Origin of the sequence: Rhodococcus sp. NCIMB 12038 (assembly GCF_002165735.1) — a bacterium.
Classification (GTDB): Bacteria; Actinomycetota; Actinomycetes; order Mycobacteriales; family Mycobacteriaceae; genus Rhodococcus_F.
The window spans coordinates 56,969-114,349 of record NZ_NHML01000011.1; the positions used below are offsets into that span (position 1 = coordinate 56,969).

Genomic DNA, 57,381 nt, shown 5'->3' on the forward strand with positions numbered 1-57,381 from the left:
TTTCGACCCCGGTCATCCGACCCGGGTGACCAAGCTGTCGTGGTTCGTGGCGATGGATCGCAGTGTCGCGATGGCGGTTCGGACTCTGGCGAGCCGTTGTAGTTCTCGCGGCACGATCAGCCAGTACTTGCGCAGTACGGTGACCTCCTCGGGCAGGATCCGCACCAGCGTCGGGTCCGGGTCGCCGATGTACAGGGGGAGGGCGGAGACGCCGAGGCCGGCGGCGGTGGCGGTCCACTGGCCGGTGATGTTGTTGGTCTGGATGCGCGTGCGGTGCCCGGGCAGGACCTCGTCGAGGATGCGCAGCGCCGGGACGTCGAGAAGGGAGTCGACGTACCCGATCAGCGGATGGTCGTGCAGGTCGAGGACGTGGGAGATCCGTGGATGTGACTCGAGGTATCCCGCGCTCGCGTACAGACCCAGTCGGTAGTCGGCGAGTTCGCTGATGTCCACCGCCCGCGGTGACGGCCGCTCGAGGGTCACGGCGACGTCGAACTCCCGGGTCGCGAGAACGTCATGCCTTGTGGCGGTGACGATTTCGATGTCGAGGTCGGGGTTCTGTGAGCACAACTCGTCGAGGTGGGGGGCGAGGATGAATGCCCCGAACCCGTCCGGGGTGGCGACTCGCACGGTTCCCGACAGTCGCCCGCCGCCCGAGGCGGCTCCTTCCATCGCCGCGAGCAACGCGGATTCGATCGACTCCGCGTGTACCACCAACTCGTGTCCGGCGTCGGTAAGCACCCACCCGGTCGGTGCTCGGTCGAACAGCCGGTTCCCCAGTGCCCGCTCGAGGGCGGTGATCCGCCGGCCCACGGTCGAGTGGTTGACACCGAGTCCTTTGCCCGCCGCCACCAGGCGACCGGTCCGGGCCACTTCGAGGAAATAACGCAGGTCGTCGGCATCGATCACACCTCACACTAACCGGACGCTGTGCAAATATGCACAGGTGTGTGCCCAATTCGGTGTTGTGATCTGCACCGAACGCAGTGAGACTTGGTTCACACCCCGATGCGGCCGACCCGAATCGACCCGGCTTGGCCGCGCAGAGATCCTTCGACTCGAGTGGTGCCCAGCGGGAGCGAGCCGCCGCCGGGACTCGGGTTCCGCTCCGTATCCCCTGCAATGAGGAGAAACACGTGCAAGACATCGACACCCACGGAGGGCTGCACACTCCGTTGAAGCAGAAGCACCTGACGATGATCGCGTTGGGTGGAACGATGGGGGCGGGGCTGTTCATCGGTTCGGGGGCGATCATCAGCGCGGTCGGACCGGCCGCCATCGTCACCTACGCCCTGACCGGGGTGCTGATCCTGCTGGTGATGCGGATGCTCGGTGAGATGGCCGTCGCAAACCCGCGGACCGGATCGTTCACCGATTACGCCCGCGACGCCATGGGGAACTGGGCAGGCTTCTCCACGGCCTGGCTGTACTGGTATTACCAGATGGTCGTCGTCGGATTCGAGGCCGTCGTCGGAGCGCAACTGCTGCAACGCTGGATCCACGGTGTGCCCGCCTGGCTCCTATCGGTCATGCTGCTGCTGGCACTGACCCTGGTGAATCTGGTGTCGGTCGGCAACTTCGGCAGATTCGAGTACTGGTTCGCCGGCATCAAGGTCGCCGCCGTCGTCGCGTTCGTCGGGGTCGGCGTGCTGTTCGTCCTCGGACTGTGGCCGAACGCGACCATCGACTTCTCCAACCTCACCGCACACGGTGGGCTCGCCCCCAACGGTGTGCTGCCGATGCTCTCCGGTGTCGTCGTCGTCATCTTCTCCATGGTCGGCGCCGAGGTGGTCACCGTGGCCGCCGCCGAGTCGAAGGAGCCGGGCCTGGCGATCAAGCGCGCCGTCAACGCCGTGATCTACCGCGTGCTGTTCTTCTTCGTCACGTCCTCGCTGATCATCGTCACCATCGTCCCGTGGGATTCGATCCCGACCGGGGACTCCCCGTTCCTGCACGTGCTGCAGGTGCTCAACATTCCCGGTGTCGCCGACATCCTCAACGTCGTCATCCTGATCGCGGTGCTCTCCTGCCTGAACATCGGCCTGTACTCGACCTCGCGGATGCTGTTCACCCTCGGCTCGAACGGTGAATGCCCCAAGTGGATGACCTCGGTGAACAAGCGTGGTGTCCCGGTCTGGGGTGTGCTCTCGTGCACCACGATCGGCTACGGGTGCATCGCTGTCGCCTATTTCTACCCCGACAGTGTCTTCCTGTTCCTGATCAACGCCTCCGGCGCGATGATCCTGTTCGTCTATCTGATGATCTGCATCTCGCAGATCATTCTCCGCAAGAAGAACGAGCGGGAGCACGGTGGGAAGCTCGAGTTCAAGATGTGGCTGTTCCCGTTCCTGTCGATCGCGGTGACCGCTGTCATCGTGTTCATCCTGGCAACTATGCTGTGGGACAGCACCTCCCGAATCTCACTGCTGCAAGGTTTGGCAGTGTGGGCGGTCATCCTCATCGCCTTCGGTATCAAGACCGTCCGCGAGCGATCACGGTCCGCTCTCACGCCCGGTTCAAGCACCGACCTGAACGAATCCCCGATCTCCGAAACACGAGACCCCGAAAAGGTCTGATCGTTTCGACTACTCCCGCCTGTACCCCGCGCACCCTGCCGGGGTACAGGTGTCGTCGAGGATCGACCCTCGACTGAAATACGAAAGGTTCCACCATGCTTGCCGCCTACGCCAATGCCATCGATCCCGACGACCCCGTTTCCGGCCTCGTCGTCGGTGAGCGTCCCGACCCGCAACCTCGTGAGGGGTGGACGACGGTGACGGTGAAAGCGGCGGCACTGAACCACCACGACCTGTGGACTCTGCGCGGGGTGGGTATCCGCCCGGATCAGCTGCCGATGATCCTCGGTGGCGATGCTGCCGGGATCGACGAGGACGGCAACGAGGTCGTCGTGCACTCGGTGATCACCTCGCCCGGGTGGACCGGGGACGACACCCTCGACCCCAAGCGCTCACTGCTCTCGGAGGTCTACGACGGCACCCTGGCCGAGAAGGTGCTGGTCCCGCGCCGCAACCTGGTGGCCAAGCCGGCGTCGTTGACGTTCGAGCAGGCCGCGTGCCTGCCGACCGCGTGGCTGACCGCGTACCGAATGTTGTTCGTCAAGGCGAACCTGGCGCCGGGCTCGACAGTGCTGATCCAGGGAGCCGGGGGCGGGGTGTCGACGGCGTCGATCGCCCTCGGTAAGGCCGCGGGTCTGCGGGTGTGGGTCACCGGCCGCAGCGAGGCCAAGCGCGATGCCGCACTTGCGCTGGGCGCCGATCAGGTCTTCGAGTCCGGGGCACGGCTGCCCGAGCGGGTCGACGCGGTGATCGACAACGTCGGCCAGGCCACCTGGGCGCACTCGCTGAAATCGCTCAAGCCGGGTGGGGCGATCGTGACCTGCGGGGCCACCTCCGGCCCCAACCCCCCGTCGGATCTGAACCGGGTGTTCTTCCTCCAATTGCAGGTGCTCGGTTCGACGATGGGCACCCGCGAGGAACTGCAGCAACTCCTCGCCCTGCTCGACACCACCGGTCTGCGCCCGCAGGTCGACTCGGTGCTGCCGCTGGCGGACGCCGAGTCCGCGCTCAAGAAGCTCGCCAACGGCGATGTCCAGGGAAAGATCGTGTTGGTTCCCTAAGAGGTAAACCGGGTGGGTGGAGACGGCTTCGGGCCGCCTCCGCCCACCTGCCCGGGGTGGATGGGAAGTCCCAGAAGGGGGCAGTATGTCGACGCTCAACCGGTTCGAACTCTCCCGATCGATCGGACGATTCCGGGCGGTCAAGCTGCCCCTCGACGGCCGCCGGGCCGCCGCGGTCTGTATCGCGGTCCTGACCACCGACGGTGAACCGGCGATCTGGCTGACCGAACGATCGTCGTCGTTGCGGGCCCATCCCGGCCAGTTCGCCTTACCCGGTGGGCGTATCGACCCCAACGAGACCGCCGCCGAAGCGGCCCTGCGGGAGCTGGAGGAAGAACTCGGGGTCCACGCCCATCACGGCCAGATCATCGGCGAACTCGACGACTTCGCCACCAAATCCGGTTTCGTCATCACCCCGTTCGTGGTGTGGATCGGTGACTTCACCGGCACCCTGCACCCGAACCCCGCCGAGGTCGCCCACGTGCACACCGTCACCATGGACGAGGTGGACGCCGACCCCCGATTCGTCACCGACCCCCGAGTCGACGCGCCGATCCTGCAATGGCCCTTCCGCGACGTCGACGTCCACGCCCCGACTGCGGCCATCCTCTACCAGTTCCGCGAAGTGGTGCTGCGCCGGCGCCATACCCGCGTCGCCCATGTCGGTCAGCCGGTATTCGCCTGGCAGTGATCAGCCGTCGCGGCCGGTCCAGCCCTATGAAGCATCACTTGTCGCCCTCGGCTTCGAACCTGGTTCCCAGCAGCAGCCCGGTGACGTGCCGCAGCATCCGGGTGTTGCGCTCGGGGGTGTAGTCGGTCAGCGCGATGGCCACTGCGGTCATCAAACCGTCTATGGCGCAAATGATTCCGTCCGCCACCTCATCGGCGGACGCGGTCGGGTGGAAGACCCCGTCGCGCCGACCGGCGTCGATCACCTCGACAAGCTTCGCGCGCCACGCCGCGTAGATCCGCGCCACGTCCGGAATGAACTGCTCGTTGCGGCTGGCCACCGACGTCGTCGCCAACCACACCGTGCACCGCTCCCGGTCGGTGATGGCGTGCTCGAGCAACGAGACCATTTTCGTGGCGGGATCGTCGATGTCGTTGGCGAACGTCGCCCATTCCTCGACACGCCGCATACTCGCCGCGCCGAGCATCGCCTCGATCACCTGGTCACGGTTGTCGAAGTAGTGCTGAATCTTCCCGATGGAGACTCCCGCCTCCCGCGCGATGTCGCGAAGGCGCACCTTCTCGATACCGTGCACGCCGATCAGCCGCTCGGCAGCCTCGAGGATGCGCCGCCGGCTCGCGGTGACGAGCGGATCCTCGCTCACCTGTGTCACATCCGCTGCAGTCATCAGTTCGTTCACAACCCCTCTACCTGCATCTCTCCGCATTCTTCGAACGCGCAGGTCGCCTCCCGATCGTAACGTCCGGCACGTAACGCCCCAGAGGTGCCGTGTCGAGACCGGGTCTCGGGCAGTCCTGCCGCCGTAGGTCGGGAACCATCCCTCTTGACCTCACAATAATTCCATATTATTTTGGGATCCACATCACATACTTCCGCAGCATTTCCACTCGTTCCGCTGCCACCACCACCCCACCCGCTTCCGAAGACGGAGATCTCTCGATGACCTCACTCGCCCTCGCGCCGCCTCTCACCAGGCGGGACCTGACCGCCCTGTTCGACCCGTCCTCCATCGCGATCGTCGGAGCGAGCAACGATCCCGCCAAGTACGGCAACTGGCTCGCCGTGCGCGCGTTGCGAGATCAGATCCGGCGACCGGCGTACCTGATCAACAAGACCCGGCCGACGATCCTCGACCACCCCGCGGTACCGAGCCTGACCGCCCTGGACGCTGCCGTCGATCTCGCGGTCATCGCCGTACCGGCAGCCGGATTCGACGAGGCCGTCGACGACGCCATCGCCGCCAACGTCAGGGCGATCGTCGCGATCACCGCAGGACTGGGGGAGTCCGGCGCCGAGGGCCTCGCCCGGCAGAACGCCCTCGTCGCACGTCTGCGGGACGCCGGAATTCCGATGCTCGGACCGAACTGCCTCGGCGTGCTCGACAACACCACCGGCCTCGACGCCACGGTCAACGAATTCCGGCCCGGATCGGTGTCGATCATCTCCCAGAGCGGCAACGTCGCCATCGACCTGGCCGAGCACTTCACCGAGCAGGGCCTCGGCGTCGCCCGGTTCGCCAGCCTGGGCAACTGCGCCGACCTCGATGTCGCCGACCTGATCGACAGTTGCGTCGACCACGAGGGCACCGCGGCGATCGCGGTGTACTGCGAGGGCTTCAAGGACGGCCGCAAGTTCGCCCGCGCCGCCGCCCGCGCCGCCGATGCCGGCAAGCCCGTCGTGCTGCTGTCGGTGGGCCGCGGCGCCGCCTCCACCCGCGGCGCCGCCTCGCACACCGGTTCGCTGGTGACCTCCAGCGTCGTCCTCGAGGCCGTGTGTGAAGCGACCGGAACCGAACTGGTCTCGAGCCCGTTCGAGATGGCCAACCTGCTCCAAGCCCTCGTCCGCACCCGCCCGCCGGCCGGGTCGCGGGTCGCCGTGCTCGCCGACGGCGGCGGCCACGCCTCCCTGGCCAGCGACAGCCTCGAGGACGCCGGGCTGCACGTCGAGGAGTTCTCGGCCGAACTCTCCGCCCGGGTGGCCGGTGAACTGCCCCCGACCGCGGCAACATCGAACCCGATCGACCTCGCCGGCGGCGGAGAGCAGGACATCACCTGCTTCGCCCGCGTCGCCCAACGGCTCATCGACGCCCCCGAGACCGACGCGGTCCTGATGACCGGCTTCTTCGGCGGCTACGGCGACTACGACCCCGCGGTCGCGCCCGGCGAGATTCAGGCCGGCCACGACATCGGTGCCCTCGTCGCCGAGTCCGAGGCCAGCTTCATCGCCCAGACCATGTTCGCCGACTCCAAGCCCGCGCAGGCGCTGCGAGAGAGCGGAATCGCCGTCTACCGCAACGTCGAACACGCCACCTGGGCTCTGAGCCGGCTGACCCGACGCGCCCAGGCCGGTGCGCACCCGCTGCCGGTACTGCCCGAGCCGACCGCGCCGCTGACCGAGACCGGGTACTGGCCGGCCCGCCGCGCCCTGACCGCCGCCGGGATCCCCTTCGTTCCCGCCGCCGAGGTGTCGACCCTCGCCGAACTCGAGACCGCGGTCGCCGGATTGCAGTTCCCGCTCGTCCTCAAGGCCCTCGGCGACGAGCACAAGTCCGACAACGGCGGCGTCATCCTCAACATCGCCGACCACACCGCCCTGGTCGAAGCCTGGGACGACGTCCACGCGCGGCTGGCACCCCCGGTCTGCTCCATCGAGGAGATGGCCGACCTCTCCGGCGCGGTCGAATTGATCATCGGCGTGCGCCGCGACCCGACATTCGGACCGATCGTCCTCGTCGGCATCGGCGGCGTCTACACCGAACTCCTCGAGGACACCCGCTGCGCCCTCGGCCCGATCACCGCCGCCCAGGCCCGTGAGCTGCTGCTGTCGCTGCGAGGGTCCGCGCTGCTCACCGGTTTCCGCGGCAAGCCCGCCGTCGACGTCGACGCCGCCGCCAACCTCGTCGCGACCCTCTCGGCCTACGCCGCCGAGCACCCGGAGATCGGCGAAATCGAATGCAACCCGATCGCGGTCACCCCCACCGCCGCCGTGGCCCTCGACGCCCGCATCATTCTCGACCACTGACAACCCCAGTCCACCAATGATTCCCACAAGGAGTGACAGATCGATGACCGATATCGCCGAACTCAGCGCACCGTCCACCGACACCGTGAGCACCTACAATTTCCTGATCGTCGAACGCCGGGGCCCGGTCGCGGTGATCACCCTCAACCGGCCGAAGGCCCTCAACGCCCTGTGCAACGAGCTCACCGAGGAACTCACCGCGGCCCTGGACGTCACCGAGGCCGACGACAGCATCGGCGCGGTCGTCCTCACCGGCAGCGCGAAGGCGTTCGCCGCGGGCGCGGACATCAAGGAGATGCAGCCGAAGTCGTTCACCGACGTCTATCTCGAGGATTTCATCACCGCCAGTTGGGAACGCGCCTCCACCACCCGTAAGCCGATCATCGCCGCGGTCGCCGGCTACGCCCTCGGCGGCGGCGCGGAACTGGCCATGAGCTGCGACATGATCATCGCCGCCGACACCGCGAAGTTCGGTCAGCCCGAGATCACCATCGGCATCCTGCCCGGCGCCGGCGGCACCCAGCGCCTGACCCGGGCGGTCGGCAAGTCCAAGGCCATGGACATGGTGCTGACCGGCCGCACCATTGACGCCGAGGAAGCCGAGAAGATCGGTCTCGTCGCCCGCATCGTGCCTGCCGACGACTTGATCGAGGAGGCGGTCGCGATCGCGCAGAAGATCGCCGGGTTCTCCCGCCCGTCGGTGCTGATGGCGAAGGAGGCCGTGAACTCCGCGTTCGAGACCACCCTCGCGGAGGGAATGCGGTTCGAGCGGCGCCTGTTCCACGCCGCGTTCGCCACCGACGGCCAGACCGAGGGCATGGCCGCGTTCCTCGACAAGCGCAAGCCCACCTTCAACCACCGCTGACAGGAGACCCGATTATGGCTGCACCCATTGCACTCCCGCGGATCATGCGGATCGGCGGCGGCGCCGTCGCCGAGATCGGCGAGGTCGTCTCGGGCCTCGGGCTCACCCGCCCACTGGTGGTCACCGACTCCTTCCTCGTCTCCACCGGCGCCGCCGAACAGATGATCAAGACCCTCGAAGCGGCCGGTCTGACGCCGCGGTTGTTCGACGGCACCGTCCCCGACCCCACCACCGACTCCCTCGACGCCGGCGTCGCCGCCATCGCCGAGCACGACGCCGACTCGGTCATCGGATTCGGTGGCGGCAGCCCGATGGACACCGCCAAGGCCCTCGGGATCCTCGGCAGCCAGGGCGGGCAGATGCGCGACTACAAGGCCCCCCGCAACAACACCGGACCCGCCCTGCCGGTCATCGCCGTCCCGACCACCGCCGGCAGCGGGTCGGAGGCCACCCAGTTCACGGTCATCACCGACAGCGCCTCCGACGAGAAGATGCTCTGCCCGGGCCTGGCGTTCCTGCCGGTCGCCGCGGTGATCGACTACGAGCTGACGGTGTCGATGCCGCCGCGGCTGACCGCGGACACCGGCGTCGACGCCCTCACCCACGCGATCGAGGCATACGTCAGTAAGAAGGCGAACCCGTTCGCGGACAGCCTCGCCCTGACCGCGATCGCGACGATCGGCCGGGTGCTGCGCCGCGCCTACACCGACGGCACCGACGCCGAGGCACGCGAGCAGATGATGCTCGCCGCCACCCAGGCCGGCATCGCGTTCTCCAACTCCTCCGTCGCCCTGGTGCACGGGATGAGCCGGCCGATCGGCGCGCACTTCCACGTCGCACACGGCCTGTCCAACGCCATGCTCTTCCCCGCGGTCACCGCGTTCTCGGTGACCGCCGCCGAATCCCGCTACGCCGACTGCGCCCGCGCCCTCGGCGTCGCGACCACCGGCGACACCGACACCGTCGCCGCGAACAACCTCGTCGCCGCGCTGCGGGAGCTGTGCCGGGACGTGGCCGTGCCCACCCCCAAGGCCTACGGCATCGACAAGGGCCGGTGGGACGAGCTGATCCCGCTGATGGCCGCGCAGGCCCTGGCCTCCGGGTCACCGAACAACAACCCGCTCGTCCCGACCGACGCGGAGATCCGCGACCTCTACGCCCAGATCTACGGCTGACCGTCCACGTCGTCACGCGACACCTGTAGCTGAACCACTTCGAGGAGAATTCTTCATGACTGCCACCATCCCCGCCCAGGCGCCGGGTACCACCGCATCCGGTGCGCCGGTCGACATCGACCACTACATCGCCGGCCGCGTCGACGCCCGCGGGGCCGAGTCCCGCGCCGACGTCTACAACCCGGCCACCGGGCAGGTCACCGGCCGGGTGGCGATGGCCACCACCGCCGACGTCGACGCCGCCGTGGCGGACGCCGCCGCCGCGTTTCCGGCCTGGTCGGCCACCCCCGCCCACATCCGGGCACGGGTACTGTTCCGGTTCCGCGACCTGGTCGATCAGCACGCCGACCGGCTCGCCGCGATCATCACCGCCGAGCACGGCAAGGTCCTCTCCGACGCCAAGGGCGAGGTGATCCGCGGCCTCGAGGTCGTCGAATTCGCCTGCGGCATCCCACAGCAGCTCAAGGGTGAGTTCTCCGAGAACGTCGGCCGCGCCGTCGACGGGGTCACCTTCCGCCAGCCGCTCGGCGTCGTCGCCGGGATCTCCCCGTTCAACTTCCCCGCCATGGTCCCGATGTGGATGTTCCCCGTCGCCCTGGCCTGCGGGAACACCTTCGTGATGAAGCCGTCCGAGAAGGACCCCACCCTCAGCGTCGAACTCGCCAAGCTGCTCACCGAGGCCGGCCTGCCGGACGGGGTGTTCAACGTCGTGCACGGCGACAAGATCGCCGTCGACGCCCTGCTCACCCACCAGCAGGTCGAGGCGATCAGCTTCGTCGGTTCCACCCCGATCGCCGAGTACATCCACACCACCGCCGCCGCGCAGGGCAAACGCGTTCAGGCCCTCGGCGGGGCGAAGAACCACATGGTGATCATGCCGGACGCCGACCTCGACCAGGCTGTGTCCGCCCTGATGGGCGCCGCCTACGGTTCCGCCGGGGAGCGGTGCATGGCGATCTCCATCGCCGTCCCGGTCGGCGAGGACACCGCGAACGCCCTGCGCGAGCGGGTGATCGCCGCCCTGGCCGATCTGAAGGTCGGGCCCGGCACCGAACCCGATGTGGAGATGGGCCCGCTGGTGACCGGGGTGCACCGCGACAAGGTCGCCTCCTACATCGACATCGGTGTCGACGAGGGCGCCGAACTCGTCGTCGACGGCCGGCAGAGCATTCCGGCAGCCGGTGGGGAGGGGTTCTTCCTCGGCGGCACCCTGTTCGACCACGTCACCCCGACCATGCGGATCTACCTCGAGGAAATCTTCGGACCGGTCCTGTCCATCGTCCGCGCCGCATCCTTCGAGGAAGCACTGCAGTTGGTCAACGACCACGAATTCGGCAACGGCACCGCCATCTTCACCGCCGACGGCAACACCGCCCGCACCTACCTCGCGCAGGTCAAGGCCGGCATGGTCGGCGTCAACGTCCCGATCCCGGTGCCGATGGCGTTCCACTCCTTCGGCGGCTGGAAGCGGTCGCTGTTCGGTGATCACCACATCCACGGACCCGAAGGCGTCCGGTTCTACACCCGCAACAAGACCGCCACCACCCGCTGGCCCAACGACTCCCAGGTCCGCGCCGACTTCTCCATGCCCACCCATGAGTGACGCAGCGACCGTGACCACCGCCGCGCTCGCCGACACCGTCCGCGCCGAACGGCGCGGCGACATCGGGGTCGTCACCCTCGACCGGGTCAAGGCCCTCAACGCCCTGACCACCGAGATGGTGGACTCCCTCGACACGGTGCTGGCCGGGTGGGAGACCGCCGGCCTTCGGGCCGTGGTGCTCGACAGCGCCAGCCCGAAGGCGTTCTGCGCGGGCGGCGACATCCGCGCCGTCCAGGAGAACAGCCTGGCCGGCGACCCGGAAGCGAGCGAGCGGTTCTTCGCCACCGAGTACCGCCTCAACGCCCGCATCGCCGAGTACCCGGTCCCGTTCATCTCGCTCATCGACGGCATCTGCATGGGCGGCGGGATGGGCCTGTCGATTCACGGGACCTTCCGGGTGGTCACCGACAACGCCACCCTCTCGATGCCCGAGACCGGGATCGGGTTCTTCCCCGACGTCGGCGCCAGCTACTTCCTCTCCCGGCTGCCGGGAGCACTAGGGGTCTACCTCGGACTGACCGGGGCTCGGGTCTCGGCGGCCGACGCCCTCTACACCGGGCTGGCCACCCACTACGTCGATACCGCCGCGATCGCACTGGTCCCGGCAGCGCTCGCCGATCACCCCCATCAGCCGATCGACGAGATTCTCCGTACCCTCTCGACCGGCCCGGCGCCGGTTACCGAGAGCACCCTGGCCGAACACCGCGCTCTGATCGACTGGTGCTTCAGCGCGGACTCCCTCGCCGAGATCGACGGGCGGCTCGCCGCCGCGGGCGGGGACTGGGCGGCCGGCACCCGCGCCGTGCTGGCCCGGCTGTCGCCGCAAAGCCTGCAGTTGACCCTCGAACTGCTGGCCTGGGGCAAGCAACGCACCCTCCGCGAGTGCCTCGATGCCGAACTCGCCCTCACCCGGGACGTCATCCGCACCCCGGACTTCATCGAGGGCATCCGCGCCGCCCTGGTCGACAAGGACCGCAACCCCCAGTGGGCGGCCTCGCGTTTCCTCGGCCTCGACGGCGACGGCCGACCCCGATGGCTGCACTAACCCATTTCGACGAAGGAACGAGTGACATGTCCGATGTAGTGCTCTACGAAACCGACGGCCCGATCGCCACGATCACCCTCAACCGCCCCGACAAACTCAACGCCATCAGCACCGAGGTCGTCCTCGAACTCGACAAGCGCATCGCCCAGGCCGGCGCCGACGACTCGATCAAGGTCGTCCTCATCGCCGCGAACGGCCGCGCGTTCTCCGCCGGATTCGACATCAACGACGAAATCGAAGACAAAACCGAAACTCCGCTCGAATGGCTGCCGGTGCTGCGCCGCGACGCCGACGTCACCATGCGCGTGTGGTCCTGCCCGAAGCCGACCATCGCCGTCGTGCAGGGCTACTGCCTGGCCGGTGCCTGCGAGATCGCGATGGCCTGCGACATCATCGTCGCCGCCGAGGACGCGAAGTTCGGCGAACCCGAAATCCAGTACGGCTCAGGGCCTGTCACCTTGCTGATGCCGTTCATCCTCGGGCAGAAGAAGACCAACGAACTGCTCTTCACCGGCGACAAGATCGGCGCCGAGGAAGCACTCTCGCTCGGGCTGATCAACAAGGTCGTCCCGCGCGACGAACTCGAATCCGCCGCCCGCGAACTGGCCCTGCGAATCGCCCCCACCCCGCTGCCGATCCTGCAGCTGACCAAGCAGGCCCTCAACCGCGCCTACGAAGCCAAGGGCCTGCGCACCGCCGTCAATGCCAACATCGACATCTCGGCGATCCTCAACGGCGCCAACACACCCGAGCAGCAGGAATTCGAAAAGGTCGCCTCCGAGAAGGGCCTCAAGGCCGCGCTCGCCTGGCGCGACGAACGCTACAGCGCCGTCAAGGCCTGACCAGCGACGCAATCGTCGGGGCCGCCACCGCGGCGGCCCCGACACGCGTCAGCACCCGGCGGTGGCGTCAGCACAGCACCATCGAGGAAGGAGTCGAGCATGATCGAACGAGCAGGGGCGGTGACCGTCGACCATGCACTGCACGAGGGCAGCGCGCCCACCCGCATTCAGTGGCACTTCATGAAGGATTCCTCGCTTCCGGTGGCCGTGCACACCTGGGATCTGCCCGTCGGCGCCTCCGAAGGTCTCCACGTCCATCCTGCGCCTCGAGGAGCTCTACATCCTCGTCAGTGGCAGCGCCTCCATGAGCATGGACGGTGTCGACTACCAGTTGAGGCCGGGCGATTCGATGCTCGCCAAACCCGGCATCGTGCACGACTTCCGCAACACCGGCACCGAGGCCGCCCGGGTGATCGTGGTGTGGGGCAGACCCGGAACTGCGATGGACTGGACGCAATGGGTCACCGGACGTAAGACCGACCAAGCCGGCCGGGAAGCGGGCGAGGATGTTCGACCAGACCATAGCTGACCTCGCAATGACCGGTGGACATCTGACGACGGCCGGCACCATGCTCACAGTCCTCACTAGCGCGTGGCTCGACCACCCCGGACACGGACTGACCGGCGCCGGCCTCACCCTTCTGGGTGGAGTGTTGATCGCAATCGGCAGCCTCACCGTCGCCCTCGCCGGGCCCCTGATCCGCTACGGCACCCCACCGAGGTCACCAGCCGCAACGCAGAGGTCGATCCCCAATACCTGGCCGTACCCACACGATCCCGGAACGCGACAATGAGCGACCACTTCAGCTGGACCTCCTCGATCCCACTGCGGTGGAGAGATCTCGACGCCCAGCAGCACGTGTTCCACGGCGTCCACGTCACACTCTTCGACCAAGCCCGCGGAAATATGCTCGCTGCCGCGCTCACCCAGCCAGATCCCCTCTACGTCATTGCCCGCTTGGATCTGGAATATCTCCACGAACTCACCCTCAACGACTCCCCGGTAGAGGTGACCTCGACCGTGGTGAACGTCGGAACCACCAGTATCACCACCCAAGAACGCATCAGTGACCGACACGGACAAGACATTGCCTACGCAACAGCAGTCCTGGTGTGGTGGGAGAAGGAAACCGGCGCGAAACGCGCCCTCACCGATACGGAACGAACCGCACTACTCAATCACGCCGCGACTAGACCACACAGCGCCTAGCCGGCAGAGCGTTAGGTGTAGGTTCCGCGGCTCCGTGTCACTTCTCGGGGCCTGCAACCTGCGGTTTCTCAGCGTCGTGTCAGTGCTTGATTCTCACGAACGTGTCGGAATCCTCAGCCTGGTCGCCATCCCGTTAGCGGATCGATTGCCGGGCTATCGACCCGGCGGTGGAGGCGTGCGCAGGACCCTCGGCTCTTCTCCTCTTTTCGCGAAGAGCAACACCCCAGGGTCCTCTCCTTTGGGCAGAGCCGCGCAGGCAAAACACAGCTCAAATTCCGGAACTACGGCCGTCAGAGCGAGCTCGATCTCGTTGCCGCGGCCAGTCACGGCGATCACCTGATCAATGTTCGGGTGAGCTCGCACCATCACGAAGCAGGGAAGATCGCGAGATGTTCCGCGCCATTCGTTAACTGGGGAATCGGGATAGAGCGGGGGCCCCTCGAATCCGCTACTTAGCACTCTCTTGCCGTTGCGGCGCACGTCGAGATGGGTTGAGAGGTTACCTTCCGGCGCCGACGGGTCAGCCGCTTGCCACCCGCAGGTCACCTTCCATTCGAGGCCTTCTTCGAGCGTTCCAGAGAGGATCTCGATGGCTGGGTCCTCATGTGGAGCGGGTCCGTCAACGCCCATTCTTCGAGAGTTCCAGAGGGATCATCCGAACGCAATCGCGATTGGACTGGTCGTTCCACGTCAGGAACCTTCACCGGCGCGAGGCTGGCGCTCAGCGCATGGTGAACAGTGGTCGACGCGCGTCCCGAAAGCGGATCCTTCATCGGTCACCAGCAGCGGCGGGTCGACGGGGACCGTCCGTTCTCATGGATCATTGCCGGGTGTCGGTGAGGTGGTGGTGCAGTTTGAGCGCGATGTGGAGTGAGGTGGCGCGCCAGCCGTCGTCGAGGGCGTCCGCGCCGAGGAGTTCGCGGATTCGGTTGAGTCGGTAGTACAGGGTCGCTCGGTGGATCGAGAGGGCTTCGCAGGTGGTGTCGACGCGGCGCCCGGCGTCGAGGTAGGCGATGACCGTTTTCCAGTGCTCGGCGCTGCCGGTGCGCAGTAGCAGGTCGGCGTCCTCGCTGATCTCTCGCACGGTGTCCGGTTCTATCGGTCTGCCGTACAGCAGGCGCCAGGTTCCCAGATCTTCCCATCTCCGAAAGCTCTTCTGCCCTATGCGGGGCGCGGAGAGGGTGGCGGCGAATGCGGCACGGTGCGTGGACTGTTCCAGGTCTGGCGCGGTTGCGGCAGTGGCGGTGCCTGCCGCGGTCACCTCGTAGCCGGCCGCGCGCACGGTGCGCACCAGCGTCGATTCGAATTCCCCAATCTCACCGGGCGTGGCGATCTTGGTGACGGTGACCAGTTGGTCGTCGGTGTACCGGGCCAGGAATGGGCGCGTGAACTGGCGTCGGGCCAGCTCCAACGGGAGGTCGCGCCCCTCCCGGTCCGACTGCGTTCGGCCGCGGCGCGGCCGGAGATCGGCGACGTGCACGATCAGGTTTCCCCGGGTGGTGAGGTAGTTGCGGTCCACCGCCTCCTGGACGGCCGCCGCCGCGGACTGGGGAGTGATGGCGGCAGCGAGGAGTCGGGCGAGGTCGTCTGCGCGGGAGCGGATTTCGGTGTCGTCGGAGGCCAGTAGGGGCGCCAGCGCCGCAGCGGTGCGACCGGCCTCGGCCATGTCGATATCGCTGACCGGTGGCTCGTCGAACAACCACAGGTAGCCGAGCAGTAGGCCCTCCGCTCTGATGGGGAAGCAGACCCGCGGGAGCATGCCGTACTCGTCGTTGCCCGGCAGCCGCACCGGCTCGGTGGAAGTGGCGACCCCGAGGCTCAGCATCCACGGCAACGGAGGTGTCGGGGGCGCGCGGTCAATGATCGCGGTGACCCGGATCTGGTCGATCGGCCCGGTCTGGGCGCTCGCGCACAGCAGCTCGAAGCGGGGATTGTCGACGGCAACCGAGCGGTGCAGCGCGTCGGCCAGGTCGTCGACGAGAGCCTGCATCTCGCTGAGGCGGCTCGGCCCGTTTCCGTCGACCTTAGACATATGTCGAAGGTACTCGAGATGGGTGGCTAGAGACAACGCACTGGTCAGAGCGCCACGATGGAAGTCACTGGAACTGCGACCCGGGTCACATCGGGAGTAGCCGGGTAGACGTAGAGAAGTTGAGGAGACATCGTGGATCAGAGCATTTTCGCCCCGCTGAAGGCCGCCGGCCTGACGTCGTTGAAGTTGCAGTACGACTGGAGGACCGATCGGCACCGCCTGTATGCGGCGAAAGAGTGGGATGCCGATCTGGACTTCGCGCAGTACAACCGCAGCTTCCATGTGGAGAGCCTGCTGACCTCGGACGCGGTGTACCTGAGTCACGAGCAGGTCCTCGCCCTCTACGCCGAGCACGGCCTCGCCGACTACCTCGACGAGGTCCTCGAACTCCTGCGCGGCGGCAAGCACTTCGGCATCGAGGTCTACTACCACCAGGGCCGCGACATCCGGTTGATGTGTCACCAGCACAGCCGACGGCAGGGCCTGATGAACAAGCGCCACGCCACCCTGGCCGGCGGGATCCGCCGCCATCCGCTCGAAGAGCGCGAGTTGGACGTGATCATCGACGGCCTGAACCTCGGCCGTGCGATGAGCTTCAAGAACATCGCCGCAGACCTGGATTTCGGGGGCTGCAAGACCACCGTGCAGATGGACCCGCTGAACCTCGACGACCTCGAAGCGCTCGGCTTCCTGTCGTTCGCGCTCGATCACTGCCGCACCATGACCGGCCCGGACATGAACTTCCCCACCGCGATGTCCGACGTGATCAACGCGCACTTCTCGAAGTCGTTCACCAGCGGTCCCGCGTCACCGCTGGGCGAGACCGGCAAGCCCACCGCATACGGCACCTACCTCGCCCTGAAGGAGGCCGTCCGGTTCGAGGAGGGCACCGACACGCTGTCCGGTAAGACCGTGGCCGTCATGGGCCTCGGTGCGGTCGGCTGGTCGATGGCCGAATACCTGCTCGACGGCGGCGCCCGGGTCGTCGTCTCCGACATCGACGAGGCCCGCGCCGCGGACTTCCTCGCCACCCACCCCGGTCGGGCGGTCGAGTCGGTGCCCGTCGGCGCCATCATCGATATCGACGCGGATGTGTTCTGCCCCTGCGCGATCGGCGGAATCCTCGACGAGGACACCATCCGGCGAATCCAGTTCCGCTACGTCTTCGGACCGGCGAACAACCAACTCAAGGCAACCACCCAGGACGAGGAGATCCGGCTGGCCGACCTGTTGGCCGATCGCGGCATCCTCTTCCAGACCGAGTGGTGGCACAACACCGCCGGCGTGATGTGCGGCGCCGAGGAATACCTGCACGGCGCCGACGCGAACACCGCCGACCTGATGGCCAAGGTCGAACGCATCGTCCCCGCCAAGACCCGAGCCAACCTCACGCAGGCGAAGGAACTCGGCATCACCCCCACCGAGAACGCCTACCGCACCTGCGTCGACACCATCTACCAGCGATAAGAGCGAGCACACCATGGCCGAACCGACTACGCCCGCCCCCGCGCAGATGCAGCGCGGACTCCAAAACCGTCACATCCGGATGATCGGCCTCGGGTCGGCGATCGGCACCGGGTTGTTCCTCGTCTCCGGGTCCACCATCCAAACCGCCGGACCCGCGGTCCTGCTGGCCTACGTGGTCGCCGGGGCGGTGATCTTCCTGATCATGCGGATGCTCGGAGAAATGGCCGTCGCCCGACCGGTCGCCGGCTCCTTCAGCGAATACGCCCGCGAGCACTGCGGCCCGATCGTCGGGTTCATCACGGGCTGGAACTGGTGGATGACGTGCATCGTCGTCAGCATGCTCGAGCTGACCGCGGTGGGCACGTTCATGGATTTCTGGTTCCCGGGCCTGCCGCACTGGATGACCGCCGCCGTCGCCCTTGTCCTGATCACCGGCGTCAACCTCATCCATGTCAGTGCCTTCGGGGAGTTCGAATTCTGGTTCACCCTGATCAAGGTCGCCGCCGTGGTCGCCATGATCGTCTTCGGCGTCGCCATCGTCTTCGGGGCGGGGCACTACGACTCCGCGGCGTTGAGCAACCTGTGGGACAGTGGCGGATTCGCCCCGCACGGGGTGACCGGCATTCTGCTGTCCCTGGTAGCGGTCACGTTCACCTTCGGTGGCATCGAGTCGCTCGGCACCACCGCCGGTGAGGCCAAGGATCCTGCCCGAAGCATCCCTAAGGCCGTCAACGGCGTCATCGTCCGCATCCTGGTGTTTTATGTCGGCGCGATCGGGGTCATGCTGATGATCTGGCCCTGGGCCCGGGTCGGGGTGGACGGCAGCCCGTTCGTTCTGATGCTCGACGGCCTCGGTGTCGGCGGCGCCGCAACCCTGCTCAACATCGTGGTGCTCGTGGCGGCCCTGTCGGTCTTCAACACCATGGTCTACAGCAACGCCCGGGTTCTGCACGGCATGGCCGCGAAGAAGCAGGCGCCGGCACTGCTCGCCCGAACCAATCAACGCGGAGTGCCGGTCACCGGCATCGTGATCAACTCGGCGATCACCGCGATCGTGGTGCTGCTCAACTACCTCTTCCCGGGTCAGTTGCTGATGGTCCTGGTGGCGATCATCCTCTCCGCGGAGATCATCACGTGGAGCACGATCGCGATCAGCCACCTGCGATTCCGGCGGACCGCCGGTGCCGGCGCCTTCCGGTCGCCGCTGTTCCCCTACGCCAACTACCTGGTGCTGGCCTACCTCGCCGGTGTGGTTGTCCTGATGGCCCAGCTGCCGGATTTCCGCGCCGGCGCCATCGCCCTCCCGCTCTGGCTCGCGGGCCTGCTGCTTGCTGCTCTCGTCTACCGAAAGATCCGCCGCAGCCGCGGGCACACCGACACCGAGCCCGCCGAGATCGAACGGCCCTTGATCGACCACACCCCCACCTGACCCGACTGCCAGAACCGCCGCGGACCGCCTTCGCTGGCCGAGCGGCGGTCCGCGGCGGTCCAGGCACGACCACCTTCCAACCGAACAGAACCGGAGAACACCCATGCCCAACAACGCGCTCACCGCCCAGGAGACGGAGGCCCAGCTCGACCTCGACCAGCTCAGGCAGCTCGTCGGCCTGGTCGACTACGACGCAAGCACCGACCCGTTCCCGGTCAGCGGCTGGGACGCCATCGTCTTCGTCGTCGGAAACGCCACCCAGACCGCGCACTACTACCAATCCGTCTGGGGCATGGAACTTATCGGCTACTCCGGCCCGGAGAACGGCAACCGCGACCACAAGGCATTCGTCCTCAAATCCGGCTCGATCCGCTTCGTCGTCAAGGGCGCCGTCGCCCCCGACAGCCCCCTCGTCACCCACCACGCAGCCCACGGCGACGGCGTCGTCGACATCGCCCTGGAAGTGCCCGACGTCGACAAGTGCATCGCCCAGGCCGAGCGGGCAGGCGCCACCGTCCTCGACGAACCCCACGACCTCGCCGACGAGCACGGGAAGGTCCGTGTCGCCGCGATCGCCACCTACGGGCAGACCCGGCATTCTCTCGTTCAGCGTGTGATCGACGGCCGCCGCTACGAAGGGACGTATCTGCCCGGCTACACGGCGGCGCAGAGCACCTACGTCAAACGCGAAGGCGCACCCAAGCGTCTGTTCCAGGCGCTCGACCACATCGTCGGGAACGTCGAACTCGGCAAGATGGACGAATGGGTCGGCTTCTACAACCGAGTCATGGGCTTTGTGAACATGGCCGAATTCATCGGCGACGACATCGCCACCGACTACTCCGCACTGATGTCGAAGGTCGTCGCCAACGGCAACCACCGCGTGAAGTTCCCGCTCAACGAACCGGCGATCGCCAAGAAGCGCTCGCAGATCGACGAATACCTCGACTTCTACCAGGGACCGGGCGCCCAGCATCTGGCCCTGGCCACGGGCGACATCCTGCGCACCGTCGACGAACTACGCAAGGAAGGGGTCGAATTCCTCTCCACCCCCGACGCCTACTACGAGGACCCCGAGTTGCGTGCCCGCATCGGCCAGGTCCGCGTTCCCGTCGAGGAACTGCAGAAGCGGGGCATCCTCGTCGACCGCGACGAGGACGGCTACCTGCTGCAGATCTTCACCCGTCCTCTCGGCGACCGGCCGACGGTGTTCTTCGAGATCATCGAACGCCACGGCTCCCTCGGCTTCGGCAAGGGCAACTTCAAGGCCCTGTTCGAATCGATCGAGCGCGAGCAGGACAAACGCGGCAACCTCTGACCCAACCCGCGCATGGTGCGGATCAGTCCGAACGATCACATATACCGGTTTAGCCCGTAGGGCAGGACAGGACAGCGAGCTGGCCTCTTCTCCCTACTCGCAGGTCAGGTGCATCCCCTGACCTGCGAGTAGGGGCTGATCCGTCTGCACTCATTCACGGAACGCTGATCGGAACGTCCCGAGTGCCGGCCGTTGACCGGAACTCCCTGACCAGTGCGTTCCCCGTTTACCCCGTCCGATGACGATTGTCGGATCGGTGCGTCAAACGGTGCAGATGGTGCGGGTCGATGGTTCCCGGGCATCAGCCCCACCGACCCGCATCAATTCTTCTGTTCCGACGTTCGAACGAGCACCTGCTCGACACAACACGCAGGGCCCTCCGGATCCCCGATCAGCCCGTCCCGAATGTCCCTTCGAGCCGGTTCCGCGAACCGGGGTGCACGAGACGCGCTGCGCTGACGAGCCCTCGGGACGACCAGGTGCGGCGCCGGATCAGCAGGCAGGGTTCGGAACGCTCGATGTGGAGGAGGCGGCATTCGTCGGGCGATCCGAGGATCGCTTCGACGACGTGCTCGCCCCTCGTCAGCGGAGCTTCCACGCTCAGATAGTGATTGGGCGTCTGCTGGGTGAAGTCCTGATCGAGATACCCGGGCGCCTCGGCGGGATTGACGAACCGGTCTTCGAGCTGGATCGGGGTGTCGTCCTCGTAGTGGATCATCAGGGAGTGGAACACCTTGCCGCGGATCGAATCCCGGATGAAGGCGTTGGCCGGATCGGCGTCTTCCTCACGCACGTACACCACTTCGGTTCGGTGGCGGTGCCCGCGTTGCTGGATCTCGTCCGCGATGTTCTTGACCTCGAACAGCGGCGACGCCGTCTTCGTGGCCGCCACGAACGTGCCCACCCCCATCAGGCGCACCACGAGACCCTCGGCGCTGAGTTCGCGCAACGCGCGGTTGATGGTCATGCGGGACAGCCCCAGAGCGCCGACGAGCTGGTTCTCCGAGGGCAGCTGATCGCCCTCCTGCCAGCGGCCGGCGTTGATCTGCGACACGATCAGGTGCTTGACGCGTTCGTACGCCGGGGCCGACTCCGTCCCCGGTCCGTTGTACAACGCAGCAAGCTCCGCGTCGACTACTGCGATCTCTACCACTGACACCCATTCCTCTGCGGCACCGACGAACTTCCCGTGCAGTCGGCCTTTTGCAGTCTATCGGCCGACTGCACGGGTAAGCCGCAATCGCGCGGTGCGCCCGATGTCACCTCACCATGCTGCGGAGCTGCCTGGTCGCGACGGAGAGAGCGGCCAGGTCGTGCTCACCCGATTCCGTGACGGCATCGAGGGTGTGGCGGGCCCGCGCCAGCCGGGCGGCATTGCGGTCCTCCCACTCCCCGATCTTCTGTTCCGCCGTGTCCGCGATCTCGCTGCCCGCGATCACATCGAGGCACAGGGCCCGCACCGTGTCGTACAACTCGTCGCGCAACGACAACCGGGCCAGCGCGTTCCACCGCGTACCTCGTCCCAGCTGCGAGACCCCCACCAGGAGGTGGACCAGCCCGAGGCACTCCCCGAGCCGGTAGTACACCTCGGCCACCTCGCGGGGGTCGCGTTGGGTGATGTCGGCGATCTCGACGATGTCGAGCAGCGCGAACCGGTCGAGCAGCAGTTGGACACGCCCGGCCAGGTCGGCGGGGACACCGCGGGCCACCAGCGCGGCCGTGCGACTGCGGAGGCTTTCCGCGTCCTCGCCGCACAGCCAGCCGGCGACATGCGGTGTCAGGTCCGCGACCAGGTCACGGAATCGGCTGATCTCCGCCCCGACCGCCAGCGGCTGGGGCCTGCGGGTGAGCATCCACCGCGACGCCCGGTCGAGCAGCCGCCGGGTGAACAGCGTCAACTCGTCCGAGAGTGCGGCGTCGAGGTCTGCGTCCCGGATGTCGCGGCGCAGCGACGGCAGGTCGAACACCTCCGAGACCACCGCGAACGCGCGCACGGCGTCGGCACCGCTGGCACCGGCCTCCTCCCCCAGCCGGAAGGCGTACGTGATGCCGCCGTTGTCGACGACGTCGTTGGTGAGGACCGTCGCGACGATCTCGCGGCGCAGCGGGTGTTCGCCGATGGCGTCGCCGAACGACTCCCGCAGTCTGCGCGGGAAGTACCCGGCGAGGGCATCAGAGAACGCCGGGCTGTCGGGCAGGTCGCCGGCCAGCAGATCCGATTTCAGCGCCAGTTTGACGTGCGCCATGAGCGTCGCGAGTTCCGGCGAGGTGAGTCCCGCCTCCGCGCGTTCCCGGGCGGCGATCTCCTTCCGGGACGGCAGCACCTCGATGGCGCGGTCCAGACCGTAGCGGCCCTCCAGGTGGCCGATGAGCCGTCCGTGCACCGCGAGCGACGCGGCGGCGTCGGCCCGGCTCGTGCCCAGCACGTCGTTCTGGGCGACGTTGTCGGACAGCACGAGACGCGACACCTCCCCGGACATCTCGGCGAGCAGACCCGCGCGGTCCTCCGCGGCGAGACGGCCGCCGCTGACGAGGGCGTCGAGCAGGACCTTGATGTTGACCTCGTGATCGGAGCAGTCCACGCCCGCCGAGTTGTCGAGCGCGTCCGTGTTGATCCGACCGCCGTTGCGGGAGAATTCAATGCGTCCCAGCTGGGTGAGGCCGAGGTTGCCGCCCTCACCGATCACCCGCGCCCGGACGTCGGCGCCGTCCACCCGGACGCCGTCGTTGCCCTTGTCTCCGACGTCGAGGTGGGTTTCGGTGCCCGCCTTCACGTACGTGCCGATCCCGCCGTTCCACAGCAGATCCACCGGCGCCCGCAGGATCGCGCGCACCAGGTCGGGTGGCGACAGTTCGGTGGTCCCGGGCGCCAGCCCGAGCGCGCGCCGCGCCTCCTCACTGACCGGAACGCTCTTCCTCGATCGTTCCCACACACCGCCGCCCGCGCTGATCAGGTCGGGTGCGTAATCCGCCCACGACGACCGCGGCATCGCGAACAGCCGTTCCCGTTCCGCGAAGGAGGTGGCCGCGTCGGGGTTCGGGTCGAGGAACACGTGCCGGTGGTCGAACGCGGCGACGAGCCGGATGTGCGGGCTGGCCAGCATTCCGTTGCCGAACACGTCGCCGCTCATGTCGCCGATCCCGACGGCGGTGAACTCCTCCGACTGGGTGTCGATCCCCATCTCCCGGAAGTGCCGTTTCACGCTCTCCCACGCGCCGCGGGCGGTGATGCCGAGCGCCTTGTGGTCGTAGCCGACGGATCCGCCGGACGCGAACGCGTCCCCGAGCCAGAAACCGTACTGCGCCGCAACGTCGTTCGCGATGTCGGAGAACGTCGCGGTGCCCTTGTCCGCGGCGACGACGAGGTAGGTGTCGTCGCCGTCGTGCCGCACCACCCGCGGCGCCGGGATCACGGCGCCGGTCGCGAGGTCCACGTTGTCGGTGACGTCCAGCAGTCCGCTGATGAAACTGCGGTAGCAGCGCACGCCCTCGGCGCGCTGCGCGTCACGGTCCCGCGCCGCGTCGCCGGTGGGGGCCGGTGGGCGGGCGACGACGAACCCGCCCTTCGCGCCGACGGGCACGATCACCGAGTTCTTGACCGCCTGCGCCTTCACCAGGCCGAGCACCTCGGTGCGGAAGTCCTCCTTGCGGTCGGACCACCGCAGGCCGCCCCGCGCGACGGCACCGAACCGCATGTGCACACCCTCGACCCATGGCGAGTAGACGTAGATCTCGAAGCGGGGCCGCGGCTGCGGCAATTCGGGGATCCGCTGCGGATCGAATTTGAACGACAGGACCGACCGTTCCCGGCCCGCGCGGACGTAGCGGTTGGTGCGCAGCGTCGCCAGGGCCACGTTGAGGTAGGCGCGCAGGATGCGATCGGCGTCGAGACCGAGCACGTCGCCGATCGCCGTTTCCAGCGGGCCGATCAGGTCGCCGGACTCGGTCGCGGCGTCCGGATCGAATCTCGCGGCGAACAACCGGATCAGCGCCTGCGAGATCTTCGGATGATCCCCGAGGACCGTCGCGATGTGGTTCTGGCTGTACGGGAACCCGCCCTGCCGGAGGTAGCGCGCGTAGGCCCGCAGCACCTCCACCTCCCGCCAGTCGAGGCCGGCCCGGAGTACGAGTTCGTTGAAACTGTCCGTCTCCGCCCGCAATTCCCAGGCCGCGGCGAACGTCTCCGTGAAGCGGTGCGGCAGTGCGTCGTCCACCGGCCCGGCCGCTGCGTGGCGAATCCCGAATTCGTACATCCAGCACACGGTTCCGCGACTGTTCGCGACCGTGTACGGGCGCTCGTCGAGAACCGCGACGCCCATGCTCTGCAGGATCGGGAGCACATCGCTGAGGGAGGCGGGGGCGCCGCCGACGAAAAAGGTGAAGCGCCAGTCGGCGGCCTGCGTGTCGAGCCGCGTCTCGATCGCCCCGTCCGTCAGTGTCTCGAACACCGCCACGTCCGTCCGGGCGCGCCGGGCGTCGAAGTCGTGCTTGTACACCGCGGGGAAGTTCTCCGAATAGTGTGCGAGGAGTTCGCGTTCGAACGTGGCGCCGAGTTCGTCGTCGCCGCCCGTGCGGAATCGGTCTTCCCAGGTCCGGCAGGCCCGGGCGATCCGGCGCTGAATGTCCAGTCGCCGTGTGTCCGTCACCTCGGTGTCCGCGGGGACGCGCATCGTGAAATGCACCATCGCCAGCGGGTACTCGGACACGTTCGTGGTGTATTCGACGGCGGTGCCGTTCAACTCGTCCAGGAGGACCCGCTGGGCCGCCAGGCGCGTCCGCGTGTTGTACCGGTCGCGGGGGATGAACACCAGCGCCGACATGCTGTCGCCGGGAACTTCCGTGCGGAGGAAGAGGTGAATGTGTTCGCGCGCGGTGATGCCGGCGACCTCGGTGAGCGCCGAATGCAACGAGTCCGGGCTCGCGGCGAACAACTCGGTCAGCGGCAGCGCCTGCACGACCTGCAGCACGGCCTGCCCGGAGAAGGAGTCGATGTCGAATCCGGCGCGGTCGAGCAGGGCCCGCACCCGGCGGCCCGCACCCGGGATGTCGAGGACGTTCTCGTGCCTGCCCGCGGGCGTGAATACGCCGACGAAGCGGTGTTCCTCCCCTGCGGCCCGGACGCCGACGAAGGACGGATACGACGAACGGTGCACGGATACCGGGAGTGCCGCCTGCCCGATCGCGAGGACCGGACCGGATTCGGTGGCGGGCGCACGATCGCCCTCCCGGTCGTGAAGGACGCCGAGACTTTCCCGGGGTGCGCCGTCGGCGTCGTATCGCGCGTATCCGAGGACGGTGAAGTTGCCCGCTTCGCACCAGCGCAGGAAGTCGGCGGCCTCGCGGAGTTCTTCGGACAGCGCGTCCTGCCCGGCCTGCGCGTCGAGTTGCTCGGACACCTGGATCTGGAGTTCGCGCATGCGCGCCAGATCCGCGTTTACCCGGCGGACATCGGCGAGGACGGCCGTCAGGGATTCGACGAGTGCGGTGACGACCGTGCTGTCGGTGTCGGAGCGAAGCCCCACGTGGATCCAGGACTCCGCCGTCGCCGCGTCGGTGGCCGGACGCACGTCGGTGAGGGTGCCCGACTCCTTGCGGCGGGCGGCGACGACCGGGTGCAGTGCCTCCTCGATGGGAGCACCGACCCTGGCCGCGGTGAGAAGTACCGATTCGACGAGCAGCGCCATGTCGTCGGTGACGATCTGCACCGCGGGTCCGATCCCGCTGGGGTCCGCGGCGTCGATGCCGCGCACGACCGCGGTCCCGGGGTTCCGGTGCCGTCCCGTCTCGAGATGTGTGTTCGCGATCCGATCGCGCGCCGCGGGATCCGCGTTGTCTGCGTAGGGGTGACCTGCGGTGCGGAGGTAGAGGTCGAGGAAACGCTCACGCGCCTCCTGGTCGGAAAACAGCTGCTCATCGCCCTCGAGCGGGTGCGAGGACGTCGAAATTACTCTCATGTCAGTACCTTCCGTCGGGAGCATCGGGACTCCCGGCTGGTGCAGTGGCGGGCCGGCACGCTTCTCGGCTGGGTCCTTGGAGAACGCTTGACAGGGGGTTGTCTATACAGGACTATACATCTAAGGCGATAAAAAACGTGAGTCAGAGCACACTGGATTCAGGACATGGGACAGAGCACCCGGGACCGACCAGAAGCTGCCGGACTCGTCACAGAGAGACACAGGCCATGACACACGAGGGACCTCCCGAGATCAGCCTCGCGCCGGAGCGTCGCACCATCGACGTCGTTCCGGACGACGAGCGCCACGGATCTCCGCGCAGCCAGTTCACGCTCTGGTTCGGCGCCAACATGCAGATCACCGCGATCGTGGACGGCGCCCTGGCGGTCGTCTTCGGCGCCGACGCGCTGTGGGCCATCGTCGGCCTGCTGATCGGCAACGTCTTCGGCGGTGCCGTCATGGCCCTGCACTCCGCTCAGGGGCCGCGCCTCGGCCTGCCGCAGATGATCTCGAGCCGGGCCCAGTTCGGCGTCCTCGGAGCCGTGCTCCCACTCATCCTCGTCGTCCTCATGTATCTCGGCTTCGCCGCGACCGGCAGCGTCCTCGCCGGTCAGGCCGTGAACGAGATCCTCCACATCGACAACGCCACCGTCGGCATCCTCATCTTCGGCGCGATGACCGCGTTCGTCGCGGTGACCGGGTACAAACTCATCCACGTGGTCGGCAAGGTCGCGACCGTCGTCGGCATCATCGGCTTCACCTACCTCCTGATCCGCCTGTTCGCCGAATACGACGTGGCCGCGTTCGTCGGGATCAAGGGCTTCGACATCGTCACCTTCCTCCTCGCGATCTCGCTCGGAGCCGGCTGGCAGCTGACGTTCGGACCGTACGTCGCCGACTACTCCCGCTACCTGCCGCGCTCGACGAGCGAGCGGAAGACGTTCTGGTCGACGTTCGCGGGCAGCGTGATCGGCTCGCAGTGGTCGATGACGCTGGGCGCGCTCGTCGCCGCCGTCGCCGGCGACGCGTTCCTCAGTGACCAGGTCGGCTTCATCGGCGAACTCGCCGGACCCGCCGTCATCGCCCTGATGATCTACCTGGTGATCCTCGTCGGAAAGCTCACCGTCAACTGCCTCAACGCGTACGGCGGATTCATGTCGATCCTCACCACCGTGACCGCATTCAACGGACAGTCACGCATCTCGACCCGCGCCCGCAGCCTGTACATCATCGGGTTCGTCGCCGTGTCGATGCTGATCGCGATCGGTGCCAGCGCCGACTTCCTCAACAACTTCAAGAACTTCGTCCTCGTGCTGCTGATGGTCTTCACCCCCTGGAGTGCCATCAACCTGATCGACTACTACCTCATCTCCAAGGAGCGCGTGGACATCCCGGCCCTGTACGACCCGGCGGGCCGCTACGGCCGCTGGAACAAGACCGCGATGAGCTGCTACGCCATCGGCGTCGTCGCGCAGATCCCGTTCCTCGCACAGAAGCTCTACACCGGCCCCGTGACGGACATGCTCGGCGGCGCGGACATCTCCTGGATCGTCGGCATCGTCTTCACCGCCGCGATCTACTACCCGCTCGCGAAGCGCAGCAGCAACCCGCCCCCGGCCATGATCTACCCGAAACACACCGCCATGGCTGATACACGACAGTGAATCACGCTGAACCCCAGACTCTTCCACCTCTCTCGTTCGACCATCAAGGAGTACACGACATGACCACCACGACGCCTCCGGTTTCCGGACCCCGCCACGTGTCGGCGCCCCGCGGCACCGAACTGACGACCCTCGGCTGGCAGCAAGAAGGCGCCCTGCGCATGCTGATGAACAACCTCGACCCCGAGGTCGCCGAGCACCCCGACTCCCTCGTCGTCTACGGCGGCACCGGCAAGGCCGCGCGCAGCTGGGAAGCGTTCGACGCGATGGTCCGGACGCTGAAGACCCTGAAGTCGGACGAGACGATGCTGGTGCAGTCCGGCAAGCCGGTCGGTGTGTTCCGCACCAGCGAGTGGGCGCCCCGCGTCCTGCTCGCGAACTCGAACCTGGTGGGCGACTGGGCCAACTGGGAAGAGTTCCGCAAGCTCGACGCCCTCGGCCTGATCATGTACGGGCAGATGACCGCCGGATCCTGGATCTACATCGGCACGCAGGGCATCCTGCAGGGCACGTACGAGACGTTCGGCGCCGTCGCCCGCAAGCGCTTCGGTGGCTCGCTCGCCGGCACCATCACCATGACCGCGGGACTCGGCGGCATGGGCGGCGCCCAGCCCCTCGCCGTCACGATGAACGACGGCGTCGCGATCTGCGTCGACTGCGATGTCACCCGCATCGACCGCCGCATCGCGCACAAGTACCTCGACACCAAGGCCACCGACATCCACGACGCCCTGCGTCTGGCGACCGAGGCCCGCGACGCGAAGCGTCCGCTGTCCATCGGCCTCGAGGGCAACGCCGCGGAGATCTTCCCCGAACTGCTGGCCATGAACGCCCCCATCGACATCGTCACCGACCAGACGTCGGCACACGACCCGCTGTCGTACCTGCCGCTCGGCATCGACTTCGCCGACATGAAGGCGATGGCCGACAAGGACCCGGTGAAGTTCACCGAGGACTCCCGCGCGTCGATGGCCCGCCACGTCGCCGCGATGGTCGGCTTCCTCGACAAGGGCGCCGAGGTGTTCGACTACGGCAACTCCATCCGCGACGAGGCCCGCAAGGCCGGCTACGACCGCGCGTTCGACTTCCCCGGATTCGTTCCCGCCTACATCCGTCCGCTGTTCGAGGAGGGCCTCGGCCCGTTCCGCTGGGCCGCGCTGTCGGGCGACCCGAAGGACATCGAGGCCACCGACAAGGCGATCCTCGAACTGTTCCCCGAGAACGAGCACCTGAAGCGCTGGATCACGATGGCAGGCGAAAAGGTGGCGTTCGAGGGTCTGCCGGCCCGGATCTGCTGGCTCGGCTACGGCGAACGGCACAAGGCCGGCCTGAAGTTCAACGAGATGGTGGCGTCCGGTGAGCTGTCCGCGCCCGTCGCCATCGGCCGCGACCACCTCGACTCCGGATCGGTCGCGTCGCCGTACCGCGAGACCGAGTCGATGCTCGACGGCTCCGACGCGATCGCCGACTGGCCGCTGCTCAACGCACTCGTCAACACCGCGTCGGGCGCGTCCTGGGTGTCCATCCACCAGGGCGGCGGGGTCGGCATGGGCCGGTCCATCCACGCCGGTCAGGTGTGCATCGCGGACGGCACCGACCTGGCCGCGGAGAAGCTGGAGCGGGTCCTGACCAACGACCCCGGCATGGGCGTCATCCGGCACGTCGACGCCGGCTACGACCACGCCGCCGACGTCGCCCGCGAGCGCGGCGTCCGCGTGCCGATGTCCGAGGGATGACCAACCGCCCGAGCGACCGTATCTTCGAACCACTGGAAGGAACAGCAGTGACAGCGAACACCTCCCGCTCCACAGCGCTGACCGGCATCGGCACCCTGGTGACCAACGACCCGACAGTGGGGGAAGGTCCGCTCGGGCTGATCCGCGACGCCGCCGTCGTCTTCGACGGCGGCGTGGTGGCCTGGGTCGGCAGCACCGACGCGGCGCCTGCCGCGGACGTCGGGCACGATCTCGACGGCCGCGCCGTGCTGCCGGGCTTCGTCGAAAGCCACTCGCACCTGGTGTTCGGCGGGGAACGCGCGGAGGAATTCGCGGCCCGCATGGCCGGGCAGCCGTATGCGGCGGGTGGCATCCGCAACACGATCGAGGCGACGCGGAACGCCACCGACGAAGAACTGCAGGCGAACACGCGCCGGCTGCTGGACGAGTCGCTGCGGTCGGGCAGCACCACCGTGGAATGCAAGACCGGCTACGGGCAGACGGTGGCACACGAACTGCGCAGCACGCGGATCGCGGCGTCCCTCACCGACGAGGTGACGCTGCTCGCCGCGCACGTTCCGCCACCGGAATACGCGGGCCGCGCCGACGACTACGTCGCCATGGTGTGCTCGGAGATGATCGACGCCTGTGCACCGCAGGCGAAATGGATCGACGTGTTCTGCGAGACCGGCGCGTTCGACCGCGATCAGGCGCACGCCGTGCTCACCGCCGGAATGGCGAAGGGGCTGATCCCCCGCGTCCACGGCAACCAGCTCCGCGAGGGGCCCGGAGTTCAGCTCGCCGTCGAACTCGGCGCCGCGTCCGTCGACCACGTCTGCTACACCACGCAGGCCGACATCGACGCGCTCGCGCAGAGTTCGACGGTGGCGACCCTCCTGCCCGGCGCGGACTTCTCGACCCGCAACAAGTACCCCGATGCCCGGGCCCTGCTCGACGCCGGTGTCACGGTCGCGCTCGGTGCGGACTGCAACCCCGGCACCAGCTACACCACCAGCCTGCCGTTCTGCATCGCGATCGCGGTGCGGGACATGCACATGACCCCGGACGAAGCCATCTGGGCGGCGACGGCGGGCGGCGCCCGCGCGCTGCAACGCGCCGACGTCGGGGTCCTGCGTCCCGGAGCGCGGGCCGACGCCCTCGCCCTCGACGCGCCGTCGTACCTGCACCTGGCCTACCGGCCCGGCGTCCCCCTGATCAGCGACGTGTGGCGGGGCGGCGAACTCGCCTGGTCCGCGCACGTCGGTCACGAGAAAGCGAGGGCATTGCGATGATGGAGAACCTGTTGATACCGCCACCCCCCTGGGTCGGCAGGATGGACGGCACGTCGAGTCACCACCTCCGCTGGCACCAGGCGGTGTCCCCGCTCCGGGACGGCGCGGAGCCGGGCGCCTGCGTGTTCATCGGATTCTCCAGCGACGAGGGTGTGGAACGGAACAAGGGACGCCGCGGCGCGTCCCGCGGTCCGGACGCGCTGCGTAGCGCGCTGTCGTCGATGGCGCTCGCCGAACCGCTCCGCGCCTATGACGCCGGCACCGTCGCGGTCACCGACAATCGTCTCGAATCCGGGCAGGAGGCGCTGGGCGCGGTGGTTGCCGCGACGCTCGACGCCGGCCAGTTCCCCGTGGTCCTCGGCGGCGGCCACGAGGTGGCGTTCGGGACGTACCTCGGTCTGGCGCAGGCGGCGGTCCGGACCCCGCGCAAACGGGTCGGGATCCTGAACCTGGACGCGCACTTCGACCTGCGGTCCGATCCGGTGCCGAGTTCGGGCACACCGTTCCGGCAGATCCTCGAACGGGAACACGCGGCGGGCACCACCCTGCAGTACTCCGTGCTCGGCATCAGCCAGCCCAGCAACACCACCGCGCTGTTCGACACCGCACGCGGATACGACGTCCGGTACCTCCTGGACGACGAGTGCTCGGTCTCCGACCGGCACCGGGTGGCCGTCTTCGTCAGCGAGTTCCTGTCGGACGTCGATCTCGTCTACCTCACCATCGACCTCGACGTCCTGCCCGCCGCGGTCGCGCCGGGCGTGAGCGCTCCCGCCGCGTACGGGGTGCCCGCGGAGACGATCCAGTTCGTGTGCGACGCCGTCGCCGCCAGCGGAAAACTCGCGGTCGTCGATGTCGCCGAGCTCAATCCGTCGTTCGACATCGACAACCGCACCGCCCGCACCGCCGCCCGGTTCATCCACCGGATCGCCACGAAGCGCATTCCGATCGTCGGCTGAGGTCTCCCGGGCAGCCTGCGCTCAGCCCTCCCGCAGCACTGCGCGCAGGCGGGTGACGAACGCGGCCGGGTCGTGGGCGAAACCGATGTGATCACCCGGGAACAGTGTGGGCTCGACGCCCAGTTCGACGGCGAGCGCCCGCGACGTCCGGTCGCAGAGTTGACCTCCCGACTCCACGCCGATACCGACCACGACGCGGGTGGACGCCGAGCGCAACGCCGCGACGTCCGGGCACCAGCGGGTGGTCGGGCGCAGCATGTGTGCGTGCTGGAAGTGATCGTCCGCCTTCGCCTGCTCGTCCCGCTCGCCCCCGACTATCTGCTGGAACACCTCCTCGGGCAGGTGGATGTTCGCCAGATCCAGGAACTTCCTCCACGCCCCCACGACGTCGCCGCCGAGGTGGGTGTCGATGATCTCGTCAGTCTTCACGCGCAGTTCCTCGCGGTCGTCGAGCAGTTCGTCCAGCGGCGGCTCGTGAGCCACCACGGTGTGCACCAGTTCCGGATGCGCCTGCACGAGCGCCAGCGCGCTGACGGCGCCGCCGCTGGAACCGAACACCACGGCAGGACCCGCGTCGAGGTGCGTCAGCAGCCGGGCGAGGTCGTCGGCGCGCATCTCCGGGGTCGAATCGCGGTCGCGGTCGTCGACCGGGCTGCGGCGGATGCCCCGCGGGTCCGTCGTCAGCACGGTGTATTCGGCGGCCAGCAGATCGGCCGCGGGCGCGAAGGCGTCGGCGTCCATCGGGGCGCCGACGAGCACCACGACAGGCCCCGACCCTCTCACCTCGTAGTACAAACTGGCCCCGGGAACGTCGAGGGTCCGGGCGTGGGCGGTGGCGGTCGATGCGGAATTCATCGAGTTCTCCTCGTTGCAGGTGATTGTCGGTCGCAGGTAGGACTGCCCCCGACGGGCAGAATCATCGGTCCTGTGGAGGAAATTTCTTGCCCATGACCTCCCAGGAGCCCCGGATCCGGAGGATTCGTGGGCCTACCACTGGAAGCACAAGCGGCTAGATGACAGGATGAGATTTACGCGAACGGGATCTCGATGTGAGATCCCGGGCGGCAACTCAGGGAGTGAACGGTATGGCGCAGGGTGTTGTGAAGTGGTTCAACAGCGAGAAGGGCTTCGGATTCATCGCGCCGGACGACGGTAGCGCGGACGTGTTCGTTCACTACTCCGAGATCTCGGGCAGCGGCTACAAGTCGCTGGAGGAGAACCAGCGGGTGGAGTTCGAGGTCGGACAGGGCCAGAAGGGCCCGCAGGCCCAGAACGTACGGGCCGTCTGACAGACGCCCCGATGACACTGTGACGACGAGGTCGCACCCGAGAGGTGCGGCCTCGTTGTCGTAGCAGGCCTTGGGAGAGCTACCTCGAGAGGCCGAAACTTCCCACCTGGTTGCCGCCCACGTAGACGGCCCCGGTGTAGCTCCCGTCCGCGTTGGGGGAGATCCTGTCGGTCAGGAACCCCAGACCCGATGGGCTGTAATCGATGACGGTGTTTCCGTTCCCGTCCTGCGAAGTCGTGCCCGCGAGTCCGGTCAGTCCGAACGCGAAGTTGTTGACGACCGTGTCGCCCTGAAAAGTCTTCCCCTTCCAGATCAACTCTCCGGCGGGTGCGGTGGTCGTTCCCTGATAGGTGCCGGACGGTACCGCGGGTTCGGCCACACAGGTCCCTGCGCCGCCGAGTGCGGCACCGATCGCAGCTCCCGCGATGACGATCCCTCGGGTGATCGCGCGCATCATTCCTCCCTCCGCAGTGGTAGCCGGCCCGGTCGCGTCGACCGGGTGGCCGGTCCGTGGTCGAGTACCCGCTTCACTGCCGTGGACACCGGGACCCCTGGACAAATTCGGCGTTCTCCTTCATAGTCGAAATGCCACCAAGTGGCATTGCTATTTCACTAGATGGCAATCTCGATCTTCGACAGGAGTTCCCGTGACCGATCAGCTGCTCGATGCCGCCGAGTTCCGCGGCGCAGTGCGCGCCTTCGCCAACCGTGAGATCCACCCCGGCGCGGCGTTCCGCGACGAGACGCGGGAGTTCCCGGCGGAACTGGTGAAGCGACTGGGCGAACAGGACCTCATGGGTATCTCGGTGCCCGAGGAATTCGGCGGACTGGGCATGTCCACCAAGACGCAGCTGATCGCCGTCGAGGAGGTGGCCCGCACCGACGCCGCGCTCGCCTCGATCTACACCGCGCACTACCTGGGGCTCGAGCCGATCCTCGTCGGCGGCACCGAGGAGCAGAAGCGCCGGTGGCTGCCCCGCCTCGCGTCCGGTGAACTGCTCGCCGGGTTCGCCCTCACCGAACCGGATGCCGGCTCCGACATCGCGTCGATGCGCACGACGGCGCGGCGCGAGGACGACGGGTGGCACCTGTCGGGGTCGAAGACGTACATCTCCAACGCCAAGGAGGCCGACCTCGTCGTCCTGTTCGCCAAGACCGACCCGTCGGCGGGCTTCCGCGGCATCACCGCGTTCGTCCTCCCCCAGGGCACTCACGGCGTGAGTTACTCGGAGCCCCAGGACAAGCTGGGCATCCGATCGGCGCCCACGTACACCGTCTACCTCGACGACGTGGTGCTGCCCCACGACGCGGTGGTGGGAACGGAGGGCCGCGGCGGCAACATCGCGCTCACCGCCCTCAACCGCGCCCGCATCGACGTGGCCGCGATGGCGAACGGAATCGCGCTGCGCGCTTGGGAACTGGGCCGCTCCTACGCGGCCGAGCGCAAGCAGTTCGGGCACCCCATCGCCGAGTTCCAGGCGATCCAGCTGCTGCTGGGTGCGTGTGACGCCCAACTCGTCGCCTCCCGGGTCACCGCGGACTGGGCGGCGGACGTGAAGGATGCCGGCGCCGACCTGCGCCGTGCCGCCTCGGTGTCGAAGTACGTGGCGACGGAGGCCTGCTTCTCTATCGTCGACCAGACCGTGCAGATTCACGGCGGCGCCGGGTTCATGCGCGAATCCGAGATCGAACGTCTCTACCGCGACTGCCGGATCCTCCGGATCTTCGAGGGCACGTCGCAGATCCAGCTGCTCACCATCGCCTCCAACGCGCCGTCGCCGCGTTCGACGGAATTCTGAGAAGGGCCGACCGTCATGCCTCCCCTCCCTCCCCTCGACGGCATCCGCGTCGTCGATCTCTCCCGCGTTCTGGCCGGGCCGTACTGCACGGCGCTGCTCGCGGACGCCGGCGCCGACGTCGTCAAGATCGAGCCCGCCGCCGGCGAGGACTCGCGGCACCTCGGCCCGTTCCGCGACGGCGAGAGCATCTATTTCAACGTGCTGAACCGCGGAAAGCGCTCGCTGGCACTCAATCTCAAGGATGAGGCAGATCGGGCCGTCCTGCTCGACCTGATCGACACGGCGGACGTCCTCGTCGAGAACTTCCGGCCCGGCGTGACCACCCGGCTCGGCATCGACTACGACACCGTCCACGCCCGCAATCCCCGGCTCGTCTACGCGTCCATCTCCGGTTTCGGGCAGGACGGGCCGCTCGCGGGTGCGGCCGCCTACGACCTCGTCGTGCAAGCGATGTCGGGGATCATGAGCATCACCGGTTCACCCGCATCCGGCCCGACCCGGCTCGGTGAATCGTTCGGCGACCTCGTCGCGGGACTGTTCGCGGCCTGGGGCATCAGCTCCGCACTGGTCGGAACCCGCGAAACGGGTGTGGGACACCATCTCGACGTCGCCATGTTCGACAGCATGCTGGCGATGCTCCCCACCGCGCACAGTCAGCTGCAGGCGTCCGGGGTCGCGCCGGCCGGGGTGGGCAATCGGCATCCCGTCTCCACCCCGTTCGACACGTACCGGGCGTCGGACGGCCTGTTCGTCCTCGCCGTCGCCAGCCAGTCCGGGTTCGAGAAGCTCGCGCACACCATGGATCGCGCAGACCTTCTCGGCGACACCCGGTTCGCCGACGACACCTCCCGCACCGATCACGAACCCGCCCTGCGCACCGAGATCGAGATCTGGGCGAAGGACAAGACGGTCGCCGAGGTGGTCGCGATCCTCGGCGCGGCCGGACTGGCGACCTCCGAGATCTGGAACGTCGAACAGGCGCTGTCGTCCGAGCAGAGCAGGCACCGGGGACTCGTCGAATCGTTCGAGCATCCGGTCGCGGGAACCATCGACTACGTGCGGCAGCCGGTCGTGTTCGGCGACAGCGCACGCCCCGGGGTCCGCCGCAGCCCGCTGCTCGACGAACACCGGCAGTCCCTGCTGTCCGAGATCTCCTCACGGTAGATTCACGCCGACACCCGCGACCGTCAGGAGACGACTCATGGCCCCCGGAGATGTGACCCGCAGCGCGAGCCGCACCTTCGAACTGCTCGGCGCGATCACCGAGCAGGGCGGGCTGACGCTCGGCGACGCCGCGAAAGCCGCCGGCCTCGCCACGAGTACCGCGCTGCGCCTGATCCGCAGCATGGAGCAGAGCGAATTCCTCGTGCGCGGCGACGACAACGTGTACCGGGCCGGACCGCGACTTCTCCAGATCGGCGCCCGGGCGATCAGCGACAACCAACTGCTGTCCCGGGCCCGGCCCGCGATGGTCGCGATCGCGGAGGAAACCCGCGAATCCACGTACCTGTCGACGCACGGGCCGAAGGGCACCGCCCTCTACCTCGCGCAGATCGAGGGCACCCACGCGATCCGGCACATGGGCTGGGTGGGTCAGACGGTGCCGCTCGTGGGCACGGCCGTCGGCGCCGCACTGCGAGGCGACCTGCAGAGCGAGGGATACGCGATCGCCCACGACACCCTCGAGGACCACTCGACAGGTGTGGCCGCCCCCATTTACGACGCGGTGGGCCGGATCGTGGGCGCCCTCAGCGTCATCGGTCCGACGTTCCGCCTCGACGACGCACTGTGTGCGCAGCACGGTCTCGTCCTGGTCGCACGGTGCCGTGCACTGTCGGCGGAGCTGGGCTCCCCCACCGCTGAACGCTGACCGGTGGGCGGCTCAGTCGAGCCGTCCATCCAGCATGCCCCGCAGCGCGCGGAGGCAGAGTTCCCGTAACTCGCTCTCGGCGATCGCGGGGTGGTCGAGCCAGTCCATGCAGACGGCGCGGACGAAGGCGATCCAGCCGCGCACCGCGACGCCGACGAGTTCACGCTCGCCGGCGGGCGGATCGAGCGCGTCGACGATGCGGCGCTGCTGGGCGTCGAGTTCCCGTTCGACGATGGCGCGGATGTCGGCGTCGGCCGACAGCGCACCGTGATTGATGGCCCGGACTCCGTGCCGGTGTCCGGCGACGTGCTCGAAGTACGCGGCGAGACCGGCGGCGACCTGTTCCTCGACGGGCAGATCGGCGTCGGGGGCCGTCACCTCGAGCAGTCGTTCGGATTCGCGTTCGACGATCGCGGCGAAGAAGTCCCGCTTCGTCGGGAAGTAGTGGTACATCAATCCGCGCGACACCTCGGCGAGTTCGGCGACCTCCTCGATCCACACGTCCTCGTAGGGGCGGTCCGCGAACAGCCGCGCGCCGATGTCGAGCAACTGCGCGCGGCGCTGCTCGGGGGCGAGTCGACGGCGGGCGCTGGTCATGCCAGCCACCGTACTGCTTGACACCGGTTCAGTAAGGCGTACCTTGCGTACTAGACATCAATTCAGTAACGCGGGCCACATCGACACGGGGGTCGACAATGAGCGTCGAATCACTGCACACCACAGCCGAGGCGACGATCCCGCATCCCCGATGGCGGCTTCCCGTCTTCGGCGACGTGTTCGGGCTCAGCATCCGCACTCCCGTGCAGAATTCGATGGAGATCGGCCGCAGGCTCGGGCCCATCTTCGAGCGCAACGTCCTCGGCAACAAGTTCGTGTTCGCGTCCGGTGCAGATATGGTCGCGGAACTGTCCGACGAATCGCGGTTCGCGAAGCACCTGGCGCCCGGCGTCGCGTCGCTGCGCGAGGTCGGCGGCGACGGGTTGTTCACCGCGTACAACCACGAGCCGAACTGGGGCAAGGCGCACAACCTGCTCGCCCCGGCGTTCACGAAATCCGCGATGCGGTCGTATCACCACACGATGCTCGACGTCGCAGGCGAATTGACGGAACACTGGGACACCCGCACGGGCGGCACCCCCGTCGACGTGTCCTCCGACATGACGAAACTGACGCTCGAGACCATCGGCCGGACCGGGTTCAGCTACTCCTTCGACTCGTTCACCCGGGAACGGCCGCACCCGTTCGTGCAGGCGATGGTCGGTGCGCTGAGCCATTCGCAGCGCACCACGTTCGTGAAATCCACACCGCTCGGACGGCTGCTGGTGCGGCGGTCGGATCGCCGCAACGTCGCCAACCTGGAACACATGGCCGAGGTCGTCGACGAGGTGATCCGCGCCCGCCGCGACAGCGCCGAGGCCGGCCCCGAAGACCTGCTCGAACTCATGCTGCGGGCGGCCCGGGAGGACGACCCCAACCGGATCGACGAGCTGAACATCCGCCACCAGGTGGTGACGTTCCTGGTCGCGGGACACGAAACCACCTCCGGGGCATTGTCGTTCGCCCTGTACTACCTGTCGCGGCATCCCGACGTCCTCGCGAAGGCGCAGGCGGAGGTCGATGCGGTGTGGGGCGACGAGGAACCCGCGTTCGAGCAGGTCGCCAAACTTCGCTACGTGCGCCGGGTGCTGGACGAGTCGTTGCGGCTGTGGCCGACGGCACCCGCGTACGGCCGGGAGGCGACGGTCGACACGACCCTCATCGGCAAGTACCCGATGAAGGTCGGCGACTGGGTGCTCGTCCTCATCCCCGCCCTGCACCGCGACCCCGTGTGGGGTGAGAACCCGGAGGCGTTCGACCCCGACCATTTCCTGCCCGAGCGCATCCGGTCCCGTCCCGCACACGTGTACAAACCGTTCGGGACCGGCGAGCGGGCCTGCATCGGACGGCAGTTCGCCATCCACGAGGCGGTCCTGGTGCTCGGCACGATCCTGCGGCGGTACGACATCGCGGGCGACCCCGACTATCGGCTGAAGGTCGCCGAGCGGCTCACTCTCATGCCGGAGGGCTTCACGCTGCAGTTGCGCCGACGCTGACCACCGTCGACCCCTTGACAGTCACAAAGTGAAAGTTACTATCAAAATATAGTAACTTTCTTTCGAGTGGAGCTGTCATGAGTGGAACGACGGTCATCGAAGTCCTTCCCCGGCGCTGGTGGGCGCTCGGCGCCCTGTCCGTGGCCATGCTGACCATCGGACTCGACATCACGGTCCTGACGGTGGCGCTACCGACCCTCGCGGTCGATCTCGGCGCCGACAACTCGCAACTGCAGTGGTTCAGTTCGGCATACACCCTGGTCCTCGCCGCGGCGCTGCTGCCCGCCGGGGCGCTCGGCGACCGATACGGCCGCAAGAAAATGCTGCTCGGCGCACTCGTCCTGTTCGGTGCCGCGTCGCTGCTCTGCAGCTACGCGAGCACGTCGGGTCAGCTGATCGCCGGCCGCACCCTCCTCGGACTGGGAGCCGCGGTGATGATGCCGCTGTCGATGGCCGTCCTGCCCGTCCTGTTCCCCGACGCGGACGAACGGTCGCGGGCACTGACCATCTGGGTGACGTCCACCGCGATCGGCCTGCCCCTGGGCCCGATTCTCGGCGGGTGGCTGCTCGGGCACTTCTGGTGGGGATCGGTGTTCCTGATCAACGTGCCGCTGGTCGTCGTCGGCGCGATCGCCGTCGCCACCCTGGTGCCGGAATCGCGCAGCGAGGAGCGCTCGACCACCGACTACCTCGGCGCCGTGCTGTCGTCTCTCGGATTACTCAGCCTCACTTATGGTTTCATCAAGGCCGGCCAGGACGGCTGGGGCGACGCACTGGCCTTGACGTCGATCGCGGCGTCGGTGGTCGTGCTCGGGCTGTTCGCGATGTGGGAACGGCGGTCGCGGCACCCGCTGATCGACACGTCGTTGTTCGCCAGCCCCGGATTCCGCTGGGGCACGATCTTCACGACCCTGGTCAACTTCGGGATGTTCGGGCTGTTCTTCACGGTGCCGCAGTACTTTCAGGCCGTGCTCGGGGTGGACGCCCTGGGCAGCGGCCTCCGCCTGCTGCCGTTGATCGGCGGACTGCTGGTCGGCACCCGACTCTGCGACCAACTGCTGCGGCGGGCCGGTGCCCGGCCGGTCATCGTCATCGGGTTCGCCCTGCTCATCGTGGGTCTCGCGACCGGCGCCCTGACGTCCGTCGAGTCCGCGTACTGGTTCACCGCGACGTGGATCGCACTCGTCGGCGCGGGAATGGGTTTCGTGATGCCCGCGGCGATGGGGGCCGCCCTGGGCGCGTTGTCCACCGAACGGTCCGGTTCCGGCTCGGCACTGATCCAGGCGCTGCGACAGGCGGGCGGCACGATCGGGGTCGCGGTGCTCGGTACCGTCCTCGCCACCCGGTACCGGTCCGAACTGGGCGAACTGGACGTGAATCCGGTTCGCGACGGCGTCAACGCCGGCGTGGCGGTGGCCAAGGCGACCGGCGACCCGTCGATGCTCGCGCACGTCCAGGCGTCGTTCGTCTCCGGGATGAGCCTCATGCTGTGGATCTGCGCGGCTATCTGCGCCGTCGCGGTCGTGCTCGCAGCGCGTTTCACGCCCCGCGATACCCCAGCCCCTGCGCAGGATGAGTCAGAATCGATACATGTCCACTGATGCCCGACCAGGCCTCCGGGAGCGGAAGAAGGCGCGCACCCGGCTGGCCATCCGCGCCGAGGCGTTTCGGCTGTTCCACGAACAGGGCTACGCCGACACCACGATCGAGCAGATCGCGGACGCCGCGGACGTGTCGCCGAGCACCTTCTTCCGGTACTTCCCCACCAAGGAACAACTGGTGCTCGCCGACGACCTCGATCCGCTCATGATCGAGGCCATCGAGGCGCAACCGGCGGACGTCCCGCTGATCACCGCGTTCCGGAAGGCCGCGCAGTCGGTGTTCGCCGGTCTGTCGGAGGCAGACATGGCGTTCGAACAGAACCGTCAGGAACTGCTGTACTCGGTCCCCGAACTGCGCCGCGCCCTCATGCAGGAAATGGTGCGCAGCCTCGACATGATCGCCGGCGTCCTGGCCCGCAGGGTCGGGCGCACCGCCGACGACTTCGAGGTCCGCGCGCTCGCCGGGGCGATCGTCGGCGTGATCCTCGGTGTCGTCGATCAGCTTCCGGGGAATCTGCCGCTCGCCCTGCGCGCGCTGGAATTCCTCGAGAACGGGCTTCCGCTCGGGCGGGCCACCACGTCGTAGCCCGTCACGTGGTCGCGCGTTCGAGAACCTCCGTCACGACGTGTTCGGCGATGGCGAGAGACGACGTCGCACCCGGGGAAGGCGCGTTGCGGACGTGGATCACGCGATGCCCGCCGGTGATGACGAAGTCGTCCTCGAGGCTGCCGTCGGCGTTCATCGCCTGGGCGCGGATGCCCCGCGGGCCGCGGGTGACGTCGGAGCGCCGCACGTCGGGCACGTACTTTTGCGCCTCCTTCACGAATTGGCCCGTACTGAGGACGGTGCGGGCCTCGCGGACGGCCGCCGCCGTGTTTCGCGCCGCGAACCGCCAGAATCCGGGGAACCCGACCGCAGACACCACGTCCGACGCCGACCACCCCCGACGGTCGTACGCCTCCCGCCCGAGGGAGAGGAAGGCGTTCGGTCCGAGCATGATTCGTCCGTCGATCCGCTTCGTGAGGTGGACGCCGAGGAACGGGTACCGGGGGTCCGGGACCGGGTAGATCAGCCCCTTCACGAGCGAAGACCGCTCCGGCTCGAGCAGGAAGTAGTCGCCGAAGAACGGCACCACCCGGGGTGTTCGCGGTTCACCGGACAGCAGCGCCACCCGGTCGGACTGCAGTCCGGCGCACGTGACCACCAGATCGAAGACCTCACTGCCGTCCCCGGTGGTGACCACCGTTTCCGACGTCCGGCTGTCCAGGCCCACGACCTCCCGGCCGAGTAGCACGCGCCCGCCCCCGGCGGCGATGTCCGCGGCGAGGGCCTCCGCGACCGCCACGTAATCGATGATCGCGGTGTGCGGCGAGTGCACGGCGGCGACTCCGCGGGCGTGCGGTTCGATCTTGGGGATCTCCTCCCCCGGGATCTTGCGGATACCGGGGACCCCGTTGGCCACCGCTCGATCGAAGATGGCGTCCATCCGCCCCACCTCGGACGCGTCGTGGGCGACCACCACTTTGCCGCACTCCTCGTAGGCCACACCCTTGTCCTGCGCGTACTGCTGCAGGAGGGTGACGCCGCGGCGGCACAGGCGCGCCTTGAGGCTGCCCGGCGGGTAGTACAGGCCGGCGTGGACGACGCCACTGTTGTGCCCGGTCTGGTGGGCCGCGACCCGCGTTTCCTTCTCGAACAGCGTCACCTCGACAGCGTCCATCCGGTGCAGAAGTTCCCGGGCGACAGCCAGACCGATGATGCCGCCGCCGATGACGGCCGCACGAACCTTCACCATGAGCACCCCTCCGTATACCGTTTTCGAGATACCATCGATGGTATGTCGACCACCCCTCGACGCACGTCTTTTCCCGGACTGGGACACCTGTCCGATCGGCGTCGGGCGCTGCTGGACGAACTCGTCACCACCCGCCGCGAGCGGGGTCTGACGCAGACGGAGATCGCCGCCCACATGGGCACGTCGCAGTCGGCCGTGGCACGGCTCGAACGCGGCGACGTCGATCCCCGCCTGTCGACGCTCGAACGGTATGCGGAGGCCGTGGGCGGGACGGTCGACTGGACGATCTCACCGCACCGGGAGTCACCATGATCTGGCCACCACCCACCCCACCGTCGGTCCCGCCGTTTCACACGCCCTGGCAGCCGGACCCCGGGTTACCGGCCGCACCGATGCCCGTCACTTCCGTCGGCTCTGCCGGTGGTCCCGACTGGTTGGCCGAGCGCCTGTTCGACAAGCGGATCGTGTCGCTCACCGGCCGGCTCGACGCGGAGGCCGTGAACCGTGCGGCGGCGTCGCTGGCGCTGCTCGACGCGTCCGGCGACGACGAGGTCCAGTTGTGGCTGCACGGCGTCGACGCCGACGTCGACGCGGCCGCCACGCTCCTCGACACCCTGGACCTGATGGGCGTCCCACTGCACGTGCACTGCCGCGGCGACGTCCGCGGAACGGCGATCGCCCTCCTCGCGCCTGCGAACCGGCGGACGGCGGCGGCGCACACCACGTTCCACCTTCGCGAACCGCGGACGTCCTGCACCGGTCCGGCGTCGGACGTCGCCATCGCCGCGGAACAGCACGAGCAGCAACTGCGTAGACTCCAGCAGCGGATCGCCGACTCCTGCCGGCGTCCCGTCGACACGGTGATCGCAGACATGCGGGACCACCGGATCCTCACCGCCGACGAGGCCCGCGATTACGGGCTGATCGACACGATCACCGGCCCGCGCTCCGTCGACGGGGACTGATCCGGTAGCCGCTCACCCTTTCGGCTCACGCACACTTTTTCGGCCGCAATTTCGGGTGCGCGAACCGAGAAGGAGTGCGTCTGTTCAGGCCGGACCGCGACCGCGGCTCTTGCGCCCCGCACCTCGGCGGGGGAATCATCCGAGGATGACGGTCGAACGATCGCGCATCACGGTCCACGGGGTCGTGCAGGGTGTCGGTTTCCGCCCGTTCGTCGCGCGACTCGCCGGTGACCTGGGCCTGCACGGCCACTGCGGCAACGACGACGTCAGCGTGTTCATCGAGATCGAGGGCAAATCCGCGTCGGTGTCGGAGTTCGTGCGGCGGCTCCGCACGGACGCGCCGCCGATGGCGGTGATCGTCGACGCGACGGTCCAGCCCGTGCCGGTGCGGGGGGACGAGTCGTTCCGGATCATCGACAGCCGGCATGTGCCCGGCGCGCGGACTCTGGTGTCGCCGGACGTGGCGACGTGCGCGGATTGTCTTCGCGAACTGGCGGATCCTCGCGATCGCCGCTACCGGCATCCGTTCGTCAACTGCACCAACTGCGGGCCGCGGTTCACGGTGATCACCGACCTTCCCTACGACCGGCCGAACACCACGATGGCCGAGTTCCCGCTGTGCGCGGCGTGCCTGGCCGAGTACCGCGACCCCGCCGACCGCCGGTTCCACGCGCAACCCGTGTGCTGCCCCGACTGCGGTCCGCACCTGTTCGCCGAGATCGACGGTCGCCGGGTGGACGGGGACGACGCCGTCCTCACCGCGGTGCAGGGGGCGTTACGCGGCGGCCGGATCGTGGCGGTCAAGGGCCTCGGCGGGTTCCACCTCGTGTGCGACGCCGCCGACGCGTCCGCGGTGGCGACTCTCCGGGCGCGCAAGCACCGCCCGGACAAGCCGTTCGCGGTGATGACCGCTGACCTGTCCGTGGCCGCCGAACTGTGCGAGATCTCCGAATCGGAGAGCTCGCTGCTGCGCCATGCGGCCCGGCCGATCCTGTTGCTGCGCAAGCGGAATATGGCCACGATTGCCGACGGCATCGCGCCCGGGATCGACGACCTCGGCGTGATGCTGCCGTACACCCCGCTGCACCATCTGCTCTTCACCCGGACCCCCGGCAGCGACGTCGACCCACCGCGAACGCTGGTCATGACATCCGGCAACCTCAGTGGCGAACCGCTGTGTTTCGACAACGACGACGCCCGCACCCGGCTGCGGGACATCGCCGACGCGTTCCTGTTCCACGACCGCCGGATCGCGGTGCCGTGCGAGGATTCCGTGCTGGCGGTGGCGGACGGGGCGGTGCTGCCGATCCGGCGCTCGCGCGGGTTCGCGCCGCTGCCGGTGGTGCTGCCCGCGCAGGGTCCGGAGATCCTGGCGGTGGGCGCGGAGATCAAGAACACCTTCTGCCTGACCCGCCAGGATTACGCGTTCTGTTCGGCGCACCTCGGGGACATGGGGAGCCTGGAGAGTCAGCGCGCGTTCGAGACGTCGGTGCGGCAACTGACGCATCTTCACGGCATCACCCCGGAGGCAGTGGTCTCCGACCAGCACCCCGGGTATTCGACGCACCACTGGGCCCGGCGCTACAGCGAGAGCACCGGCGTCCCGCTACTCACCGTGCAGCACCACCACGCGCACGTCGCGTCGCTGATGGCCGAACACGGACTGGTCGGGACGACGGTGCTCGGGGTCGCGTTCGACGGGACCGGGTACGGCTGCGACACCACCGTGTGGGGCGGCGAACTCCTCCTCGTCGGCCCGGACATCCTCGACTCGCGGCGGGTGGGACACGTGCAGCCGTTCTCGCTGCCGGGCGGCGACGCCGCCGTCCGGAATCCGGTGCGGGTGGCGCTGGCGCTGCTGCACGAGTGCGGCATCGGCGACATCGACGGACTGCCCTGCGTGGCGGCGATCCCCGCCGCGGAACGCGCGGTCGTGGAGTCGCAACTCGTCTCGGGTGTCGGATGCATCAGGACGACGAGCGCGGGCCGCCTGTTCGACGGCGTCGCGTCGCTGCTCGGGGTCCGGCACCGCGTCACGTACGAGGCGCAGGCGGCCATCGAACTCGAGGCCCTCGCCCGGACCGCCCCGCACCCCGCGCCCCTCACCATGGAAGTGGAGAACGACCAGCTCACACTGCCTCTTCTGGTGTCCGGCATTATCGACGGGCTGCGCGACGGGACCCCGCCCGCGGTGCTCGCGCTCGGCTTCCACCATGCCCTCGCGGCCGCGACGGCGGACCTCGTCGACCGGGCCGCCACCGCGACCGGTGCGTCGACGATCGGGCTGACCGGAGGAGTCTTTCAAAACCGTTTATTCCTCGCACTGGTGAGAGCACACTGGGAGAGCAGCGGTTATCGAGTCCTCACCCACCACCGGGTGCCTCCCAACGACGGAGGACTCTCCCTCGGCCAGGCGGTGATCGGTGCCGCGGCGACCATGCGCGGACCGTGACGTCGGCAGCCCCCGACCGGACGGCCCGGGACGGGAGCTAGTGAATGACCACCACCGCAGAGGCGGGCGGGCACCTCGTCGACACGGACCTCTCGGCGGATCTCGCCGCCGCGGCATTGTCACTCGCCCGCAGATTCCACGACGGAGCGACGCTCTGGGTGATCTCACCGCAGTGGGAACCGCACGCCCATCACGTCGCCGTCGAATTCGTCCATCCCGTGATCATGGGCAAACGGGCGCTGCCGTCGGTGGCCCTCGTCGAACCCGATCCGGTGGCGCAGGCCCGGGTGGCGAGCAGGCCCGGCGACATCCTGCTGGCGGTGGCGTCGGCGAACGAGCCTGCCGTGGTCGACGCCATGCGCCGCGCACCGGCGTGGGGGGCGCTGACGCTGTGGATCGGGGCGGGCCCGCGGCCACCGGCCGGCGCGGCGAACCACATCCTGTGGGTCGACTCGGACGATCCGATGGTCCCTGCCACCGGGCGATTCGTCCTCATGTACCACCTGCTGTGGGAACTCACCCACGTCTGCTTCGAGCACTCGGGACTGCTGAAGCCCGACGCCGAGGAGTGCGACGAGACGGTCTGCGTCACGTGCAGCGACGAGGGACGTCTCGGTGAAGTGGTCATCGAGCCCGCTGAACCCCTCGGTCCTGCCCTGGTCCGCACGGCCGGCGGCGAGGAGTGGGTCGACGTCAGCGTCCTCGGCGACGTCCGGCCGAACGACCTCGTGCTGGTGCACGCGGGCGCGGCGATCACGCGACTCGACGACACGGGTCAGGAGGCGAACCGATGACCACCCACGACTCGGAAAGCACCAGCTTCCTCTACCCGTTCATCGACTCGGAGGAAACCGACGCCCAGAGTCTCCTCGACGACCTCGCCGCCTCCGCCCGCGGGAAGGCCGCCGAAAGCGCGCGCCTGCAGAAGGAGTCCCTCGACGAGTACGGGGACGGCCTCACGGCGGCCGGGATCGACATGGCCGAGCGGTTCCTCCGCGGCGGCCGCCTCTACACGTTCGGTAACGGCGGCAGTTCCACCGACGCCGCCACGCTGGCCTCGCTGTTCAGCCGTCCCGCCCGCGGACGCCCGGTGGCGGCCTGGTCGCTGGCCGCCGATCAGGCCGTGGTGACGGCGCTGGGCAACGATGTGGGCTTCGATCTGATCTTCAAACGGCAGATCATCGCCTACGCCGGGGAACGAGACGTCGCGATCGCGCTGTCGACGTCGGGCAACTCGGACGACCTGATGACCGCGCTCACCGAGGCGAAGCAGCGGGGGCTGCTGACCATCGGGTTCGCCGGGCACGAGGGCGGCCGGATGGCGGCGATGGCGACCGCCGGTGAACTCGACTTCTGCTACACCGTCCACTCGCAGAGCATCCACCGGATCCAGGAGAGCCACGCGATGCTCGGGTACCGGCTGTGGTCGGTGGCCCAGGAACACATGTCGCGGCCCGCTCCGAATTCTGTGGAGGCTTCATGAGCACGACCGAACCGGCCACGTCGGCGGAACGCGAAGACCGGGTGCTGGAGCGGATCGACAAGTTCCGGCAACGCAGACCGCGACTGCTGGACGAGGTGGTGACGCTCGCGCACGGCGCCGGCGGAAAGTCGTCGGCCGCGCTCGTCGACGCGGTGTTCGTCGAGGCATTCCGCAACGAGGAACTCGAGCAACTCGGTGACGCCGCCGCGCTCATCATGCCCTCGGGTGAGCGGCTCGCGTTCTCCACCGACTCGTACGTGGTTCAGCCGCTGCGGTTTCCCGGCGGTTCCATCGGGCACCTCGCGGTGCACGGGACCGTCAACGATCTCGCCGTGTCCGGTGCGCGCCCCAAGTGGTTGTCGGCGGCGTTCGTCATCGAGGAGGGTTTCCCGATCGCCGAACTGCGGGAGATCGTCGCCGACATGAGCGAGGCGGCCGTCCTGTCCGGGGTGCAGATCGTCACTGGCGACACCAAGGTCGTCGGCAAGGGCGCCGCCGACGGCGTCTACATCTCCACCGCCGGCGTCGGTGTCATCCCGGAGGGCAGGCGGCTGTCGCCCGACCTCGTGCGGGCGGGCGACAAGGTTCTGCTGTCGGGCACCATCGGCGCGCACGGGATGGCCGTGATGCTCGCCCGCGGCGACCTGGCGATCGAGGCCGACATCGCCTCCGACACGGCCCCCGTCAATTCCCTGGTGGAGACGCTGTTGGAGGCGGCCCCGTCGACGCGGTGGATGCGGGACGCCACCCGCGGCGGCGTCGGCACCGTGTGCAACGAACTGGCGCACGCCTCACAACTCGCCGTGATCATCGACGAGCAGTCGCTGCCCATCGAGCCTCAGGTGCTCGGCGCCTGCGACATGCTCGGCATCGACCCGCTGTACGTCGCGAACGAGGGCAAGTTCGTCGCCATCGTCGCGGCGGACGAGGCGGACGCGGCCGTTGCGGCGCTGCGGGCCCACCCGCGGGGAGCCAATGCGACCGCGGTGGGCGAGATCCTGGCCGAACCGCCGGGCATCGTCGCACTGCGAACCTCGTTCGGTGGCAGCCGGATCGTCGACATGCTCGTCGGTGACCCGCTCCCCCGAATCTGCTGAAGAACAGCCCGAGAAGGAGAACCACGATGTGTCTGGGGATACCCGGTCAGGTGGTCGACATCGTCGACGCCGAACAGCATCTGGCCAAGGTGGACGTGAACGGCGTCCAGAGAACGATCAGTGTGCGACTGCTCGCCGAAGAAGGTCTCGTCGTCGGTGACTGGGTGCTCGTGCACGTCGGCTTCGCGATGGCGAAGATCGACGAGATCGAGGCGCAGCTGACGTTGGATCAGGTGCAGAAGATGGGCGCCGACTACGTGAACGAGATCGACGCGTTCAACTCGTCCGAAATCGCGTGACAACAGCAAGAACGAGGTAACAGGGATGAAGTTCGTCGACGAATTCCGGGACCCGGCGGCGGCGCGCGCCCTGGTCAAATCCATCACCGAACTGGCCCGCGGTGACGAGTTCAAGTTCATGGAGGTGTGCGGCGGGCACACCCACACCATCTACCGGCACGGCATCGAACACCTGCTGCCCGAGTCCGTGGAGTTGGTGCACGGCCCCGGATGTCCGGTGTGCGTCATCCCGATGGGCCGCGTCGACGACGCCATGTGGCTGGCCGAGCAACCCGGTGTCATCTTCACGACGTTCGGCGACATGATGCGGGTGCCCGGATCGAAGGGCAACCTCATCGAGGCGAAGGCCCGCGGCGCGGACGTGCGCTTCGTGTACTCGCCGCTGGACGCGCTGAAGGTGGCCCTCGACAACCCCGACCACCAGGTGGTGTTCTTCGCCGTCGGGTTCGAGACCACCGCGCCGTCCACCGCGGTGACCCTGGTGCGCGCGCGGGCCCTGGGCGTGACGAACTTCAGCGTGTTCTGCAACCACGTCACGATCGTTCCGCCGATCAAGGCGATCCTCGAATCCCCCGACCTGCGGTTGTCGGGGTTCCTCGGCCCGGGCCACGTGTCCACCGTGGTGGGGCTGCGGCCGTACCGGTTCGTGTCCGAGGTGTACGGGAAACCGATGGTGGTCGCGGGCTTCGAGCCTCTCGACATCCTCGCGTCGGTGCACATGCTGCTCCAGCAGATTCGCGAGGGCCGCTGCGAGATCGAGAACCAGTACAAGCGGGTGGTGCGCGCGGAGGGCAACGTGCAGGCACTGAAGCTGATGGCCGAGACGTTCGAATTGCGCCCGCACTTCGAATGGCGCGGACTCGGTTTCATCTCGCAGAGCGCGCTCAAGGTCCACCGGAACTACGCCGAGTTCGACGCCGAGGAGAAGTTCTCGATGCCGGGTGTGCGCGTCGCGGATCCGAAGGCCTGCCAGTGCGGTGAGGTCCTCAAGGGCGTCATCAAGCCCTGGGAATGCAAGGTGTTCGGGACGGCGTGCACCCCGGAGACCCCGATCGGCACATGCATGGTCTCCCCCGAGGGTGCGTGCGCCGCGTACTACAACTTCGGCAGGCTGCACCGCGAGACGGCCCAATTGCTCGGTCAGCGAGGCTGACCGGTGACGGCGCGCGAACACTCGATGCCGTCCGGGCACCGCGTGTTCGCGAGGTACGCGCACGCCCCGAACGCCCTGGGGTACTGCGGCCCTCCCGGCTCGGAGCGACTGCAGGCCGTCGCGTGCGGCGGCGCGCCGGACACCGATGTGGTTGCGATGGCGAGGCAGTTCAGCGGCGCGTGGCCGTACCAGGAGGTGATCGCCCGGCTCGCCGGAATCGCGGACCCGTTGGACGAGAGGGTTGTCCGGGGGTACTGGATCGCGGACGAACTCGCCGACCGCATCGACCGGGCCGAGTTCGGCGCCGCGCTGCTGTCCCGCCTCGCGACGCAGGCCGGCCACTACTGGAAGCACCTCACCGCGGACCTGCTCGGGGAGGCGGCGCCCACCCACAACTTTCACGTGTTCGGGGTGTACCCGTGGTCGCGGCTGCTGGACACCGGAATGCCGCAGCCACTGCAGGTTCTCGACTCCTGCCGTATCCGCTGGGGCGAGGTGGTGGGCGTCGACGCCGATGGTGCGCTCGTCCGGTCGCGTCGCCTGTCGTGGGACGGGACGCGGCTGTCGCTGGGCCCCGAGCAGGACGACCCGGCCGACTACCGCGTGCCCGAGGGAACTTTCGTGCGCGATCTCGCCGTGGGTGACCGGGTGGCGGTGCACTGGGATTTCGTGTGCGACCGCCTCGACCCGGACCAGATCGAGCGGTTGGCCCGGCAGACGGAATGGCAACTTGCACAGACCAATCAGCGCCTCACCGGGGAGGTGCCCACCGCTTCGCCGAAACAGACCGACGCGAACGTTTCCCGGTTACCATGATCACAACTCACGGCCTGCGGCCGGATCGGAGCGACATGAAGAAGATTCTCAATTCCCTGTCCGAGGACGAATACGTGCTGATCCGCGAAACGAAGAAATCGCAGATGTCCGGCCTCGACGAGGACAAGCTGATCAAGCTGCACACCCGAGTTCGACGGGCCCGCAACAAGCACGTCAAGCTGTACCGCCAGGAAGGCGCGGCGAAGGTCGCGGACAAGGGCGCGCGCGGGGCAGGTAAGGCGGCCAACGTCCGCAACGCCGACAAGGCGGAAGCCTTCGAAGCGGCGCTCAGCCGGGTGAGCAGGCAATTGGCGACCGCGGCACGCGTGAGCGCCCGCGAACTGAAAGACGAACGCCTCGCCCGCGCCCGCAGCGACGCGCCCTCGTTCAGCGAACTCGGCGACAGCGACGGCAAGGTCGGCTCCTCCGGCAAGGCCCGCGTCGACGCCACCCGGAAATCATCCGGTCGCAAGAAATTCGAAGCCTCCACCATCGCCGCGGGCGCACGCAAACAAGCGAAGAAGGACAAGCGGTAAACCGGCGTCAGACGCGCACGACACGCATCCCCGCGGCCTCGAAGGACGCCGTCTCCCCGATGTCGGCGGAGTCGTCGGTGACGATGGTGGTCCCAGGTGGGATCGGCGCCCACGCGTGGAACGGGCGCTGCCCGAGTTTCGCCGCGTGCGCCAGCACGTACACCTCGTCGGCGCGGGCGATCATGATCTCCTTGAGGCGCGTCTGCTCCAGTTCGGCCTCGCAGATGCCCAGATCGGCGGTGACGGCATCCGCCCCCAGGAACGCGCGATCGAACGTGACACGTTGCAGGGTGGCCTCCGCCAGTGGTCCGACGAACCCCTGACTGAGATGGCGGAGTGTTCCGCCGATGCATTCGACCCGCACGGAGTCGGCGTCGGCGAGCGATTCGAGGGCGGTCAGACCGGCCGCGATGACGGTGATGTCTTCGATGTCGCGCAGAAACTCGCCCATCGCACCCACCGTGGTGCCGGCGTCGAGCAGGATGGTCTCACCCGGCCGGACCTGGCTCGCGGCCCATTCCGCGATCGCACGCTTCGCGTCGAAACCCTCCAGAGCACGCTGACGGAGTGACGATTCCTGCTGGGGGTCGAGCGCGATGGCGCCACCGTAGGTACGGGCGATCAGGCCCTGGGACGTGAGCTGGCTCAGGTCCCGCCGAATGGTGGAGGCGGTGACCCCGAATTGCGCGGACAGGTCGTCGACGCTGGCCAGCCCGCTCGACCGGGCCAGCCGCACGATCTCGGATCGGCGTGCTTCCGACTCGCGAACCGCCATGTCCCGTCCCCCTACTTCACAACCGCTGTGCTGGTTGCCAATTCGGCAGCCTGACGAAGAGCTTCGACCATACTACCGGCCTCCGCAATACCCTTGCCTGCGATGTCGAAGGCGGTGCCGTGGTCGACGGACGTCCGGATGACGGGCAGCCCCACCGTGATGTTGACGCCCGCCTCGATGCCGAGGACCTTCACCGGCCCGTGCCCCTGGTCGTGGTACATCGCCACGATGAGGTCGTAGTCGCCGCGTCCCGCGAGGAAGAACGCGGTGTCCGCAGGCAACGGGCCGTGGACGTCGATGCCGTCGGCCTTCAGCACCTCGACCGCGGGAATGATCTTCTGCTCTTCCTCCCCGTAGCCGAACAGCCCGTGCTCGCCGGCGTGCGGGTTGATGCCGCACACCCCGATCTTCGGTTCCGGGATTCCGGAGCGCACCAGCGCCTCGTGTCCGCGCCGGATGGTCCGCTCGACGAGCCCGGGTTCGATCTTCGCGACGGCGTCGAGCAGGCCGATGTGGGTGGTCACGTGAATGACCTTGAGCTTCGGCGTCGACAGCATCATGGACACCTCCTCGGTGCCGGTGAGATGCGCGAGGAGTTCGGTGTGCCCCGGGAAGATATGGCCTGCGGCGTGCAGGGCCTCCTTGTTGAGCGGGGCCGTGCAGATGGCCTGGACCTCCCCGCGCACCGCGAGTTCGCTGGCGACGCGGATGTACTCGTACGCGGCGTGCCCGGCGACCGACGACAGTTCGCCCCACGGCAGGTCTTCGGGGAGAAGGTCGAGATCGATGACGTTGACGCGGCCGGGCACCGATCGCGCGTCCGCGACCGACTCGACGGTCACGATGTCGACGTCGAGACCGAGGACGTTCGCCGCGAGACGCAGCCGCTTGGCGTCGCCGATGACGACGGGGTTGCACCAGGATCGGGTGGCCTCGTCCAGGAGGGCCGGGACGATTACCTCGGGGCCGATTCCGGCGCCGTCACCCATGGTGACGGCGACGGCGGGAAGATTGGCGGTATCGGTTGACGCGCTCATGTGGGGTCCTCGCTGTGTGGGAGTGTGGGTGGGCGGCTGATGGCCGCGCAGGTAGGCCGCGATCGCGGAGAGGCTGGTGGTGTCGCCGAAACTGCCGGGCCTGGTGACGACGCGGCGTCCGTCGGACGCCACCGAGGCGACGGCGCCGTGGTGCACTTCGTGGACCGGCCGGAGCGACGTGATGCCCAGTGCGTCGACGACGGCCCGCGCCGTCTCCCCGCCGGTGAGCACGAGATCGGAGCGGCGGCCGTTCTGCAGGGCGGCGACCAGTCGGCCGAGCGCCGCCGACAGCGTCCGCGCGTTCGACGGGTCGACGTCCCCGGTCACCGTGAGGACTGCGTGACCGCTGTCGAGTTCGCGGAGCAGGGGCGCGGTGTCGACGTCGCCGAGCAGAAGGATGCGGGCGTCGACGGGGACGTGCCGGGCGCCGTCGGAGACGAGTGAAGCGACCTGGTGCACGGCAACGGGTTCCGCTGTGCCGACGACGGTCAGGACGGATTCCGCGGACGTGACCGTGGGAGCGGCGGTGACGTCGCGGCGGGGCAGGGTGCGCGCCACGGCCGCGGTGAGGGCGGACGTCCCGGCCAGTCGCACTCCGGGAATTGCGCGGCAGGCCAGGACGATCGCGTCGAGGTCGGCCTCGGTCTCGACGTCGCAGATCGCGATGGCGCCGTCGGACGCCGCGCGGGCCAGCGCCTGTCCGACGCCGGGACCGCGGGGCACACCCCGCGTGGGATAGCCCGGGAAGAGTGCGGCCACCGACTCCGGCGGCGGCGCGGATTCCGCCGACCAGACGCCGGCGGCATGGAGTGGCGTCGAACCGACGTGCACGACGCCGCCGCGCACGGTCCGGTCGAGTGCAGGCAGGCCCGCCGCGAGGACCACCGGACCGCCGTCGGCGAGAATTCCCACCTCGGCCCCGATGTTCCCGCGCAGAAGTGAGTCGATCTTCTTCACCACGAGCGTGCCGAACGGAACACCGTCGAGGGCACGGCGCATCGTCCGGGCCGCACCCTCGGCGCTCATCGACCGCGTGTCGAGATCCGCGATGACGACGCCGCCCGCCTCGTGCGCCTCGCCGGCGCCGAGAAGAAGCGACAGGGGCACACTCCGGTCGAGGAAGGCACTCGCCACTTCCGCCGCACCGGACAGGTCGTCGGCGAAGATCGCGACGGTCGGATCCGGTCCGATCGAGTTCGGTCTCATAATGCCGCCTTTGCCCGATTATGTGCGCGTTTGGTGCATCGAATGCTAGCAGTTATGCGCGTTACGCGCAGCATGTTCACAGGGACGCCCCCGCGCACTGCACGATCGCCTGACCCGTGATGCTCCCGCCGAGCGGTCCGACGAGGAAGCCGATCAGCCCCGCCACCTCCTCCGGCGCGATGAAACGGCCGAGGGGCGGAAGCTTCGGCGGCGTCGACGTGCGTGCCGGGTCGTTCAGCATCGGGGTGTCCGTCGGCCCCGGCGCGACCACGTTGACCGTGATCGCCCGGTCCACCAACTCGGCGGCCCAGGACCGCGACATCCCCACGAGGGCCGACTTGGTGGCCGCGTACTGACTCTTGCCCGCCGCCCCGGACATCGTGCGACTGCCGACCAGGACCACCCGGCCGCCGTTGCGCATCGACGGCACGAGCGCGTCGACGAGCACCTCGGCGGCCGCGACATGGATACGCCACATGTCCAGGCCGTCCTCCACCCGGAGTTTCCCCAGCGGCGCCGAAGACTGCAGTCCAGCGGCATGGACGACGGCGTCCACCGCACCGACCGCCGTCGCCTGCTCGGACAACGCGTCGAGATCACCGAGATCGACGGCAACCCGGGTGAACCGATCGTGATCGATGCCGGGATCCCGCCGACTGAATCCGGTGACCGACCACCCGTCGTCCAGAAGCCGGCGGGCGGTGGCGGCGCCGATGCCGGAGCTGACCCCGGTCACGACCGCCCGCTTCGCATCCCCCGTCACGACCGGCCCCCGTCGGCGATCCAGCCCGCCTCGAGTTCGACGTATTCGATCGCCTGGCGGAACCGGGTGAACGCCACGTGCAGGTGACCGTCGTTGCCGGCGGTGATGCTGGGGTACGAGTACTCACGGTTCAGGCCGTCGCGGGAGTTGTTGGACAGGCAGTAGCCGTCGCCGGTCTCGATGTCCCGGCGATGCGGCCACGTCCGGCCGCCGTCCTCGGACATCGCCAGCGTCATCGGCGCGCGGGGGGCACCCCAGAACGCGCTCCGGCTGTCGCCGTCGTCGAGGGGTTCCGGTTCCGCGTCCGCCGCCGCGGGCGGTGCGTCGGCGAGTCCGTCGTCGTCGATCTCGTCGTACAGGGAGGTCCGCCGCGCGGTGGCGTCCGCGGCGCTGGACTCGTTGAACACCAGGGCGAGTCGGTCGCCGGGCAGCACGACGAACTGGATGGACGAGTTGTTGTTGGGCAGTTCGGTGGCCTCCGGCTCGGTCCAGGTGTCGCCGTCGTCGGTGGAGGTGCTGCGGTAGATCGAGTCCGCCCAGCGGCTGCGGTAGAGGGCCACGAGGGTGCCGTCGGCGAGGCGGCCGATGTTCATGTGCACACAGCCGACGCTGCCCGGGACGACCACCTCCCGCCAGGAGTCGCCGTGATCGTCGGAGATCATCACGCTGCTGTAGTCACGATCACCCACCCATTTGCGGCCCTCGATGCGGACGCAGTGGAACACGGGGAGCAGAAGCCGACCGGTGGGGAGTGCGATCACCGGTTGCCGCACGAACACGCCGCCGGCGTCGGTTTCCGGCAGCAGCGTGTGCTGCTCGCCCCACGTCCGGCCGCCGTCGTCGGAGATGCGCCGCATGACCCGCGCCGTGTCCTGGTTGCCGGCGTGCTGCGACGTCCACAGCAACCAGACCGTTCCCGACTCCGCCACGTGGAGAACGGGATTCTGCTCCGACCGCGTCGAATCGCAGGACAGCTGCACGGGCTCCGACCACGTGTCCGCGCCCGGCTCGAGCCGGGACAGCCAGACGCTGATGTCCGGCACACCCTCCTGGGTGCCTGCGAACCACACACAGCCGAGGGACCCGTCCGGCAGGACCGTGAGATTGGCCGCGTGATTCTGCACCTGCGGTGCGGGGAGCAACGCGTCGCGGCGGCCCGTCTCCACGGCGGGCCGGACGACGCCGTCGGCGGATCGGGTATCGGTTGCGGGACTCGGTGTGGTCATCTGCGTCTCCAGTGCGTCGAGAGGATGAGGCGGGCTGTCGGTGCGGCGGTCGCGTCTACGCGTGCAGCGCCGCGACACTCAGGTCGTACGAGTTGGTGGGGCGCAGCCCGACACCGTCGATCCGCGAACGCCGCGCGAGAACGGCTTTCGGGACGAACGACCACAGGCACGGGCACGTGTCCCAGATCTGGCGTTGCGCGTCTGCGAGGAGTTCGCCGCGCCGGGCGGCGTCGGCCTCCTCGGAGGCGCGGGTGATGATTCGGGTGATCTCGGGAAAGATGTACCCGTGGTAGGTGTCCCGGGTCGCTTCCTTCTCCGCGGTGCCGGCGTACATACCCTGCATGATGGTGAGGGCCAAACCTGTCGGGCTCGGGAAGCCGTTGCCCAGCACGTCCCAGTCGCCTGCCTTGCCCTGACGCCACTGCGAGATGTCGCCGCCGGGTTCGAACTGCTGCAGGGTGGTCCGGACGCCGACCGCGGACAGCATCTGCAGCACCGACTCCATGATGTCGGTGTCGGCCGCGAATTCGCCGGTCTCCCAGATGATCTTCAGCTCGAGGTCGCGGACCCCGAGCGCGTCGAGTTCACCGCGAGCCCGGGCCGGGTCGTACGTGTACTCGCCGGTCTCGACGGCGCCGTCGAGGGTGAGGGGAATGACCCCGCGCGAGGGGGTGGCCGAGCCCTGGAGCACCTGGTCGGCGAGCGCATGTCCGTCGATGGCGTAGGTCAGTGCCCGGCGCACCCGCGCATCGGCCAGCGGATGCCCCTGCGGTTTCCGGAAATTGAAGAAGAGCTGATTCAACCGGACGCCGTCTATCCGATCGATCGAGACACCCGACAGTCCGGCGAGCTGGTCTGCCGCGTCCGGGGTGATGGAGTCGATGACGTCGACCTCGCCGCTGCGCAGCGTCACGACGCGGTTCGACTCGTCGGGCACGAAGCGGACGCGCACCGATTCGATCTGCGCCGGAGCTCCCCAGTAGTTCTCGTTGCGCTCCAGTGTGTAGTTGCCGGTGCCGCGGTCGCTCTCCGTCACGACGTACGGTCCGGTTCCCACACCGGACTGCAGTTCCTCGGGTTTTCCAATTACCATGGCGGGTACCCGTTATCGGTCGCTGGATCGGAGGCGAATCTTGCCTGACATCATCGAGTTGATTTTCGACGACCACGAGTGGTTCCGGCGGCAGTTCGCCGCACTGGATGAAT

General features: G+C 68.2%; 52 protein-coding genes (1 of these 52 running past the window's edge). 37 read left to right on the forward strand and 15 right to left on the reverse strand.

The features are described 5' to 3' along the window. Positions 1–12 precede the first annotated feature (12 nt). The gene (locus tag CA951_RS18045; protein ID WP_087558153.1) at positions 13–909 is read right to left on the reverse strand and encodes a LysR family transcriptional regulator; all 897 of its coding nucleotides are present in this window, start codon (positions 907–909) and stop codon (positions 13–15) included. 227 nt (positions 910–1,136) lie between these two features. Between CA951_RS18045 and CA951_RS18050 the strand changes: the two genes are divergently transcribed. From CA951_RS18050 to CA951_RS18060, 3 genes are all read left to right on the forward strand, one after another. Next, on the forward strand, positions 1,137–2,576 hold the full coding sequence (locus CA951_RS18050) for an amino acid permease (protein WP_256973942.1): 1,440 nt from the start codon (positions 1,137–1,139) through the stop codon (positions 2,574–2,576). A gap of 95 nt (positions 2,577–2,671) precedes the next feature. After that, positions 2,672–3,637 carry a zinc-binding dehydrogenase gene (locus tag CA951_RS18055; protein WP_087558154.1) on the forward strand — a complete coding sequence of 322 codons (966 nt, stop codon included), beginning with the start codon at positions 2,672–2,674 and terminating at the stop codon, positions 3,635–3,637. An 85-nt stretch (positions 3,638–3,722) separates the two neighbouring features. Next, on the forward strand, positions 3,723–4,328 hold the full coding sequence (locus tag CA951_RS18060; protein ID WP_087558155.1) for a CoA pyrophosphatase: 606 nt from the start codon (positions 3,723–3,725) through the stop codon (positions 4,326–4,328). A 34-nt stretch (positions 4,329–4,362) separates the two neighbouring features. Here CA951_RS18060 and CA951_RS18065 read toward each other — a convergent pair whose 3' ends face one another. Beyond that, on the reverse strand, positions 4,363–4,995 hold the full coding sequence (locus tag CA951_RS18065; protein WP_179220230.1) for a TetR/AcrR family transcriptional regulator: 633 nt from the start codon (positions 4,993–4,995) through the stop codon (positions 4,363–4,365). A 272-nt stretch (positions 4,996–5,267) separates the two neighbouring features. Between CA951_RS18065 and CA951_RS18070 the strand changes: the two genes are divergently transcribed. The 9 genes from CA951_RS18070 (at position 5,268) to CA951_RS18110 (ending at position 14,089) form a co-directional block, all read left to right on the forward strand. Next, positions 5,268–7,349, forward strand: a complete 2,082-nt coding sequence (locus tag CA951_RS18070) for an acetate--CoA ligase family protein (protein WP_087558157.1) — start codon at positions 5,268–5,270, stop codon at positions 7,347–7,349. A gap of 85 nt (positions 7,350–7,434) precedes the next feature. After that, on the forward strand, positions 7,435–8,214 hold the full coding sequence (locus CA951_RS18075) for an enoyl-CoA hydratase (RefSeq protein WP_218780507.1): 780 nt from the start codon (positions 7,435–7,437) through the stop codon (positions 8,212–8,214). Positions 8,215–8,228: 14 nt separating this feature from the next. Further along, positions 8,229–9,389, forward strand: a complete 1,161-nt coding sequence (locus tag CA951_RS18080; protein ID WP_087558159.1) for an iron-containing alcohol dehydrogenase — start codon at positions 8,229–8,231, stop codon at positions 9,387–9,389. A 55-nt stretch (positions 9,390–9,444) separates the two neighbouring features. Further along, a complete protein-coding gene (locus CA951_RS18085; protein ID WP_087558160.1) occupies positions 9,445–10,992 on the forward strand; it encodes a CoA-acylating methylmalonate-semialdehyde dehydrogenase in 1,548 nt (515 codons plus the stop codon). After that, on the forward strand, positions 10,985–12,037 hold the full coding sequence (locus CA951_RS18090) for an enoyl-CoA hydratase/isomerase family protein (RefSeq protein WP_087558161.1): 1,053 nt from the start codon (positions 10,985–10,987) through the stop codon (positions 12,035–12,037). Before CA951_RS18085 ends, CA951_RS18090 begins: the two co-directional genes overlap by 8 nt. Positions 12,038–12,063: 26 nt before the next feature. Next, positions 12,064–12,879 (forward strand): enoyl-CoA hydratase/isomerase family protein, encoded by an 816-nt coding sequence (locus CA951_RS18095; RefSeq protein WP_087558162.1) that lies wholly within the window; start codon positions 12,064–12,066, stop codon positions 12,877–12,879. Between the two features lie 280 nt (positions 12,880–13,159). Beyond that, positions 13,160–13,408, forward strand: a complete 249-nt coding sequence (locus CA951_RS18100; RefSeq protein ID WP_256973993.1) for a cupin domain-containing protein — start codon at positions 13,160–13,162, stop codon at positions 13,406–13,408. Beyond that, a complete protein-coding gene (locus CA951_RS18105; RefSeq protein WP_143543067.1) occupies positions 13,386–13,673 on the forward strand; it encodes a hypothetical protein in 288 nt (95 codons plus the stop codon). The genes CA951_RS18100 and CA951_RS18105 overlap by 23 nt, the downstream gene beginning before the upstream one ends. Further along, positions 13,670–14,089 (forward strand): thioesterase family protein, encoded by a 420-nt coding sequence (locus CA951_RS18110; RefSeq protein ID WP_087558165.1) that lies wholly within the window; start codon positions 13,670–13,672, stop codon positions 14,087–14,089. Before CA951_RS18105 ends, CA951_RS18110 begins: the two co-directional genes overlap by 4 nt. A gap of 153 nt (positions 14,090–14,242) precedes the next feature. Here the strand turns inward: CA951_RS18110 and CA951_RS42840 are convergent, their stop codons facing one another. Together CA951_RS42840 and CA951_RS18115 are read right to left on the reverse strand one after the other, a co-directional pair. Next, positions 14,243–14,719 carry a hypothetical protein gene (locus tag CA951_RS42840; RefSeq protein WP_143543068.1) on the reverse strand — a complete coding sequence of 159 codons (477 nt, stop codon included), beginning with the start codon at positions 14,717–14,719 and terminating at the stop codon, positions 14,243–14,245. A 190-nt stretch (positions 14,720–14,909) separates the two neighbouring features. Further along, the gene (locus tag CA951_RS18115; protein ID WP_087558166.1) at positions 14,910–16,121 is read right to left on the reverse strand and encodes a CdaR family transcriptional regulator; all 1,212 of its coding nucleotides are present in this window, start codon (positions 16,119–16,121) and stop codon (positions 14,910–14,912) included. A gap of 132 nt (positions 16,122–16,253) precedes the next feature. Between CA951_RS18115 and CA951_RS18120 the strand changes: the two genes are divergently transcribed. The 3 genes from CA951_RS18120 (at position 16,254) to hppD (ending at position 20,335) form a co-directional block, all read left to right on the forward strand. Further along, positions 16,254–17,588: a Glu/Leu/Phe/Val dehydrogenase family protein gene (locus CA951_RS18120; protein WP_179220231.1), complete on the forward strand. Its 1,335-nt coding sequence runs from the start codon at positions 16,254–16,256 to the stop codon at positions 17,586–17,588. Between the two features lie 13 nt (positions 17,589–17,601). Further along, positions 17,602–19,017, forward strand: a complete 1,416-nt coding sequence (locus CA951_RS18125) for an amino acid permease (RefSeq protein ID WP_087558167.1) — start codon at positions 17,602–17,604, stop codon at positions 19,015–19,017. 103 nt (positions 19,018–19,120) lie between these two features. Then, positions 19,121–20,335, forward strand: a complete 1,215-nt coding sequence (gene hppD, locus CA951_RS18130) for a 4-hydroxyphenylpyruvate dioxygenase (RefSeq protein ID WP_087558168.1) — start codon at positions 19,121–19,123, stop codon at positions 20,333–20,335. A gap of 391 nt (positions 20,336–20,726) precedes the next feature. Here hppD and hutC read toward each other — a convergent pair whose 3' ends face one another. After that, the gene (gene hutC, locus CA951_RS18135) at positions 20,727–21,494 is read right to left on the reverse strand and encodes a histidine utilization repressor (RefSeq protein WP_043825206.1); all 768 of its coding nucleotides are present in this window, start codon (positions 21,492–21,494) and stop codon (positions 20,727–20,729) included. A gap of 100 nt (positions 21,495–21,594) precedes the next feature. Next, positions 21,595–26,289, reverse strand: a complete 4,695-nt coding sequence (locus CA951_RS18140) for an NAD-glutamate dehydrogenase (RefSeq protein ID WP_087558169.1) — start codon at positions 26,287–26,289, stop codon at positions 21,595–21,597. Positions 26,290–26,516: 227 nt separating this feature from the next. On the opposite strand from CA951_RS18140, the gene CA951_RS18145 reads away from it, so the two are divergent. From CA951_RS18145 to hutG, 4 genes are read left to right on the forward strand one after another with little or no spacing between them, the layout of a single operon-like run. After that, positions 26,517–27,953, forward strand: coding sequence for a cytosine permease (locus CA951_RS18145; RefSeq protein ID WP_087558170.1), 1,437 nt, complete (start codon positions 26,517–26,519; stop codon positions 27,951–27,953). Positions 27,954–28,012: 59 nt separating this feature from the next. Beyond that, positions 28,013–29,689: a urocanate hydratase gene (gene hutU, locus CA951_RS18150; protein WP_087558171.1), complete on the forward strand. Its 1,677-nt coding sequence runs from the start codon at positions 28,013–28,015 to the stop codon at positions 29,687–29,689. Between the two features lie 47 nt (positions 29,690–29,736). After that, entirely contained in the window at positions 29,737–30,960 is a 1,224-nt protein-coding gene (gene hutI / locus CA951_RS18155) for an imidazolonepropionase (protein ID WP_087558339.1), read from the forward strand. Beyond that, the gene (gene hutG, locus CA951_RS18160; protein ID WP_087558172.1) at positions 30,957–31,919 is read left to right on the forward strand and encodes a formimidoylglutamase; all 963 of its coding nucleotides are present in this window, start codon (positions 30,957–30,959) and stop codon (positions 31,917–31,919) included. Before hutI ends, hutG begins: the two co-directional genes overlap by 4 nt. Positions 31,920–31,940: 21 nt before the next feature. Here hutG and CA951_RS18165 read toward each other — a convergent pair whose 3' ends face one another. After that, positions 31,941–32,774 (reverse strand): alpha/beta fold hydrolase, encoded by an 834-nt coding sequence (locus CA951_RS18165; protein WP_087558173.1) that lies wholly within the window; start codon positions 32,772–32,774, stop codon positions 31,941–31,943. 230 nt (positions 32,775–33,004) lie between these two features. Between CA951_RS18165 and CA951_RS18170 the strand changes: the two genes are divergently transcribed. After that, positions 33,005–33,208, forward strand: a complete 204-nt coding sequence (locus CA951_RS18170) for a cold-shock protein (protein WP_005244612.1) — start codon at positions 33,005–33,007, stop codon at positions 33,206–33,208. Positions 33,209–33,287: 79 nt separating this feature from the next. On the opposite strand, the gene CA951_RS18175 is transcribed toward CA951_RS18170, so the two are convergent. After that, positions 33,288–33,662, reverse strand: a complete 375-nt coding sequence (locus tag CA951_RS18175) for a hypothetical protein (RefSeq protein ID WP_087558340.1) — start codon at positions 33,660–33,662, stop codon at positions 33,288–33,290. 193 nt (positions 33,663–33,855) lie between these two features. Here CA951_RS18175 and CA951_RS18180 point away from each other — a divergent pair, with 193 nt between their 5' ends. From CA951_RS18180 to CA951_RS18190, 3 genes are read left to right on the forward strand one after another with little or no spacing between them, the layout of a single operon-like run. Beyond that, a complete protein-coding gene (locus CA951_RS18180) occupies positions 33,856–35,007 on the forward strand; it encodes an acyl-CoA dehydrogenase family protein (protein WP_087558174.1) in 1,152 nt (383 codons plus the stop codon). A 15-nt stretch (positions 35,008–35,022) separates the two neighbouring features. Further along, positions 35,023–36,171, forward strand: a complete 1,149-nt coding sequence (locus CA951_RS18185; protein ID WP_087558175.1) for a CaiB/BaiF CoA-transferase family protein — start codon at positions 35,023–35,025, stop codon at positions 36,169–36,171. 37 nt (positions 36,172–36,208) lie between these two features. Continuing rightward, positions 36,209–36,877 (forward strand): IclR family transcriptional regulator, encoded by a 669-nt coding sequence (locus CA951_RS18190; protein ID WP_087558176.1) that lies wholly within the window; start codon positions 36,209–36,211, stop codon positions 36,875–36,877. Between the two features lie 12 nt (positions 36,878–36,889). Here CA951_RS18190 and CA951_RS18195 read toward each other — a convergent pair whose 3' ends face one another. Then, positions 36,890–37,474 (reverse strand): TetR/AcrR family transcriptional regulator, encoded by a 585-nt coding sequence (locus CA951_RS18195; protein ID WP_087558177.1) that lies wholly within the window; start codon positions 37,472–37,474, stop codon positions 36,890–36,892. A gap of 98 nt (positions 37,475–37,572) precedes the next feature. On the opposite strand from CA951_RS18195, the gene CA951_RS18200 reads away from it, so the two are divergent. The 3 genes from CA951_RS18200 (at position 37,573) to CA951_RS18210 (ending at position 41,157) form a co-directional block, all read left to right on the forward strand. Beyond that, a complete protein-coding gene (locus tag CA951_RS18200; RefSeq protein WP_087558178.1) occupies positions 37,573–38,970 on the forward strand; it encodes a cytochrome P450 in 1,398 nt (465 codons plus the stop codon). Positions 38,971–39,047: 77 nt separating this feature from the next. Further along, positions 39,048–40,571, forward strand: coding sequence for an MFS transporter (locus tag CA951_RS18205; RefSeq protein WP_087558179.1), 1,524 nt, complete (start codon positions 39,048–39,050; stop codon positions 40,569–40,571). Beyond that, positions 40,561–41,157: a TetR family transcriptional regulator gene (locus CA951_RS18210; protein ID WP_087558180.1), complete on the forward strand. Its 597-nt coding sequence runs from the start codon at positions 40,561–40,563 to the stop codon at positions 41,155–41,157. The genes CA951_RS18205 and CA951_RS18210 overlap by 11 nt, the downstream gene beginning before the upstream one ends. Before the next feature lie 4 nt (positions 41,158–41,161). On the opposite strand, the gene lhgO is transcribed toward CA951_RS18210, so the two are convergent. Continuing rightward, positions 41,162–42,367, reverse strand: coding sequence for an L-2-hydroxyglutarate oxidase (gene lhgO, locus CA951_RS18215; RefSeq protein ID WP_087558341.1), 1,206 nt, complete (start codon positions 42,365–42,367; stop codon positions 41,162–41,164). A 42-nt stretch (positions 42,368–42,409) separates the two neighbouring features. Here lhgO and CA951_RS18220 point away from each other — a divergent pair, with 42 nt between their 5' ends. The 10 genes from CA951_RS18220 to CA951_RS18265 all read left to right on the forward strand — a co-directional run bounded on the left by CA951_RS18220 (position 42,410) and on the right by CA951_RS18265 (position 51,168). Continuing rightward, positions 42,410–42,679 carry a helix-turn-helix transcriptional regulator gene (locus CA951_RS18220; protein ID WP_087558181.1) on the forward strand — a complete coding sequence of 90 codons (270 nt, stop codon included), beginning with the start codon at positions 42,410–42,412 and terminating at the stop codon, positions 42,677–42,679. 80 nt (positions 42,680–42,759) lie between these two features. Then, positions 42,760–43,332, forward strand: coding sequence for an ATP-dependent Clp protease proteolytic subunit (locus CA951_RS18225; RefSeq protein WP_087558182.1), 573 nt, complete (start codon positions 42,760–42,762; stop codon positions 43,330–43,332). A gap of 145 nt (positions 43,333–43,477) precedes the next feature. After that, positions 43,478–45,784, forward strand: coding sequence for a carbamoyltransferase HypF (gene hypF, locus CA951_RS18230; RefSeq protein WP_087558183.1), 2,307 nt, complete (start codon positions 43,478–43,480; stop codon positions 45,782–45,784). A 44-nt stretch (positions 45,785–45,828) separates the two neighbouring features. Next, positions 45,829–46,578 (forward strand): HypC/HybG/HupF family hydrogenase formation chaperone, encoded by a 750-nt coding sequence (locus CA951_RS18235; protein ID WP_087558184.1) that lies wholly within the window; start codon positions 45,829–45,831, stop codon positions 46,576–46,578. Next, entirely contained in the window at positions 46,575–47,267 is a 693-nt protein-coding gene (locus CA951_RS18240; RefSeq protein WP_087558185.1) for an SIS domain-containing protein, read from the forward strand. Before CA951_RS18235 ends, CA951_RS18240 begins: the two co-directional genes overlap by 4 nt. Beyond that, entirely contained in the window at positions 47,264–48,364 is a 1,101-nt protein-coding gene (hypE, locus tag CA951_RS18245) for a hydrogenase expression/formation protein HypE (protein WP_087558186.1), read from the forward strand. The genes CA951_RS18240 and hypE overlap by 4 nt, the downstream gene beginning before the upstream one ends. 26 nt (positions 48,365–48,390) lie before the next feature. Further along, entirely contained in the window at positions 48,391–48,663 is a 273-nt protein-coding gene (locus tag CA951_RS18250; protein ID WP_005244643.1) for a HypC/HybG/HupF family hydrogenase formation chaperone, read from the forward strand. A 25-nt stretch (positions 48,664–48,688) separates the two neighbouring features. Continuing rightward, a complete protein-coding gene (gene hypD / locus CA951_RS18255; protein ID WP_087558187.1) occupies positions 48,689–49,816 on the forward strand; it encodes a hydrogenase formation protein HypD in 1,128 nt (375 codons plus the stop codon). 24 nt (positions 49,817–49,840) lie between these two features. After that, positions 49,841–50,632 carry a DUF6390 family protein gene (locus tag CA951_RS18260; RefSeq protein ID WP_087558342.1) on the forward strand — a complete coding sequence of 264 codons (792 nt, stop codon included), beginning with the start codon at positions 49,841–49,843 and terminating at the stop codon, positions 50,630–50,632. A 35-nt stretch (positions 50,633–50,667) separates the two neighbouring features. Then, positions 50,668–51,168 carry a hypothetical protein gene (locus CA951_RS18265; protein WP_087558343.1) on the forward strand — a complete coding sequence of 167 codons (501 nt, stop codon included), beginning with the start codon at positions 50,668–50,670 and terminating at the stop codon, positions 51,166–51,168. Between the two features lie 7 nt (positions 51,169–51,175). On the opposite strand, the gene CA951_RS18270 is transcribed toward CA951_RS18265, so the two are convergent. The 5 genes from CA951_RS18270 to CA951_RS18290 all read right to left on the reverse strand — a co-directional run bounded on the left by CA951_RS18270 (position 51,176) and on the right by CA951_RS18290 (position 57,268). After that, positions 51,176–51,943, reverse strand: a complete 768-nt coding sequence (locus CA951_RS18270; protein WP_087558188.1) for a DeoR/GlpR family DNA-binding transcription regulator — start codon at positions 51,941–51,943, stop codon at positions 51,176–51,178. Between the two features lie 11 nt (positions 51,944–51,954). Next, positions 51,955–54,186, reverse strand: a complete 2,232-nt coding sequence (pdxA, locus tag CA951_RS18275) for a 4-hydroxythreonine-4-phosphate dehydrogenase PdxA (protein WP_087558189.1) — start codon at positions 54,184–54,186, stop codon at positions 51,955–51,957. Positions 54,187–54,262: 76 nt separating this feature from the next. Further along, positions 54,263–54,949 carry an SDR family NAD(P)-dependent oxidoreductase gene (locus CA951_RS18280; protein ID WP_256973956.1) on the reverse strand — a complete coding sequence of 229 codons (687 nt, stop codon included), beginning with the start codon at positions 54,947–54,949 and terminating at the stop codon, positions 54,263–54,265. Continuing rightward, positions 54,946–56,175, reverse strand: coding sequence for an exo-alpha-sialidase (locus CA951_RS18285; protein ID WP_087558191.1), 1,230 nt, complete (start codon positions 56,173–56,175; stop codon positions 54,946–54,948). The genes CA951_RS18280 and CA951_RS18285 overlap by 4 nt, the downstream gene beginning before the upstream one ends. A gap of 55 nt (positions 56,176–56,230) precedes the next feature. After that, positions 56,231–57,268 carry an ABC transporter substrate-binding protein gene (locus CA951_RS18290; RefSeq protein ID WP_256973957.1) on the reverse strand — a complete coding sequence of 346 codons (1,038 nt, stop codon included), beginning with the start codon at positions 57,266–57,268 and terminating at the stop codon, positions 56,231–56,233. 40 nt (positions 57,269–57,308) lie between these two features. Between CA951_RS18290 and CA951_RS18295 the strand changes: the two genes are divergently transcribed. After that, a protein-coding gene (locus CA951_RS18295) for a hemerythrin domain-containing protein (protein ID WP_087558192.1) crosses the window boundary here: on the forward strand, positions 57,309–57,381 show its 5' portion. 503 nt of this gene lie beyond the right edge of the window; the window shows 73 of its 576 coding nt (coding positions 1–73); its start codon is at positions 57,309–57,311; the stop codon falls past the right edge of the window.

Excerpts from the sequence above, each read along its gene's own strand:
- CA951_RS18070 (WP_087558157.1), top strand. The coding sequence starts at position 5,268 with ATGACCTCACTCGCCCTCGCGCCGCCTCTCACCAGGCGGGACCTGACC.
- CA951_RS18220 (WP_087558181.1), top strand. The coding sequence starts at position 42,410 with ATGTCGACCACCCCTCGACGCACGTCTTTTCCCGGACTGGGACACCTG.
- CA951_RS18185 (WP_087558175.1), top strand. The coding sequence starts at position 35,023 with ATGCCTCCCCTCCCTCCCCTCGACGGCATCCGCGTCGTCGATCTCTCC.
- CA951_RS18145 (WP_087558170.1), top strand. The coding sequence starts at position 26,517 with ATGACACACGAGGGACCTCCCGAGATCAGCCTCGCGCCGGAGCGTCGC.
- CA951_RS18240 (WP_087558185.1), top strand. The coding sequence starts at position 46,575 with ATGACCACCCACGACTCGGAAAGCACCAGCTTCCTCTACCCGTTCATC.
- CA951_RS18060 (WP_087558155.1), top strand. The coding sequence starts at position 3,723 with ATGTCGACGCTCAACCGGTTCGAACTCTCCCGATCGATCGGACGATTC.
- CA951_RS18265 (WP_087558343.1), top strand. The coding sequence starts at position 50,668 with ATGAAGAAGATTCTCAATTCCCTGTCCGAGGACGAATACGTGCTGATC.
- CA951_RS18065 (WP_179220230.1), bottom strand. The coding sequence starts at position 4,995 with ATGACTGCAGCGGATGTGACACAGGTGAGCGAGGATCCGCTCGTCACC.
- hppD (WP_087558168.1), top strand. The coding sequence starts at position 19,121 with ATGCCCAACAACGCGCTCACCGCCCAGGAGACGGAGGCCCAGCTCGAC.
- CA951_RS18195 (WP_087558177.1), bottom strand. The coding sequence starts at position 37,474 with ATGACCAGCGCCCGCCGTCGACTCGCCCCCGAGCAGCGCCGCGCGCAG.
- lhgO (WP_087558341.1), bottom strand. The coding sequence starts at position 42,367 with ATGGTGAAGGTTCGTGCGGCCGTCATCGGCGGCGGCATCATCGGTCTG.
- CA951_RS18055 (WP_087558154.1), top strand. The coding sequence starts at position 2,672 with ATGCTTGCCGCCTACGCCAATGCCATCGATCCCGACGACCCCGTTTCC.
- pdxA (WP_087558189.1), bottom strand. The coding sequence starts at position 54,186 with ATGAGACCGAACTCGATCGGACCGGATCCGACCGTCGCGATCTTCGCC.
- CA951_RS18090 (WP_087558161.1), top strand. The coding sequence starts at position 10,985 with ATGAGTGACGCAGCGACCGTGACCACCGCCGCGCTCGCCGACACCGTC.
- CA951_RS18105 (WP_143543067.1), top strand. The coding sequence starts at position 13,386 with ATGTTCGACCAGACCATAGCTGACCTCGCAATGACCGGTGGACATCTG.
- CA951_RS18235 (WP_087558184.1), top strand. The coding sequence starts at position 45,829 with ATGACCACCACCGCAGAGGCGGGCGGGCACCTCGTCGACACGGACCTC.
- CA951_RS18285 (WP_087558191.1), bottom strand. The coding sequence starts at position 56,175 with ATGACCACACCGAGTCCCGCAACCGATACCCGATCCGCCGACGGCGTC.
- CA951_RS18190 (WP_087558176.1), top strand. The coding sequence starts at position 36,209 with ATGGCCCCCGGAGATGTGACCCGCAGCGCGAGCCGCACCTTCGAACTG.
- CA951_RS18095 (WP_087558162.1), top strand. The coding sequence starts at position 12,064 with ATGTCCGATGTAGTGCTCTACGAAACCGACGGCCCGATCGCCACGATC.
- CA951_RS18260 (WP_087558342.1), top strand. The coding sequence starts at position 49,841 with ATGCCGTCCGGGCACCGCGTGTTCGCGAGGTACGCGCACGCCCCGAAC.
- CA951_RS18115 (WP_087558166.1), bottom strand. The coding sequence starts at position 16,121 with ATGTCTAAGGTCGACGGAAACGGGCCGAGCCGCCTCAGCGAGATGCAG.
- CA951_RS18140 (WP_087558169.1), bottom strand. The coding sequence starts at position 26,289 with ATGAGAGTAATTTCGACGTCCTCGCACCCGCTCGAGGGCGATGAGCAG.
- CA951_RS18125 (WP_087558167.1), top strand. The coding sequence starts at position 17,602 with ATGGCCGAACCGACTACGCCCGCCCCCGCGCAGATGCAGCGCGGACTC.
- CA951_RS18085 (WP_087558160.1), top strand. The coding sequence starts at position 9,445 with ATGACTGCCACCATCCCCGCCCAGGCGCCGGGTACCACCGCATCCGGT.
- CA951_RS18110 (WP_087558165.1), top strand. The coding sequence starts at position 13,670 with ATGAGCGACCACTTCAGCTGGACCTCCTCGATCCCACTGCGGTGGAGA.
- CA951_RS18270 (WP_087558188.1), bottom strand. The coding sequence starts at position 51,943 with ATGGCGGTTCGCGAGTCGGAAGCACGCCGATCCGAGATCGTGCGGCTG.
- CA951_RS18200 (WP_087558178.1), top strand. The coding sequence starts at position 37,573 with ATGAGCGTCGAATCACTGCACACCACAGCCGAGGCGACGATCCCGCAT.
- CA951_RS18170 (WP_005244612.1), top strand. The coding sequence starts at position 33,005 with ATGGCGCAGGGTGTTGTGAAGTGGTTCAACAGCGAGAAGGGCTTCGGA.
- CA951_RS18175 (WP_087558340.1), bottom strand. The coding sequence starts at position 33,662 with ATGCGCGCGATCACCCGAGGGATCGTCATCGCGGGAGCTGCGATCGGT.
- CA951_RS18165 (WP_087558173.1), bottom strand. The coding sequence starts at position 32,774 with ATGAATTCCGCATCGACCGCCACCGCCCACGCCCGGACCCTCGACGTT.
- hutU (WP_087558171.1), top strand. The coding sequence starts at position 28,013 with ATGACCACCACGACGCCTCCGGTTTCCGGACCCCGCCACGTGTCGGCG.
- hypE (WP_087558186.1), top strand. The coding sequence starts at position 47,264 with ATGAGCACGACCGAACCGGCCACGTCGGCGGAACGCGAAGACCGGGTG.
- CA951_RS18250 (WP_005244643.1), top strand. The coding sequence starts at position 48,391 with ATGTGTCTGGGGATACCCGGTCAGGTGGTCGACATCGTCGACGCCGAA.
- CA951_RS18290 (WP_256973957.1), bottom strand. The coding sequence starts at position 57,268 with ATGGTAATTGGAAAACCCGAGGAACTGCAGTCCGGTGTGGGAACCGGA.
- CA951_RS18225 (WP_087558182.1), top strand. The coding sequence starts at position 42,760 with ATGCCCGTCACTTCCGTCGGCTCTGCCGGTGGTCCCGACTGGTTGGCC.
- hutG (WP_087558172.1), top strand. The coding sequence starts at position 30,957 with ATGATGGAGAACCTGTTGATACCGCCACCCCCCTGGGTCGGCAGGATG.
- CA951_RS18210 (WP_087558180.1), top strand. The coding sequence starts at position 40,561 with ATGTCCACTGATGCCCGACCAGGCCTCCGGGAGCGGAAGAAGGCGCGC.
- hypF (WP_087558183.1), top strand. The coding sequence starts at position 43,478 with ATGACGGTCGAACGATCGCGCATCACGGTCCACGGGGTCGTGCAGGGT.
- CA951_RS18080 (WP_087558159.1), top strand. The coding sequence starts at position 8,229 with ATGGCTGCACCCATTGCACTCCCGCGGATCATGCGGATCGGCGGCGGC.
- CA951_RS42840 (WP_143543068.1), bottom strand. The coding sequence starts at position 14,719 with ATGGGCGTTGACGGACCCGCTCCACATGAGGACCCAGCCATCGAGATC.
- CA951_RS18205 (WP_087558179.1), top strand. The coding sequence starts at position 39,048 with ATGAGTGGAACGACGGTCATCGAAGTCCTTCCCCGGCGCTGGTGGGCG.
- hypD (WP_087558187.1), top strand. The coding sequence starts at position 48,689 with ATGAAGTTCGTCGACGAATTCCGGGACCCGGCGGCGGCGCGCGCCCTG.